Annotated in this window: 42 protein-coding genes; 15 read left to right on the forward strand and 27 right to left on the reverse strand. The window is 41.7% G+C overall.

Annotated features, from left to right (window positions below; genetic code table 11):
* Positions 1-426: 426 nt before the first annotated feature.
* A complete protein-coding gene (locus HWQ36_RS13575; RefSeq protein WP_179073760.1) occupies positions 427-606 on the reverse strand; it encodes a CopG family transcriptional regulator in 180 nt (59 codons plus the stop codon).
* Positions 607-1037: 431 nt separating this feature from the next.
* Here HWQ36_RS13575 and HWQ36_RS13580 point away from each other — a divergent pair, with 431 nt between their 5' ends.
* Positions 1038-4580 (forward strand): NB-ARC domain-containing protein, encoded by a 3543-nt coding sequence (locus HWQ36_RS13580; protein ID WP_292703324.1) that lies wholly within the window; start codon positions 1038-1040, stop codon positions 4578-4580.
* Positions 4581-4640: 60 nt separating this feature from the next.
* On the opposite strand, the gene HWQ36_RS13585 is transcribed toward HWQ36_RS13580, so the two are convergent.
* The 3 genes from HWQ36_RS13585 to HWQ36_RS13595 are packed head-to-tail and all read right to left on the reverse strand — an operon-like array spanning position 4641 to position 8576.
* On the reverse strand, positions 4641-5624 hold the full coding sequence (locus HWQ36_RS13585; RefSeq protein ID WP_292703327.1) for an SGNH/GDSL hydrolase family protein: 984 nt from the start codon (positions 5622-5624) through the stop codon (positions 4641-4643).
* Positions 5625-5665: 41 nt separating this feature from the next.
* Positions 5666-6805, reverse strand: coding sequence for a 3-oxoacyl-[acyl-carrier-protein] synthase III C-terminal domain-containing protein (locus tag HWQ36_RS13590; protein WP_292703330.1), 1140 nt, complete (start codon positions 6803-6805; stop codon positions 5666-5668).
* A 13-nt stretch (positions 6806-6818) separates the two neighbouring features.
* Positions 6819-8576, reverse strand: coding sequence for a ScyA-related TPP-binding enzyme (locus HWQ36_RS13595; RefSeq protein ID WP_292703333.1), 1758 nt, complete (start codon positions 8574-8576; stop codon positions 6819-6821).
* Between the two features lie 327 nt (positions 8577-8903).
* Here HWQ36_RS13595 and HWQ36_RS13600 point away from each other — a divergent pair, with 327 nt between their 5' ends.
* Together HWQ36_RS13600 and HWQ36_RS13605 are read left to right on the forward strand one after the other, a co-directional pair.
* On the forward strand, positions 8904-9599 hold the full coding sequence (locus HWQ36_RS13600; RefSeq protein WP_292703336.1) for a haloacid dehalogenase type II: 696 nt from the start codon (positions 8904-8906) through the stop codon (positions 9597-9599).
* A gap of 326 nt (positions 9600-9925) precedes the next feature.
* Positions 9926-10795, forward strand: a complete 870-nt coding sequence (locus HWQ36_RS13605) for a DUF5895 domain-containing protein (RefSeq protein WP_292703339.1) — start codon at positions 9926-9928, stop codon at positions 10793-10795.
* A gap of 104 nt (positions 10796-10899) precedes the next feature.
* On the opposite strand, the gene HWQ36_RS13610 is transcribed toward HWQ36_RS13605, so the two are convergent.
* Positions 10900-12183, reverse strand: a complete 1284-nt coding sequence (locus HWQ36_RS13610) for a murein transglycosylase A (RefSeq protein WP_292703548.1) — start codon at positions 12181-12183, stop codon at positions 10900-10902.
* Between the two features lie 3 nt (positions 12184-12186).
* Positions 12187-12441: a hypothetical protein gene (locus HWQ36_RS13615; RefSeq protein WP_179066232.1), complete on the reverse strand. Its 255-nt coding sequence runs from the start codon at positions 12439-12441 to the stop codon at positions 12187-12189.
* A 353-nt stretch (positions 12442-12794) separates the two neighbouring features.
* On the opposite strand from HWQ36_RS13615, the gene HWQ36_RS13620 reads away from it, so the two are divergent.
* Together HWQ36_RS13620 and HWQ36_RS13625 are read left to right on the forward strand one after the other, a co-directional pair.
* Entirely contained in the window at positions 12795-13118 is a 324-nt protein-coding gene (locus tag HWQ36_RS13620; protein ID WP_292703348.1) for a DUF4278 domain-containing protein, read from the forward strand.
* Positions 13119-13365: 247 nt separating this feature from the next.
* A complete protein-coding gene (locus tag HWQ36_RS13625; protein WP_292703350.1) occupies positions 13366-14745 on the forward strand; it encodes a serine/threonine-protein kinase in 1380 nt (459 codons plus the stop codon).
* Positions 14746-14836: 91 nt separating this feature from the next.
* Here the strand turns inward: HWQ36_RS13625 and HWQ36_RS13630 are convergent, their stop codons facing one another.
* The gene (locus tag HWQ36_RS13630; protein WP_292703354.1) at positions 14837-15751 is read right to left on the reverse strand and encodes a DUF3365 domain-containing protein; all 915 of its coding nucleotides are present in this window, start codon (positions 15749-15751) and stop codon (positions 14837-14839) included.
* A gap of 182 nt (positions 15752-15933) precedes the next feature.
* Here HWQ36_RS13630 and HWQ36_RS13635 point away from each other — a divergent pair, with 182 nt between their 5' ends.
* Complete coding sequence (locus tag HWQ36_RS13635; RefSeq protein ID WP_292703357.1) at positions 15934-16788, forward strand: PhnD/SsuA/transferrin family substrate-binding protein; 855 nt, start codon at positions 15934-15936, stop codon at positions 16786-16788.
* Between the two features lie 223 nt (positions 16789-17011).
* Here the strand turns inward: HWQ36_RS13635 and HWQ36_RS13640 are convergent, their stop codons facing one another.
* From HWQ36_RS13640 to HWQ36_RS13660, 5 genes are all read right to left on the reverse strand, one after another.
* Positions 17012-17782: a hypothetical protein gene (locus HWQ36_RS13640; RefSeq protein ID WP_292703361.1), complete on the reverse strand. Its 771-nt coding sequence runs from the start codon at positions 17780-17782 to the stop codon at positions 17012-17014.
* A 729-nt stretch (positions 17783-18511) separates the two neighbouring features.
* The gene (locus tag HWQ36_RS13645) at positions 18512-21325 is read right to left on the reverse strand and encodes a GAF domain-containing protein (protein ID WP_292703364.1); all 2814 of its coding nucleotides are present in this window, start codon (positions 21323-21325) and stop codon (positions 18512-18514) included.
* 1232 nt (positions 21326-22557) lie between these two features.
* On the reverse strand, positions 22558-23028 hold the full coding sequence (locus tag HWQ36_RS13650) for an N-glycosidase (protein WP_292703367.1): 471 nt from the start codon (positions 23026-23028) through the stop codon (positions 22558-22560).
* A 96-nt stretch (positions 23029-23124) separates the two neighbouring features.
* Positions 23125-24672, reverse strand: coding sequence for an ATP-binding protein (locus HWQ36_RS13655; RefSeq protein ID WP_292703370.1), 1548 nt, complete (start codon positions 24670-24672; stop codon positions 23125-23127).
* 128 nt (positions 24673-24800) lie between these two features.
* Positions 24801-25505 carry a response regulator transcription factor gene (locus HWQ36_RS13660; RefSeq protein ID WP_292703373.1) on the reverse strand — a complete coding sequence of 235 codons (705 nt, stop codon included), beginning with the start codon at positions 25503-25505 and terminating at the stop codon, positions 24801-24803.
* 150 nt (positions 25506-25655) lie between these two features.
* Here HWQ36_RS13660 and HWQ36_RS13665 point away from each other — a divergent pair, with 150 nt between their 5' ends.
* Entirely contained in the window at positions 25656-25907 is a 252-nt protein-coding gene (locus tag HWQ36_RS13665; protein ID WP_292703375.1) for a hypothetical protein, read from the forward strand.
* Between the two features lie 130 nt (positions 25908-26037).
* On the forward strand, positions 26038-26661 hold the full coding sequence (locus HWQ36_RS13670; RefSeq protein ID WP_292703377.1) for a hypothetical protein: 624 nt from the start codon (positions 26038-26040) through the stop codon (positions 26659-26661).
* Between the two features lie 223 nt (positions 26662-26884).
* Here HWQ36_RS13670 and HWQ36_RS13675 read toward each other — a convergent pair whose 3' ends face one another.
* The 12 genes from HWQ36_RS13675 to HWQ36_RS13730 all read right to left on the reverse strand — a co-directional run bounded on the left by HWQ36_RS13675 (position 26885) and on the right by HWQ36_RS13730 (position 41560).
* A complete protein-coding gene (locus tag HWQ36_RS13675; protein ID WP_292703379.1) occupies positions 26885-27445 on the reverse strand; it encodes an HdeD family acid-resistance protein in 561 nt (186 codons plus the stop codon).
* An 800-nt stretch (positions 27446-28245) separates the two neighbouring features.
* On the reverse strand, positions 28246-29838 hold the full coding sequence (locus tag HWQ36_RS13680) for an iron uptake porin (RefSeq protein ID WP_292703381.1): 1593 nt from the start codon (positions 29836-29838) through the stop codon (positions 28246-28248).
* 104 nt (positions 29839-29942) lie between these two features.
* Positions 29943-30986: a Gfo/Idh/MocA family oxidoreductase gene (locus tag HWQ36_RS13685; RefSeq protein ID WP_292703384.1), complete on the reverse strand. Its 1044-nt coding sequence runs from the start codon at positions 30984-30986 to the stop codon at positions 29943-29945.
* 337 nt (positions 30987-31323) lie between these two features.
* Positions 31324-32724, reverse strand: coding sequence for a sugar porter family MFS transporter (locus HWQ36_RS13690; RefSeq protein WP_292703387.1), 1401 nt, complete (start codon positions 32722-32724; stop codon positions 31324-31326).
* Positions 32725-32997: 273 nt separating this feature from the next.
* Positions 32998-33996, reverse strand: a complete 999-nt coding sequence (locus HWQ36_RS13695) for a ribose ABC transporter permease (RefSeq protein ID WP_292703389.1) — start codon at positions 33994-33996, stop codon at positions 32998-33000.
* Positions 33993-35549: a sugar ABC transporter ATP-binding protein gene (locus tag HWQ36_RS13700; protein WP_292703392.1), complete on the reverse strand. Its 1557-nt coding sequence runs from the start codon at positions 35547-35549 to the stop codon at positions 33993-33995. The genes HWQ36_RS13695 and HWQ36_RS13700 overlap by 4 nt, the downstream gene beginning before the upstream one ends.
* Positions 35550-36098: 549 nt before the next feature.
* Positions 36099-37145 carry an ABC transporter substrate-binding protein gene (locus tag HWQ36_RS13705; RefSeq protein ID WP_292703395.1) on the reverse strand — a complete coding sequence of 349 codons (1047 nt, stop codon included), beginning with the start codon at positions 37143-37145 and terminating at the stop codon, positions 36099-36101.
* A gap of 139 nt (positions 37146-37284) precedes the next feature.
* Positions 37285-38289, reverse strand: a complete 1005-nt coding sequence (locus HWQ36_RS13710) for an ABC transporter substrate-binding protein (protein ID WP_292703398.1) — start codon at positions 38287-38289, stop codon at positions 37285-37287.
* 725 nt (positions 38290-39014) lie between these two features.
* Positions 39015-39911 (reverse strand): inositol oxygenase family protein, encoded by an 897-nt coding sequence (locus HWQ36_RS13715; protein ID WP_292703401.1) that lies wholly within the window; start codon positions 39909-39911, stop codon positions 39015-39017.
* Positions 39912-40064: 153 nt separating this feature from the next.
* Positions 40065-40226 carry a hypothetical protein gene (locus tag HWQ36_RS13720; RefSeq protein ID WP_292698506.1) on the reverse strand — a complete coding sequence of 54 codons (162 nt, stop codon included), beginning with the start codon at positions 40224-40226 and terminating at the stop codon, positions 40065-40067.
* Positions 40227-40589: 363 nt separating this feature from the next.
* A complete protein-coding gene (locus HWQ36_RS13725; RefSeq protein ID WP_292703405.1) occupies positions 40590-40913 on the reverse strand; it encodes a DUF1815 family protein in 324 nt (107 codons plus the stop codon).
* Positions 40914-41050: 137 nt separating this feature from the next.
* Entirely contained in the window at positions 41051-41560 is a 510-nt protein-coding gene (locus HWQ36_RS13730) for a gluconokinase (protein WP_292703408.1), read from the reverse strand.
* A 161-nt stretch (positions 41561-41721) separates the two neighbouring features.
* On the opposite strand from HWQ36_RS13730, the gene HWQ36_RS13735 reads away from it, so the two are divergent.
* The 4 genes from HWQ36_RS13735 (at position 41722) to HWQ36_RS13750 (ending at position 46789) form a co-directional block, all read left to right on the forward strand.
* The gene (locus tag HWQ36_RS13735) at positions 41722-42756 is read left to right on the forward strand and encodes a LacI family DNA-binding transcriptional regulator (protein ID WP_292703411.1); all 1035 of its coding nucleotides are present in this window, start codon (positions 41722-41724) and stop codon (positions 42754-42756) included.
* Between the two features lie 112 nt (positions 42757-42868).
* Positions 42869-44299, forward strand: a complete 1431-nt coding sequence (gene uxaC, locus HWQ36_RS13740; RefSeq protein WP_292703413.1) for a glucuronate isomerase — start codon at positions 42869-42871, stop codon at positions 44297-44299.
* A gap of 272 nt (positions 44300-44571) precedes the next feature.
* On the forward strand, positions 44572-45396 hold the full coding sequence (locus HWQ36_RS13745; protein WP_292703416.1) for an SDR family oxidoreductase: 825 nt from the start codon (positions 44572-44574) through the stop codon (positions 45394-45396).
* Between the two features lie 121 nt (positions 45397-45517).
* Positions 45518-46789, forward strand: coding sequence for a lactate racemase domain-containing protein (locus HWQ36_RS13750; RefSeq protein ID WP_292703418.1), 1272 nt, complete (start codon positions 45518-45520; stop codon positions 46787-46789).
* 130 nt (positions 46790-46919) lie between these two features.
* On the opposite strand, the gene ruvC is transcribed toward HWQ36_RS13750, so the two are convergent.
* Positions 46920-47411 carry a crossover junction endodeoxyribonuclease RuvC gene (gene ruvC, locus HWQ36_RS13755; protein ID WP_292703421.1) on the reverse strand — a complete coding sequence of 164 codons (492 nt, stop codon included), beginning with the start codon at positions 47409-47411 and terminating at the stop codon, positions 46920-46922.
* Between the two features lie 174 nt (positions 47412-47585).
* Between ruvC and HWQ36_RS13760 the strand changes: the two genes are divergently transcribed.
* The gene (locus tag HWQ36_RS13760) at positions 47586-48989 is read left to right on the forward strand and encodes a gluconeogenesis factor YvcK family protein (protein ID WP_292703424.1); all 1404 of its coding nucleotides are present in this window, start codon (positions 47586-47588) and stop codon (positions 48987-48989) included.
* A 70-nt stretch (positions 48990-49059) separates the two neighbouring features.
* Positions 49060-49515 (forward strand): tRNA (adenosine(37)-N6)-threonylcarbamoyltransferase complex ATPase subunit type 1 TsaE, encoded by a 456-nt coding sequence (tsaE, locus tag HWQ36_RS13765; RefSeq protein WP_292703426.1) that lies wholly within the window; start codon positions 49060-49062, stop codon positions 49513-49515.
* 828 nt (positions 49516-50343) lie between these two features.
* On the opposite strand, the gene HWQ36_RS13770 is transcribed toward tsaE, so the two are convergent.
* Together HWQ36_RS13770 and HWQ36_RS13775 are read right to left on the reverse strand one after the other, a co-directional pair.
* Positions 50344-51519, reverse strand: a complete 1176-nt coding sequence (locus HWQ36_RS13770; protein WP_292703428.1) for a patatin-like phospholipase family protein — start codon at positions 51517-51519, stop codon at positions 50344-50346.
* 736 nt (positions 51520-52255) lie between these two features.
* Positions 52256-53575, reverse strand: coding sequence for a dihydroorotase (locus HWQ36_RS13775; protein ID WP_292703431.1), 1320 nt, complete (start codon positions 53573-53575; stop codon positions 52256-52258).
* Positions 53576-53999: 424 nt separating this feature from the next.
* Between HWQ36_RS13775 and lepB the strand changes: the two genes are divergently transcribed.
* On the forward strand, positions 54000-54417 hold a 418-nt coding region (lepB, locus tag HWQ36_RS13780; RefSeq protein ID WP_292703432.1), incomplete at its 3' end, for a signal peptidase I.

Genomic DNA, 54417 nt, shown 5'->3' on the forward strand with positions numbered 1-54417 from the left:
CGACCCAAAACGCGCTGTCTGTAGAGACAGGGGACTTAAACCCCCAAAGTTCGTTCAAAGCCTCTCTCCTAATAGGAGAGAGGAATGGAAGTGAGGTCAAACTGTATTGTAGCTATTCGAGAACCGCTATATTTAGTTGCAAAATTAGGGCTGAAAGACTCTTTCTCCAGTTCGGCGACTATTTTTATTCTGCCGTCCTTTCCGTCAAAGAATAATTTCTAACCCTTGTTATTTAGTATTTTCGCAACAAACAACAGTAAAAAAAGTAGCAAATATCCAGTTAGAAGTATCTAATTTGATGATTACCACTCTTGAATTAGTCTTGTCAGAGTAAACTGAAAACCTTTGTCCAAATCTGTAACACTTTCTACTTTAGTCATGATTTTTCTGGATTGGGACTTTTCAGACTTGGCACGAAAAGTTAGGTCAAGGTAAGGCTTCAATTAGTTCACGAATCACATCTATTGCTGGTTTGCCTGTTTGTTCACAATACTTTTCAAGGTTCTGAGCTTCATCTAATGTCAAGTTTAAGGTAATTCGCTTAAGCGCCTTTTTCTTGCTGGAGGTTGCCAAATGGGGAAATTTAAGTGCAGCAGTTTTATTCATTGATTGATAGGCTAGATATATACAAACTTTCCTTATCAAGCTTCCCAATTCCGAAACGTCTTTACCAGTGAAAATCAAGATTTTGAGATTGAACTTAAGCGTTAAGCCGCAAATACATTACTGAAAACAGAAGGTATTAAATTACTAGGGTCATACGTAATGAATCTGCTCTTACTGTTGGTGCAAGAAGCTTTCGGCTGAACACCTTGTATCAGCAATGACCCACAGACCAGATTTTATGTTAAAGAAGTTACCGAAACGATTAGATTGCTAAAGGTGGCTGACATTAGCAAGCATTTTGGACATACAACTATTTGAAATTTTCTGCAAGATGAAATTGTTCCTTTGTGATAGCTATCACCTTATATCTATAGCAACTTAGTAGATAATTCCTTTTAGTTAAAGGCGATTACCCAAACGCGAGTTAATAAATGACTTTACAGAATTGGAGACGAAAGCGTGGCGTTGCACTTACTACCAAGGGGTTACAAAAAATTAACGAAGCAAAGCATTGGTCAGAAGTAAAAGAAAATTTTGGAAACAGGTATACTCTCGAAGAAATGAGTGCCCGCTCTGGGTTATATTCCGCTACCATCTCGAAAGTCTTGAATCGAGAAGGAGGGGTTGATAAACAGACCATTGAAAAGCTTTTTTCCGCTTTCCACTTAAAAATAGATAAAAGTGACTATTTAAGCTCAACTAATCGTCTAGATTGGGGAGAAGCTATCTTTAACCCAGTTTTTTATGGACGCACAGAAGAACTTACTACCCTAGAGCAATGGATTCTCAATGAACGCTGTCGATTGGTGGCACTATTAGGAATAGGAGGTATTGGGAAAACAACGCTGTCTATAAAGCTTGCTCAACAGATTCAGGAAAACTTTGAGTATGTGATCTGGCGATCGCTAGGAGAAGCCCCACCTGTTAAAATTATTCTCAGTAACTTAATCCAATTTTTATCTGACGAACAGGAAACAGAAAGCAATTTACCAGAAAGCTTTAGCGAACGGGTATCGCGACTTCTCTATTATCTGCAAAATCATCGCTGTTTGGTGATCCTTGATAATGCAGAGTCAATTCTCCGCAGTGGTAGCCGCGCCGGACTTTATCGAGAAGGATATGAGGAATATGGTGAGCTTTTAAGACGAATAGGAGAAGCAACTCACCAAAGCTGCTTAGTGCTGACTAGTCGTGAAAAACCGAAAGAAGTGGCATTGCTAGAAGGACAAGCACTACCTGTTCGCTCATTACTACTGAGTGGTTTGAAGATGCTAGAAGGCCAAGAAATCTTGAAACTTAAAGGGCTATCGGCAGCACAGGATGAATGGAAAGTAATGATTGAGCGCTATGCAGGCAATCCCTTAGCCTTGAAGATAGTTGCTACGACCGTTCAAGATATCTTTGATGGTAATGTGACTGTCTTTTTGCAGCAAGATACGTCTGTTTTTGGCGACATTCGCGATATTTTAGAGCAGCAGTTTGAGCGCTTGTCAGATTTAGAAAAGGATATCATGTACTGGCTAGCGATTAATCGGGAGTCAGTTACACTCTCAGAATTGCGAGATGATATCATATCACCAGTACCACAAGCAAAATTGCTAGAGGCTGTAGAATCTTTAGGAAGGCGATCGCTAATCGAGAAAGCTACGCCTACGCTTATTGAAAAAACCGGATCGCTTTTTACTCTCCAGCCTGTGGTCATGGAGTATGTAACTAGTAGCTTGATAGAACACGTCTGTGAAGAAATTATCACTGAGAATATTTATTTATTCAGGAGTAAAGCTCTAACAAAAGCGACAGCAAAAGAATATGTTAGGGATACTCAAATTCGCCTCATCATCAAACCAGTTATAGATGGGCTGCTTACTGCCTTTAGAAGTAAAAAAAACCTAGAAAATCACTTAGCTCAAATTTTAGCAACTCTCCGACAGATATCCCCCCTAGAACAAAGTTATACAGCAGGAAATGTCTTTAACCTGCTTTGTCATTTAGAAACCGATCTCAGCAATTATGATTTTTCTTATCTAACTATTTGGCAAGCCGACTTACAGAATGTAAAGTTGCATAATACAAATTTTGCTCACACCCATCTAGCCAAATCTGTTTTTATTGAAACCTTTGGTGGTATTTTTTCGGTAGCTTTTAGTCCGAATGGTAAACTTTTAGCTACTGGTGATACCAATGGAGAAATTCGCTTATACGAAGTTGCCAATAGTCAGCAACTTATGACCTGTAAAGGTCATGGTGGTTGGGTTTGGTCGGTCACATTTAGTCCCGACGGTCAGGTTCTTGCCAGTGGTAGTAATGACCAAACAATAAAACTGTGGGATATCAATAATGGTCAGTGTTTCAAAACTTTAGAGGGTCATAGTGGTGGGGTTCGTTCAGTTACTTTTAGTCCCAACGCTCAGATTCTTGCTAGTGGTAGTGATGACCAAACAGTGAAGCTATGGAATACCAGTACAGGCAAATGTCTAAAAACCTTACAGGAAGTTGGTTGTAATGTATGGTCTGTTGCCTTCAGTCCAAAAGATTACATGTTGGCAACTGGAAATGATGACTATAAAGTAAGGCTGTGGGATATTAACAGCAATTCATGTATTCACACCTTAGAGGGCCACACTCAGAGGGTATACTCAGTCGCTTTTAGCCCTGACGGTAATACACTAGCTAGTGGGAGCCATGACCAAACAGTTAAACTTTGGGACACGAGTACTGGTAAATGTATTAAAACTTTACAGGGGCATACAGACTTAGTACATTCAGTTACCTTCAGTGTAGATGGTAGCGCTCTTGTTAGTTGCGGTGAAGAGCAAACAGTTAGGGTATGGGATTTTGTTACTGGTCAATGCCTTAAAACTCTAGAGGGACATAGAAGTAGAGTATGGTCGCTAGCAATATGTATAAATAGTAGTATATGTGCTAGTAGCAGTGATGACCAAACGGTAAAATTATGGGATATCAACACTGGTAGATGTATTAAGACTTTACGGAGTTTCAACAATGGGATATGGTCAGTCGTTGTCAGCCCAGACGGTAAGATTATTGCTAGTGGTAGTTACGATCAAACAGTAACACTGTGGGATGTTACTACTGGTAAGTGTCTAAAAACTTTGAGGGGACATACTAATCGAGTTACATCGGTAACTTTCAGTGCTGATAGTCAAATTCTTGCCAGTGGCAGCGAAGACCAAACCTTAAGGCTATGGGATTTTAATACTGGTAAGTGTCTAAAAATTTTGAGGGGACATACTAATCGAGTTACATCAGTAACTTTCAGTGCTGATAGTCAAATTCTTGCTAGTGGTAGCGATGACCAAACAGTAATGGTCTGGGATATTGGCACTGGTCAATGTCTTAATACTTTACGAGAACATGGTGGTAGAACATGGTCAGTCACCTTCAGCCCTAACAGTAATATATTAGCCAGTGGTAGTCATGACCGAACAGTGAAACTCTGGGATGTTCGCACTGGTAGATGCCTTCATACTCTAGAGGGTCATACCGAATGGGTTTGGGCAGTTGGCTTCAGTTCAGATGGTGGGATGCTAGCTAGCGGTAGCGAAGATCAAACGATTAAAATCTGGGATGTCAGCATTGGTAAGTGTCTTAGAACTTTGCAAGACCATACAAATACTGTATATTCAGTCGCTTTCAGCCCGGATGGTCGCATACTGGCGAGTGGCAGTGGTGACCAAACAGTGAAGCTTTGGGATGTTAACACAGGTAGCTGTTTAAGAACTTTATTCGGACATACTAGATGGGTTTGGTCAATTACCTTTAGTTGCGATGGTCAGACTGTGGTCAGTTGTAGTGAAGATGAGACAATTAAGATTTGGGATGTACAAACAGGTAAATGTTTGAAAACTTTGAAAAGTAAAAATCCTTATGAGGGAATGAATATCACTAGCATAAGCGGGTTAACTGAGTCTCAGAAGGATACTTTAAAAGCTCTAGGAGCAGTTGAGTATTAAAGGAGACTTAATATTAGAGTTAGAATATAGAGTCAAGCCAGCTTGCGAACAAGTGCTAATTCAATTAGTTATTTTGCGTTTCAATAGCGAAACTGCACCTAAAATGCTGTATGCTAGCATTCCTAATCCAGCAGATGCTTCGGGTACTGATACTGGCTTAAGTGCTGAGAATGCTAATTCTCCAATTAGTTTATGAGCAGTAGTTGTAGGATGCACTTCGTCCCAAAATAAAAATTCTTCAGGGTTACAGAAAACTTGTTGTGTGGGAACATCTATAGGCACTACTGATAAGTCTTCGCTAATGCAAGAGTTAGTTACGTTTGTAAAACCGAATTCCTCTGGAGCAGCAACGATCCGATCAAATAGGGAATTAACATTCAGTTCTATAATGTTAATATCGGGACTTAATTGTTGGCTCAAAACTTGGAGTTCGGTATTCAAGCTAAAGTTATGTTCACTGCTGAGCGTGTTGAATAAGTTGGAACGTTGACTATCGAAATTTGCAAAAGGCAATTTTCCTAAATCTGGCAAGTTGACCACCATGATATCTCTAGCACCATCAGCAACAAGCGATGTCAACGCTGCTGATAAATTTGTCACTGTATTGGTAGGATTGGGATCACCACCGAAAAAGTAACTTAGGTAGTCATTAGTACCAGCCCAAATAATATACAGAGCATTAGAATCAGCAGTTTGATTTTTTGCGACAAAGTTATTTATCTGTTGCTGCAATCCTGGTAAAGTAGCTAAACCAATATTCTCAGTTCCTGTAGTCGCACCACCAAAAGCAAAGTTATTTTTCAGATTTAATGTCAATCCTAGATCGGAGGCAAGATAATCAACCCAAATTGGGCCATTAGAAAAACGCCCATTAGAGTAGGTTGGACTTGGGGGAATAATTCCGTTAGTGGCATTAAATACATTACCAGTATCAGACAAACTGTCTCCAAAGACGTAAATGTTGTCATAATCTTTTGCTAATACTTTGAGTGGAAATATCAAAGATAACAGCAAAAATCCTGTTGTTATAATTTGTTTTTGCACAGTTAATTCCTTAATCTAGTTTCAACCTTGTAAAGATGTCCTTAAAAAGAAACTTCACTCTTTTGTTGAGAGCTTTCTTTTGCTGATTTAGAGCTTTCAAGAGGGTCGCAACTTAGCGCTACATTGCCCCAGCGCATAACGTTCGCAGCAATAGCACCGGCTGCACCGAAGCCATAGACGAGAACCAGATCATTTTCGCGAATCTTGCCCAATTTTGCAGCGTAGTACATATTGGCGACAGTAAGTACTGGCCCAATGTTTGCGTATTTAGGATAGAGGTTGATCGTCCGCTCTGGGTCAATGCCCAGTACGCGCGTGCAGAAGCTGGCAAACCAAGCAGTAGATGTATTGAAAATAAAAAAATCGATTTGATCGAGTGTTACATCGGCCGCAGCGATCGCACCCTCACAGCATGTACGCAGAAACCCCACGGCTGTTTCACGAGTCACCTTGTTCGCTTCCTTGCATAGCTTCATGCGAACCTGTGGATTGCCTTGTGCGTCCGTCGTAAGTTTGGGAAAAACGACATTACACAACTCACCAGCATGAATGGTCTTTGTGCCAAGGATTCCCTGATTCAATTCTAGTGAACCAACCACGAAAGCTCCGGCACCATCACTAAGGAACCATGACATGGTATCGTCCTCATCGACAAAGCGAGAGTATGTGCATGAAATAACTACCAACACATTGCGGTACTCTCCTGCTCGTACCAGGGCACAGGCGGTTTGAAGCGCAATAGGTGTACTCCCGCATGTTGCATCAAGATTCCATGCAGCACCTTGCAGGCTAAGTTGACGGGCAAGGAAAGCTGCATCACCAAGTCCGATTTGTTCAGGCCATACAGAAGCGACAATCATGAGATCAACGTCTTTAACAGAAAGTTTAGCTGCTTCGAGGGCATCCCTTGCTGCACGCTCCTCTAGTATTAATGAAGACTCACCACTACCAAGTATCCATCGCTCAACAGTACCACGAAATGGGTCTGACAGATATGGCATCATTTCTAAGTCAAACTCGTTGCTGGGGGTTGAGCCTGTGAGCGAAAACATCCTCGCCAAGCTTTTTTGTTCTGCCTGAGCAATTAACTCCGGGTATTTTTCCCTGTAATAATCGTTACTACGTCTAACGCTGGGAAAGCTCACTGCGATCGCTCGAATACCTACTGGTTTCTCTACCATAACTAATCTCCTCTCAGTAATTCGTAGCGCCTTGCGAAATTAGACTGTCTAGACGGCTTCCTATTGGTGCAGGACAGGTAGGTTCAATGAGTACATCAACAACAAATGGGCTAGTCGCTGCGATCGCTTTTTCTAGTGCTACTTGAACGTCAGCTTCCCTTTCAACCCGAATACCATCTGCTCCCATCCCCTGAGCAATCTTGACGAAATCTGCCTGCGGAATTGTTGCATCTACGTTCTTGAATCCTAGATATGCTATTCCCTGTTCACAGATGTTGTAGCGCCCATCGTTGAGTACAATCCAGACCGCAGGAACTTGATATTTTACAGCCGTGTTTACTTCGCTGTTCATCAGCATGGCACCATCTCCGACAATAGCAACAGCCTTGCCATTCCGTGCCAAAGCAGCACCTACTACACCTGTGACAAAATGCCCCATAGAACCAAATCCGTTGCTAATCCGGTAACGACTTGGTGTGGTAAATCGCAGCAGGTGAATCACCCAAGCAAACGAGTTACCTGACTCTGCCATTACTAATGCATCGCTTCCATCAACAATCACTTGTTGAATTACATTCATGAGCAGTTCTGGTCGTACTAGACCGTTCACACTTGGCTTGATGAGATCGCGTTTAAATCGAGGCAGCATTATTGTCCTTGAGCGACCAGTACTTTTTGGGAAGTTCTTCAGCAGGTTCTTTAGGAATATTGCTACGTTGGACTGGATGGCAAAAGTCTCGGCGGATGGATATGCAGTTCCTGGAATCTTTGTGTCGATGTCAACATGCAAAAAGCCTTGTCGGGGAATCATCTCAGGGTTCCAGAATGAGGTAAACTCACCAAGACGTGTTCCCAAAACCAGTATGCGCCTTGGACGTTGCTCCCTCATGTACCTGACAACAGACTCATGCCCACCAAAGCCGGTAACGCCTACAAACTGAGGATGATCTTCAGGAAAAATACCTTTGGCCCGTGGTGAACACATTACGGCAGCCCCTGTTCTCTCGGCAAGCTGGCGAATCTCTTTTGCAGCACCCCGTGCCCCGAAGCCCACCCAGATTGCAAACGGCCCCTCAGAGAGTAAGTGGACACATTCGGCTATTGTTTCTTCGCTTGCTGTTGCCGCAGCCTGAGACAAAGTTACTCGTGGCAAAGATGTATTTATTGAACTTGTCTGAATGTTTGTCGGAATACTGATATGAGCTACAAATCCTCCAGGTTGTCCTAAACCAAGAGCAATCCTTCGAGCAACCTCTGGAAGTTCATCGCTGGATTCGAGGGTTGTCGCATAATGGAATATTGTCCCCGAAGTAAAAATATCTGCACTAGGCATAGTGTAGTTGCTAGTTTCTTGACAAGCCCACCGACCACGTTGTAATGAAGAGGTCGAAGCTGACACTAAAATGACTTTAGCACCCTCCCAACGGGCAGCCAACAGCCCTGTTAAAGCATTGGTGATCCCCGGCCCTGTAGTAGTGAATACCACAACTGGGCGATCGCTAGCAAAGTGCGCCTCAATAGCTGCAAAAGCGGCTCCAGCTTCATGCCGAAAGTGTAGCACCTGGATGGGACTTTGATGTAATGCAGCCCACATTGGCGCGATCGCACCTCCCGAAACACCAAAGGCATACTCTACTCCCATATCTCCCAGGATTTTTACCACTGCCTCTGCCACTAAACAAGGTCTAGATGGCTTGCTATGAGATTGCTCTTCCGTAAAGTTTAATTGTTCGCTGGTATTCGCTTGTGTATCCTGAAATTTGAGATGCATACAAACTATACTTATTAGGAATAATTTTCCCTGTAGAGTAACATGATCTCACACGCTAAACTCAGCAATATTACTTTTTTTGTATAAGTATCATACAAATTTTTTTAGCACTGCTTTCGTAAAGGAGTTAGTAACATTAAAACGACCTTCACCTTTCGCCTTGTCAATCTTTTAACAGCCAATAACCTGATATAACAAAGGTTTAGAGACTTAAAGAACAATGGATGTGGCGATGCCTGCGGCAGGCTGCACCAACGCAGATGGGTTCACCCGTCTTTTGGTTTATGAAAACTGAATACTACTAATCAAGTACTGGAGTATAAAAATGTGATTAGCTTTAATCAGTACAAAGCTTTAACTTTCGATTGTTATGGAACCCTGATTGATTGGGAGAACGGCATTTTAAGAGCGCTCAAGCCAATTCTGCTTGCACACAACATCAATTTGGATAACGAGCAAATTCTGGAACTTTTTGCTAATTTTGAAGCCGAACTAGAAAAAGGGGATTATATCAAATATCGGGAAGTTTTGAAGAGAGTGGTCAAAAAATTTGGTGAACGATTTGGCTTTGAGCCAACTGCCAAGGAACTAAATTCACTTGCTGATTCGATTCAGAATTGGCTGCCTTTCCCCGATACAGTTGAGGCACTTAAAACCCTTAAGCAAAAGTTTCAGCTAGTAATTATCTCCAATATTGATGACGACCTCTTTGCTTTCTCAGCAAAGCACTTGGAGGTAGAATTTGACCAGATAATCACAGCAGAACAGGCAAAAAGTTACAAACCTTCCTTAAACAACTTCAGACTAGCTATAGAGAGAATTGATTTGCCGCTAGAGCAGATATTACATGTTGCTGCTAGTGTATATCATGATATCGTGACAGCCAAATCTCTGGGACTATCAACAATCTGGGTAAATCGTCGAGCAGATCAAAAAGGGGTTGGTGCTAACTTATCAGCAGTCAGTCAACCTGATTTAGAAGTACCTGATTTGAAAACTCTCGCTGCTTTAAATTCACAGTAATTTGCTGGTCTTACAAACCACTACGTGTCTACGATAAATTAAGCTTTTTGGTAATTTTTGCGTCAGGATTCATTGAGTGATGTTATCGGATTATTGCCCGAAAATAGCAGAAAATTGGAGGAATATAGGGAGATGCTAAAGAAAGAATTTGTTGTTAAAAAACGAAACAGGGATTGCAACATAGATTAATTCTGTCTTACTCTGGAAAAACTACTACATCAGTTTAAGTTCCTAAACTTTGGGAACCACAGCACATAACTGACTCTCCTTTCGTCAGCATCCTGCCAATAAACTTGTTCAATCAAACACTTTGATAGCCTAAAACGATGAAAGCATCTGCTAATTTCGACTTTGAAGACGAGAAATTTAATGCACCGCCTTCTCAAGTCATCCCTTGGTGTCAGATGATTAATCCTCGGTATGGCACAGATGGTATGCAATCCCACGGTTTGGCCATTAAGCTAGATAATGCCAATGCTGTCGGCTTTGTGCCAGATAATAATTGGCAGCAGGTAGAGCATGAATTTAGTTCTGGAGTCGAAACAGTCTTTATTAGCACTACTCCCAACTTGGTTTTAGTGCGTCGGGGCCCATTGTCTGTCAAAGACCGGGAAAGTGGTCTAAAACTGGGTACGCTCAAAGAGAATTATGATGCTTTTTTAGCAGACAAACTAAAATTTAAAACCTTTACCCGTTATCTAATTTTTATAGTGGGTGAGAATAAAAAGTTTTTACATGAATCACCACTACAACTAACTCTTAATGGGGCCGCTGGAGCGAGTTTCAGCAAAACCTACTGTGAATATCAACAAGGTAAAGTAGTTAGTGGATTCGTTGCTGAACTAGAAAAAGCTTATGCTGTCTACCGTAAGCAGCCTTTAACACCAAAAGGCCCTTTGTTCCATGCTCACGGAATTTTTTGCCCGATAATTGAGTGTGAAGAAAGAGGTATTGAACCAAATACAGTTTTAGTCGCTTCAACTGTAGACTACAAACATCCCACGGTAGGGACTTTAACTCAATATTTAATAGCTTCGGATTCTCTGGAGTCTGCAATGATTTGCAAGACTTTTGAAGAATACAAAGATTTTGGGAAGGAACCTGTAAAACCAGAAACGCCTAAATTGGCAATGGCAGGTGTTTCTAATTCTTACGTTTATGCCGATGAAGATGATTTTGCTTATCCGCCGTATTAGGTACGAAGCAAGGGGGCAGGGAGCAGGGGGCAGGGAGTAGGGGGCAGGGGGCAGGGGGCAGGGGGAAATACCAATGCCCATGCCCCATTCCCAATGCCTAATGCCTATTCTTTGAGCAGCAAATAATATAGTGAACCATTCCCGCCTGTGATGCCAGCGCGATCGCCTGCTAGTTTACCAGACCCCATAAAATAATCCACTCGGCCCGGGCCTTTGATGGCGCTTCCTGTATCCTGGTCAAGCACAAAGCGGCTGACAGTCCGATTCTCTAGTTTGCCACGACCAGCAAAATAGGGAAATGAGTTATAAATCAGTGCCAGCGCTCCTGGTGGCATGAGAGACTTATCTGTAGCAATAGAACGTTCTGCTGTCACTGGCACATGAATACTGCCTGTAGCAGCGTTTCCGCCAGTTTCTTGGAAGAAAATAAACCGTTCCCAACGCGGCAGATAATTGTTCAACTCCTGGGGTTTTTGCCGGAAATAACTAATTAGACGTGGCATTGTCAATCCATTTAGTGGCAGTTTCCCATCTTTGGCTAGTTCTTTGCCGATACTAGTCCAGGGGTAATCAGTTCCACCTGCATAGCCAACTGACGTTGTTTTGCCATTAGTTAACTTAATTTGGGCAGAACCTTGGATATGTACCATGTATGCGTCTAAGCGATCGCGGAACCAAAGCAGTTCTAAACCGTGCAATTTGCTCTTATTCCCTTGTAAACCATCCTTTCCTTCCAAATCAATTCGTTTTGGGTGAGGTTTCGGCCATTGACTGAAATCAGGTGGCAGGCGATAAAGGGGATACTTATATATTGCAGTTCTGACACGGCTAGCGGTGTAAACAGGTTCGTAGTAAGCAGTGAATTTAACAGTACCCTTGCCATCGTTGCCCACAGACTGGTAAAAGACAAACTCACGGCGGACAGCAGATTGTAATTGGGCTGGTGACTTAGAACTGACAACCAGTTGGCGGAAACGTACCAAACTTCGGCGGACGCGATCGAGGGTAATTTCCTTGATTGGATAATTTTGATATGCTGCGATCGCCTCACCCTTTGTTAGGTAGATCAGACTGTTATCAATGGAAGCCAACAACGCATTGCGATCGCCTCCGGTGGGCGAAGCGCCAACGCCTGTTTTACCTCTTTGACCCCAAATTTGGTCATCCCAACCCAAGCACCTCTGCTGGAGCCTACAATCGCTTCCTATAGCGATCGGTTCAAGCGGCGGTGTTATCTCTGGAGTGATTGGTATTGGCACTGGCGAGAGATCGGGAGTAGTCGGTATTGGCAACGGCAGTAAGTTAGGAACCTGACCAACAGCCGACCAGAGAGGATTTACAAGGGCAACTCCCAGACTCAAGGAAAGGAAAGCAAGGGTTTTTCTCATCATTTAGTTGAATCTTTCAACACTGGAACTAAAAACGGGTTCTACCCGGATTGCTACAATCCGAGAAGGGCGGATTACCATATATTCCCCTTGAATATTTTTGATCGGCACGCTAATAAAGTCATTAGAAGCAGATTTTGGCACAAGTTCGCCGCTATACCACTTCTGAAACTCTTGAATAGTAGGAAAACGTACTTCTTCCCGGTGGCCGCTTTCCAGTAGGAGGAATACGGCATATTCATTTGCAGTTCTAGCCATAAGGTTGAATTATTTAAAAAACATTCAACCCATTGTTAACCACGTAACCCCTGAATGAAAAGGGTAAGCATACGGGATGAGGGGGATGAGGGGGACAAGGGGGAATTATTGAATAAATCTCTCCCTTGTCTCCCCCCTCTCCCTTGTCTCCCCCCTTTCCCTTGTCGCACAAGTCGCTCAGTACAAGTGCCCCATTCCCAATCCCCAATGACTCTTCACTTTAGACGACTAATCCTTTAACCAGTTCCTTAAAAAGTGTAACGTTGACATTAGTAGCTCTTGCATAACTCTTCAATCAACTTCTGATAAGTCATTGACATTGTTGAACAACAGTTATTCAGGAGGCGAAAATTATGAAACTTTACTATCGTTGTCTGAGCTACGAATACAACCCAAGCAAAGTTGCCAGCAAAAAAACAGAACAGCCTTTTCAACCAGTTCCCCAACTTGGGACAGCTTATAATTTGATATACCGTGGTGTTAATTATCGTATTGATCCGAATTCCAAATCGGCGGAAGTTCCTCTATCACCAGTAGCCTATAAATTGAGCTTTAGGGGAATCACCTACTTTGTAAATAAAACTGCACAGGGAGAAATCACTGTAGTCTCTCAACCAGCAATAACTTCAAAAGTTGCAGCACTGCCGATGTCTGAAGAATTAAAACTTCAAGAATAAGTAAGTTGGCTGAAATGAACCAAATTATGTTACGAAACGTAAACAGTCTTAAAGTCCTTACTAATGACCAATACTTCGACTACGCGGTTCCTGAGCGTAGTCGAAGGGCAGTACAAGTGACAAAGGACAAATGACAGCCCTTAGCAGTTAGCTTTAATTGCGCCAACCTACTTATCTACCTCAACAAATCTTGCCAAAACTGGTAGTTATGCCAAGATGAATTTGAGGACTTAAGGCAAGTGACACAATGTTAGGACAATTATTAGACGGACGTTACCAAGTCCTCCAAATCTTAGGTGGAGGTGGATTCGGTCAAACCTATATAGCTCAAGATACCCATCGGCCAGGTTTCCCGAAATGCGTTGTCAAACACCTTAAGCCCGTCACTCGTAGCCCCGAATTTATTGAAACTGCTAGACGGCTATTTACTAGTGAGGCAGAAACACTAGAACAACTGGGCAACCATGACCAAATCCCTCGACTTTTAGCCTATTTTGAAGATAACCAAGAGTTCTTCTTGGTGCAAGAGTTCATTGAAGGACATACTCTGAAAGCGGAACTCTCACCCAATCAACTTTGGACAGAAGATAAAGTAATTCAACTTCTCCAACAGATGTTGGGTATTCTGCAATTTATTCACAGCCACAACGTTATCCATCGAGATATCAAACCAGACAATATAATCAGGCGGCAAAAAGACGGGAAGTTAGTGCTGATTGATTTTGGCGCAGTTAAACAAGTCCAAACTCAACTGCTTACAGTTCCAGGGCGCACGGGGGCTACTATTATCATTGGCACCCCAGGATATATGTCTACAGAACAGGGGCAAGGTAAACCCCGTCCTAACAGCGATATTTATTCTTTGGGTATTATTGGTATCCAATCGCTGACGGGGTTACATCCTATCAATTTTGAGGAAGATCCAGATACTGGGGAAATTTTTTGGCAACATCAGGCTAATGTCAGTTCTGAGTTGGCATCTGTGCTATCCAAGATGGTGCTACACCACTTTAAACAGCGCTATCAATCTGCGGCTGAAGTTTTACAGGTGCTTAATCATCTTGATACTAAAGTAGAAGCGCAATCACTTCAACCAGCATCTTTTACACAACCGCCTCAAGCTTCACTTTCTCAACAAAACTTAATTGGATATCCGCCTGCTTCTATACTGTCTGCGGAAAATTACAGCCGCTTAGAAACAATTCTTTTGGAATTTGTCGGCCCCGTTGCCTCAAGATTACTCCGACAAGTTGCGGCATCAGCACTCAACTGCGAAGAATTAATTAATCAATTAGCCCTTAATCTTCGAGGAAATCAACAAATTGATTTTAAGAAGAAAACAATGTTTCTATTAGAGAAACCTACTCAACTACAGCAACTTACTGTTAAATCGGAAATTAACTCAAACAATTTACCAAGCCAAGAATCTCAAGTAATCAGCGATAGCTTTGTGCATCAGTGTGAGCGGGAATTGGCTGATTTAATTGGCCCAATAGCTAAGTTTCTAGTCCAAAAAGCTGTTAAGTCTTCTGGGCAAATTTCTCGTGCAGAATTTGTGCAACTTTTAGCATCACAAATTCCCGAACCTCAAAAAGCTTTACAATTCCAGCAGCGCTTACTTTCTTGATATTTTAAATATTGATTGCGTTTTCCTCACCATAAATTACGAATTACGAACTTGTACTGAGCGTAGCCGAAGTATTACGAATTACGAATTATCAACTTTGGTTATTCAACATCTCCATCGCTATTTTTAAGCTAGCTTTCATCCGATTAAATGCTTCTGCTAACCCGCCAATCTCATCATTAGAGCTTTCTTCAAAATCAGCGCTCATATCACCAACACTAACTTTTTGAGCTATTTTTTCAATTCTTCTGATGCGCTGAATCACATATTTTTTGATTAAGAAGTTAATTAAGAAAACTACGATCGCAAAGATAGTAATTAAAAGTCCCATGACCAATATCCAAGTCCGTTTGGCATTGGCAAAAATCTCTTGGGAAGGAACAGAGATGATTTGAGCAGAAACAATCTGATTAAGTTGCCAGCCAAAACCATTTTCTGAGCCATAAGTTGCCAACTGACTCTTAGGAGCCTGATCTGGTGTAGAATGACATCGCAGACATTTCTGTTGTGTAATCTTTAATGGTCGCGCTATGTAAAATACTTCGCCTTCTGACAAGTTCCGAAAGCCTGTAATTTCTTGAGTTTGGGAGTCGTTGCGAAAACGTTCTACAAGTTGAGTTTCAAAGTTATCAGCTTTATCGACTAAATTTGTTGGATTAAGTGTTGCATCTTTATGAAAAAAGTTTTTAAATTCAGGCTTTTTACGAAAATTCTCAAACACTTCTTTAGAAGAAAAAGTTGGTACGACTTCAGGCATGAATGTTGGGTTAGTATCTAGTCTAGGTTCTAACAAGGGATCTATCCGATTTTGTGTATAATCTCTAACCGCGTTCACCATTTGAATGAGAATCTGCGCTTGAGAAGTTACTTCATTTTGCGCTCTACCCTGAAGTACACTGGATAAGGCAACGCCACTTCCCACAATACTGATTATGAAAACTAATATTAAAAGTAGGTTAAATTTAGCACCTATTTTTAGGTTTTTTAATGTAATGTTGTTTAACATAACCTAACCAACGAAGGTGGTATCTGAGTTTGTCTAATATTTATTTATACCTGTTAGAAAGCATCTCAACAATATTTAAATAAATATTAATTTTTGGCTGCAATATAACCTATTTAGGCAGCAGTCAAACTTATCTAAATTATTTCTGAAATCCAAGTTATTTCCTTAACCAATAATTAGTGATGTTTTTGCGATTTCCCCGGCGTTTATTTCTGTTTCATTTGCTAGGTTTTACATTTGCTGCCTGCAAGCCACAAAACGACTTTGAGGGTACGTTAACTGTTGGTGTTCTCAATTATGGTGGAGGCGAACAGATAATTAATCAATATGCTAAATTTAATAGTTATTTGGGTGAAAAAACAAACTCATACATTCAGCTAGAGCCGGTTTTTAATGAAAATAGAGCGGTTGAGCGCCTTGACGCTCGTGCTTGGTCATTGGTATTTGCTCCACCTGGTTTAGCGGCTATTGCGATCGCACGGCACCAATATGCTCCTCTGTTTCCTTTAGTAGGTATTAATAATTTGCGCTCAATTTTCGTTGTTCGCAAAGACAATCCAATTACCGAATTGAAGCAACTGCAAGGTAAAACAGTGGCTTTAGGCCAATTAGGTTCAGCAACAGGATATTATTTTCCTCTTTACAATCTTTATGGTACAACACTAGCAGAGATCCTATTTGCACCCACACCTAAAGCCGCGCTGGAATTGGTCGCTCAAGGAAAAGCGATCGCTTGTGCTGTCTCTGAGGCGGAATTGTCTCTCTACGGTTCACAGTTGGCCCCCACCGAATTCCGCATACTATTTAAAGACCCTCACTATGTACCATTAGGTGTGGTCTTGATTGGCCCGAATGTGGAACGTAACCGTCAAGAGTTCATCCGCAAAGTCATGAGTGATGTGCCTTCTGGTTTAGCCCAAGAAGTGGGGTATGTACCCAATGGACAAGTACCAGATTACAAATACATGATTTCTGTGGTTGATCGGGTAAGCTCTATTACTTCTAAGCTGCAAAATAAACCGGTTCGTTTATTTTGAGATTAGTATTTGTCATTTGTCATTTGTCGTTTGTTATTTATTAACGTTAATTCGACAGACCTCTCCCTCCCAGCCTCCCTCTCCGAAGCGGAAAGGGAGGAGCAACGCAAAAAGTAGGTTCTTAAGCCTCTCCCCGAAACGGAGAGAGGAATGGAAGCAGGGTTCTTCAGAATCTATCGAACTCAGGTTTTATTAAGAAATGCCAAATGCTAACACCTATATCTCAAAAAAACAATTTGAATCTTGCTAACTGGTTTTGAATTGTTCCTGTCAAGATTTTATTTAGTTCTGTGGTGTCTTGAAATTGCAAAATTTGCTGTGTGGGTAAGTCGAAGGGAAATTGTCCTTCAATATCTGGACGTTGCATTTGTGCTAATACAATCTGTTCAGATCGCTTACTTTGGATAGCATAGCCAATCTCAATACAGACATTGGGACTGGGAATTAGTTGGGGGGTTTCTTTACCTTCAATACTAGCGATGGGTGTGGTGTCAGCGATAAATAACAAGCTCTTACGGATTTTTCGCATGATTGTGCGGTTAATCCGTACAGTAGCACCACTGGGGCGAGAGGATTCTACTAATGTTAGAGGAAGGCGCGATCGCAGGTTTAAACTTTCCAAACTTTTTCGCAGTTCTTCTCTGAGAGCATTCGTGGCAGTAACATACTCAGTTTGATAGGATAAAAAAATCGTTGGTTCTAACTGAGCCAACAGTGCCTGTTTGGTAAAATAAATTTCATGACTAATTAAGTCAATGTTGGCGACGCAATAGCCACCACTTCCTTCAATATAAAATTCAATATTTTCCCCTTCTAGATAGCGCCCAAACCAAGTTGAGTTCTTAACTTCGTCGCTTTCCTCTAAAAAGTCTGCTCTTAATGCCGATCTGAGCAGGCTTTTTTTGCTCAAGCGAATGTCTGGCGGACGTTTTTCTAGTTCTGGAATCGGCTCGTAATCTTGTAGATACCACGCTCTGAGCGCAATAATTGACATAAGGCGCTATTTAAATTATTTTTCACTATTTAACTTAGTATAATCTTACACCAAGACAAGTCCATATCTTAGACTTATCTTTAAACACAACAACACCCAAGCCTCTACTCGCTGAACTATCTTCTCTTGTTGTTTATCAGATACAGGGATGTACTAACTTTCTTCACTTGTCTAAACAAACAAGTTATGAAAACTAGTTACAGCGCCCCCTAATCTTCCACATTTGAGAAAATAGCAGTTTTCGTGTTGGGTGTTGCTGTGTTTTGACGAGACAGATGTAAGTTCAACAGCGTCTTTTACCTCTTACTCACGATTCCAAATGCAGCTGTTATATCTGCCAGGGAAGCTTATTTATTAGCTTCGATTATTAGATTATCACTCATGGATGGGAGGGTTTTTTTTTGCAACGAAACTTTACCTTTAAAGGATTGTGTAATCAAAGTTAATATATTCTGATAATAGGATAAATTATAAATCTTTTCGTTAGTCTATTAAAAAAAATATCATCAACCTTTTGGATGAATCAAGTAATTGCTAATTCAAATTTTAAGTTTTGAAACTAACATTCTGAAAATAAGGTAAGTAAATTGGCGCGAAAAAACCTAAGTATGTTACGAAACGCAAATAGGCTTAAAACCCTTACAAATGACCAATACTTCGACTTACCTCGACTTCGCTCGGCACAAGTCGCTCAGTACAAGTGACAAATGACAGCCTTAGCCAGTTAGCTTACCTTGAGTGAACTATTTTAGCTGGAGGCTTGACGGGAATTTCAATCCAGAACTCTGTACCAATGCCCGGTTCTGAAATGCACTCCATTATTCCACCATGTTTTTCGACAATAATCTGATAGCTGATTGCCAATCCTAATCCTGTACCACTACCTACAGGTTTAGTAGTATAAAATGGGTCAAAAACTCGCTTTTTTACCTCTAGAGTCATTCCAGGCCCATTGTCACTAATACGAATCAATAGACGAGAGTTATCTGCTGAGATTCTAGTGGAAATGTGGATAGTAGGCATTGGGTATAACTTATCCTCTTTATCTTCAGTCCCCATTTCCCAGTTCCCCATACTTCGACTTACCTCGGCTTCGCTCGGCACAAGTCGCTCAGTACAAGTTCCCCATTGCCCATTCCCCATTTCTAAAGCATCTATGGCATTGCTGAAAATATTCATGAATACCTGATTCATTTGGCCGGCATAGCATTCTACTGTTGGGATATTGCCATAGTCTTTGATTACCTGAATGCCTGGGAATTCATCATTAGCTTTCAGCTGATGTTGTAAAATTAATAAAGTGTTGTCAATGCCTTCATGCAAGTCAACGCGCTTATTTTCAGCCTCATCCAAGCGGGAAAAATTGCGTAACGACAGCACTATTGAACGGATGCGATCGCTTCCTACTTGCATTGAGGTAATGATTCTTGGCAAGTCTTCTACCAAAAATTCAAAATCCGCTGCTTTGATCGCAGCCCTAATTTCACCATGAGGATCGGGATAGTGTAGTTGGTAGAGGCGTAAAATCTCTAGCAGTTGTTCGATGTAGTCACTGGCGTGGCACAGATTACCGTAGATAAAGTTAACGGGGTTGTTGATTTCGTGAGCGATACCCGCGACTAACTGTCCTAAGCCGGACATTTTTTCGGTTTGAATTAATCTTGTTTGTGTTTCTTGGAGTTCATGTAGAGTATGTCCTAACTGTGTAGCTTTATTTCTGGCTTCAGTTTCGGCTTTACAGGTTTGTTCATAGAGTTGTGCTTGTTGAATAGCGATCGCAGCCTGATCTCCTAGCTGTTGCAATAAATCAATTTCTGTATCCTGCCAATTTCTGGGAGCGCTACACTCATCAGCAATTAGTAAACCCCATAGTTCCATACCCATATTAATCGGAACTATTAAGTTTGCTTGCACTTGTAGACTCTCTAAAAACTCTCGATAAGAATCACTTAAAGAAGTAGTTGCAACGTTGTTAATTGCCCTTACCCTGCCATGATGGTATATGGGGTCATAGTCATCATAAAAGGATTCCGGTTGTACTTTCATTCCCAAAGCTGACCGCCAGTTGCCATTAATCTCTTCCACAATCACCGATTTACTGTTCAGTTGGAAAATTACTACCCGGTCTGAATTTAGTAGTGAGCGAACTTCGGAGACGATAGTTTGCAGGGTTGTCTGCAAATCCAATGTCCTGCGGATCTGTTCTGTTATTTGCTTAATTACCTTGGTGAGGAGTAATGATTTTTCGAGTTCAGCAGTTTGTTCTTGCACCCGCAGTTCTAAGTTGGCATTCAGGGCTTGTACCTCTTTATATCCCTGCTGCTGCTGAATAGCCATTGAAAAATGATCGTACAAAGCTTGTGCCAATGTCATGTCTTCCGGTTTCCACTCAGGCGCTTGCCCCTTTTTTTGCTCTCGCCAAACCTCAAAAGAAAGCTGGGGTAGAAGTTGCCGCCGATTTTGTTCGCACTGTCCCGCCCACAAGATTTCCGTTTCAAATTCAGCGCGAAAAATGCTTAATACACCGATAAATTGTTCCCGGTAATGCAGGGGAATCACCATCAGTCCCCGAATTTGAGTAGAACGGAATGCTAAAGCTAAAACTCGCAAATGCGGTTCTTTATATAGGTCAGCAGTTGCCCAAATATTACCTGGTTTACATTCAGCCATCCAGTTTTGCCATGTAGGATGCTGTTCAATAATGCTGCTATCTAATTCGTAGGGTAATGTGGGTTGATTGCCCCAGGTGTATAGTTCCCGACTCTTTTCAATGTAAAGCCTGCCACCTACTCCACTGAATGCGGTAATAACTTCTTCAATAGCTCCTTGCAATTGGATTGTTGGTAGTTTATGCAATAGTCTGGTAACTCGGTTAATAGTAGCTTCTTGCTTTTGCTGGGTAAGGGCGGCGGTGAGTAGATTACTTTGAGCGATCGCGATCGCAACCTGATCGGCAACTTGCTGCAATACTTTTATTTCCCGCTTCAAAATCTTTCGCGGTTCACTGTGGTGAGATGCCAACAATCCCCACAATTTAGGGTTTGCTGATTGTTCTTGGGGATCGCAATCTAAAATTGGCACTACAAAGGAAGATTGCACCCCCATTGCCTTTAAGTATTGAATATGGCACGGGTCTACTTGCCGATAGTAGATATTAGTTTGTAGGCGTTTGCCAGTTTCTGTTGATTGTAGAGGTGATAGCCCAATTTTCTCGTTTGCTACATCGACAATACAACGTTGCCCCGCTAACAAAAACATCTCTCTGGCCGCTTCGGGGATATCATGAACTGGGAAGCGCAACCCCAACAAGGATGGCAGACGCTCGTTATAAATAGATTCAGCAATGACTTCACCATTACCATCAGGATCAAAACGATACACTTTGACTCGATCTGCACGTAAAAATAACCGTACTTCAGTAACGGTAGTTGTTAATATTTCTTGAAGATCGAGCGATCGCCTGATCTGTTTGATCATCCGGTGCAGTAAACTTTCTTGGTCTATGCTTTGCTCAAACCTCTTTTGTTTATCGGTAGATGTCATTGTTTATGTACACCATAACTGAAGTATAGTTTTTCTTATAATTGTCCCTAATGAGAATTTTCAATTTACAATGCCTTGATTTTTATTCCATTTCATTGAAGGAGGCACGAGGCAGAAGGAGTACAGTAGGGGATTCGACCTCTACTGATTTAGCAGCCCTGAACTCTCGTAAGAAAGCGGGAAGCTGACGCAACAGTGTTCTTGTCTTAAACCCAAGACCCGTCTGCTTGCGGTACTTGAGAGAATGCATTTTTCCTCACTCTTGAACTGCCTTCCTCGATAAATTTTTGCGACAAAGGCATTGCGAGGGGCGTACATCTGTTGCAATTTTTTTATAAATGGATTAAAGGGTATTTGAAAAGTATTAGATATTTTGCTTAATTCCCTTAGTCCTAGCAAAGTTAATTTAGGGATATATCAAACCACTTGGTGTATCATTAGAGACTTTCCAAACATCCTTTCAAGTTTAAAGTAAATAAAAGTTTAATCATTGACACTTATTGATTTTATATTCTTAATCATTAAATTATTTCAGTATTTTTACTTAAATAATATATTCATCATTGCCTTATTTTCTTTACCATTTTTTTCCCCAAAAGCTCCGCAAAGACCGCAGTGGCTCCCCTTAAAAAGCTCTACATTAGCTAGATATTTCTTAATATTTGCAATAGCGATAGTTATTGCAAGTCCCAAAGCCTTAGAGGTTGTTTGAAAAGTGTTTCGCTGTAACTTTAGGTACTTTTAGATCCCCCCTAAACCCCCTTAAAAAGCAGGGTGGTTTTATACAAGCAGAGAAAAACTAAAACTGGGTTTCAAAGCCTCTCTCAGTTTCGGGGAGAAGAATGGAAGCGGGGTAAAAAGCCATGCTACACAACCCGCGAATAGAATGAATTCTGTACGAAAAAGCGGATGAATAATCGGCGTTTTTGCACGCACACAAAACAAGGAAATTTGGTGGTCAACAAGATAGTACTTCGGCTACGCTCAGTAACCATCGCGGGTCTAAATCCCCGACTGATGGTTACTGAGCGACTCGTGCCGAGCGGAGTCGAGGTAAGCCGAAGTATTGATTCTGACCGGAACAACGGAAACGTCTTTGGCTCCGCCTCCGGTCAGAATAGCTGAATTCTTCTTCAATTAATAACGACTTTTTCAAATAATTTGGACTGGAGAATTTTAATATTCCCTGTCTAATTACTGATTTTATGTTGAATGTAACTATTTTGATGAAATTATTCGTAAATTCCCGTTAAAGATAGTAAATTACGGATTTCTTCACGCACACTCATGAGAGTTTTACCGAGGTGGTTTTGACCAGCTTTATTAGCACCACAACCCCAAAAAGAATCGGTTGGGGAGTCTTCAACCAAAAGCTCATCGCCTGTCTTCAGCAGAACTTCTCTAATATCAGCATGAGTGAGAAACTTTTTGAGTACAGCTTCTCGCATAGTTTGAGTTTTGACCAAATCCCAGTCTTGACGGAGTTGGCGAGTGCTACATCTTCCCAACGCGGCAGCTTCTTCTGGGGTGGCGGCGGCATGGATGAGGGGTATAATTGCCGCATCTTTGCTGCCAACAAACTTTTGCGCTTGATAATAATGCTCAACCGTTGCCCAGCAAGCGCCCTGGATGTGGATTTCGTGGGGAGAAAAGTTAGAAAAACAGCCATAAGGCTGCCAAACCTTATAAAAGTAAATGGTCATTTGAAAATTGCTCTTTCATATATAGCAATCCTATTTGATTTGTGAGAATTGCAACCCAAAACCGAACTTATAAGGATTCTAAATTCTGTTACTTTATCAAAGAAGGCAGTTCTTCCAAAGGTCAGTTTTCCTACCCCCTGCTCCCTGCCCCCTGCTCCCTGCCCCCTTCATAGGTAAGGTGAGGGTGAAAGCTGTTTGACCAAATGTTGAATCAAGAGTGAGGTCGCCATGATGTGCCCTGGCAATTTCACGGGCTAGGCTGAGTCCTAGTCCGATGCCTTCTATGTTACGGGTTCGAGCCGGATCGCCGCGATAGAAGCGGTCAAAAATGCGATCGCGTTCACGTGCGCCGTAGGCATCGCTTACTGGAATATCTTTGGATGCATTGGCAATTGTGACGTGGAGAGTTGTTTGAGTTTGATGAGTGCGAATTTTTATCCAGCCGTTGGCGAGATTGTATTTTATAGCATTACTGAACAGGTTTTGCAAAACTTGAATCAGAAGATCGCGATCGCCCTGTAAGCGTAGTCCATCAGCAAAGTCAGTTTGCACAGTCAAGTGGGGAGCCAGCATTTCCACATCTTCTAGCATCTCCTTCAGCAACTCAGACATATCCACCTCAACCAGATACAAGCTCATTTTTCCGGCATCTGCCAGAGATAGCAACAAGAGTTTCCGTATAATTCCACTTAGGCGGCGTACCTCATCCAATAGGTTACTTAAGCGCTGTTGTACTTCACTTCCAGGATCGACCTGTTGCAGCGTTCGTTCTAGTTCGCCTTGTAAAATAGTCAGTGGGGTTTTTAGTTCATGAGCCGCATCACCACTAAAGCGGGAAGCTTGGGTAAAACTGCGTTCCAAGCGTTCCAACATCAGGTTAAATACCTGAATCAACTCGACAAATTCAACATCAGTTGTTCCAATGGGAATGCGTTGATCTAGTCCTTTGACAGTTACCTGTTGAATAACACCTGTTAATTGATGGATAGGACGCAAAGCACCACCAGAAACTAACCATGCACCGACTGCAACCAGGAGGAGCGATCCCGGAATTGAAACCAGGAAAATATTCTGAATGATAGCCATTTCTTGATCGACGGCTTGCAGATTCACAGCAATGCCAACCTGAGCATTGGGAAATTTAGTTGCTCCAATCCGCCAAGCTGCTTTTGCTGTCTGTTCAGTGACAAATTGAGGTGGACGTGGACGAAGAAAGGGTGGCGGTGATTCTCTTTGCGGGGGTGGTGGTAAAGGTATCAACTGAAGAAGCTCAAGCAGCAGACGATTCACCTCAACGTCGGCAGGTAGGGAGTTAGATTGATAAAGGATGTTACCGTTTGCATCAAGCACCAGTATGGCAATGGGGGTTTTTGTATTGGTTCCGAAGGCATCAGATAATGAATCTTCGTAAAATTGCCATCGTGAGGGTCGGCTTTCTTTGCCCTGATTTTCAGGAGGTTCCCCCCGTGGTGGCAATTTCGGAGTTGCCCGCATCAAGTGATTTAACAGTTCTGCATCAAGACGGCTAATTTTAGCATTGTAAATCTGAAACCAGGAGACTGCGCCAAAACCTACTAATGTGGTTCCAGCTAGAGCCGCAGACAATAGGGCAATTCGGAGGCGAAACGAAGGAAGCTTTATCATAATTCGTAATTCGTAATTCGTAATTCGTAATTGAATGTTGATATCAAATCCGTTTGTATCGGAATTATTTCTCTGCGGACTGAGGGTTTAAATCCCCCTCACAAAACATAATACGAATTACGAATTGTTTAAGAGCTAGACTCTGGTTTGCGAAACCGATATCCAACTCCTCGAATGCTTTCAATCCACACTGCTTCATCAATGGGGTCAATTTTTTTACGAATTCGCTGGATACAAACATCTACGACGTTAGTGTTGGGGTTAAAGTCGTAGCCCCAAACATGCTCCAGAATTTGGGTACGGGTGAAAACCCGTCCGGGAGAGCGCATCAGATACTCTAGAAGATTGAACTCGCGGCTGGTAAGTTCTATGGCTTGGCGATCGCAAGTGACTTCCCTGGTGATGCGATCTAGTTTGATGGGCCCAACGCTAAGGAGATTTTGGCGTAGGCGTAGCCCGTCGTAGACATCGCTCACACTCCGGCGGACAACGGCATGAATTCGAGCCGCTAACTCTTCCACAAAAAACGGTTTAGCGATATAGTCATCGGCTCCCAAATTTAGCCCTTCTAAGCGATCGTCTAGTTCATTCCGAGCCGTCAACAAAATTACCGGTGCATTCCGACCTTGCCGCCGCAAGAGTTTTAAGATCGATAGTCCATCCTTCCCCGGCATCATAATGTCGAGGACAAGAACATCATATTCATTTTCTAATGCCCGCAGATATCCTTCATCACCATTGTCGCAGTAGTCTACAACAAATCCCTGCTCCTTCAGTCCAGCCCGGACGAAGTTAGCAATTTTCGCTTCATCTTCGACAAATAGAACGTTCACAAGTATTTATTAGTTTATACATTGTTCCATTTTAGATTCATTACGTTTCTACTTAAATTACAAAACTGTAATTTAGAAAGCAAGTGAACTGTAATTTTGAGGTGGCTTAATCAGAAATATGAACACCTTACCTTTTGCAGGTTGATTTATATGAATATTCGTCGAGTGTTAGCCGTAGCAGCGATTCCTTTTTTGATTGGTACATTCGGTTTTGGTGTACAAAATCAAGCAAATGCCGCTAATCCATCCAATCGGAATGCACAGATTTCTCAACATCAAAGACCACAAATATCTGATAAAAAACCACAGATTAAACATTCTAAACCCCTTCTAAATCAGAAAAAGCGTCCTCCCCAACATCCCCAAAATCATAATCAGGGCGCGGTTCAAAATCGTGTATAACATAATAACCGTTAATTGCAGCACCCTTTCTTCCTCAAAATTACAAAATTGTAATTTACAAGCAGGGCAAACTGTAATTTTGGTTCGGTTAAATCAGAAATGTAAACGATCTATCTTTTGGAAAATGATAATGAATATTCGTAGAATACTAGTTGTAACAGCGATTCCCGTTCTGGTTGGCACATTTGGTTTTATTTCACTCAATCAGGCAAATGCCGCTAATCAATTCCCTCAAATTGCACAGGCACAACAACCACCTAACCAACGACCAGAAGGTGAACAGCGCCCACATCGACCCGATTTTAAGGCTGCGGCGGCAAAGTTAGGAGTTAGCGAACAACAGTTAAAGGATGCGTTGGGTGTCCCTGCTAATCCTCCCACAGGCGATCGCAATCAGCGCCCACCTCGACCTGATTTTAAGGCGGCTGCTACCAAGTTAGGAGTTACTGAACAACAGTTAAAGGATGCGTTGGGTGTCCCTGCTAATCCTCCCACAGGCGATCGCAATCAGCGTCCACCTCGACCTGATTTTAAGGCGGCTGCTACCAAGTTAGGAGTTAGCGAGCAACAGTTAAAGGATGCGTTGGGTGTCCCTGCTCATCCTCCCACAGGCGATCGCAATCAGCGCCCACCTCGACCTGATTTTAAGGCGGCTGCGGCGAAGTTAGGAGTTACTGAACAACAGTTAAAAGATGCGTTGGGTGTTCCGCCTCATCCTCCAAGCGATCAGCCAGCACCTCCTACAAATCGGTAGTTTAGTTATTCCCAGTCGGCTCCATAACTGGAATGTTCGGCTTTAGCGATAGGGTAGAGGTCAATACGCTTGGGTTAAGCTTTTTTTTCTCCCCCTGCTTCCCCTGCTTCCCCTGCTCCCCCTGCCTGCCTTAACAGATAAATTTCCTTAACTGAACTGTATTGGGGTATAGGTTACAAAAAATATATTCCTGATTACTTGTCACCTCTCCTCTACCCTCAGTTCAAATTCCTGTTCGATGGTTAGGAATGCGACGGCTAGGCAGTGAGAGCGCGATCATCCAAACACCCGTCAACAAAAAATTAATCCCTGCAAATAATCCCAGCACCCAAGCTGCACTGAAAGGCCATTTATACAAAATTAAAATTCCCAGAATAATGGCCATCATGCCACTAAACAGTGTCCAACCCCAATTTGGATCTGGACGTATTTGAAATGCTGTAATTACCTCAAATACACCCTCAGCCAAAAAGACAATTCCCAAGGCTAAGGTGAGGGAGAGGGCAGCGCCAAAGATGTTGCCAATCAACATAATCCCAGCAAGTACATATAGAATACCAACCACAAGCTTTGGCCAGAAGCCTTTTTGTCGTCGTGATTGCAATGCGTGGACAATTCGGACAATACCAGCGATCAATAAAAACCAAGAGATTACGATTGTGATGGCAATAGTGGCAACGAATGGTTCTGCGATCGCTGCCATACCTAGCACAATCATTAGAATGCCTAGAACGATGAACCATCCTAAATTTTGTCTCTCTTGACCGATGTTTTCAGAATTCATAACAGTTTCCAAAATGCGTTAAAACTGCGCTTCTATTGATAAATTTTATTTGCCTAAATAACTTAATAGCTTAAGTCATTTAGGCAAATTTAATGAAAAAAAATTATACAGGTACGATGATTGTCTTGTGATTAATATTGACTTTTGTACATATATAACTGTATTGCATATAGTTAGTTTTAACCTAACAATAGCAGTCCTAAATCATTTGTGAAAATTATATATTTATTCCTTTTTTCTTCCCTTTGCGTCCTTGGCGTTCTTGGCGTTCTTGGCGGTTCGTTTCCTTGTCTATATTTTTCACGAATCAAATAGGACTGCTATATTAACCTGTTAAATCCCACTTCTGAATGTAAGTAAGGATGTTTAAACTATGACTAAGATGAGAGAAATATATAGTTATGAATTAAGTAAAAAGTTTACAGTAGCTTAAGTTTTAACTTCCTCATTCCCTGGAGATAAAGCGAGTATAGCAACGATTAAGATTTAGTCTTGATTACTCTTTCTACAGACTGATGAAAGAGAGATTAACGCATTGAGGATAAATCTCTAGCAAAATTTCGTTTCAGTAGTATAGAGTGCTGAGTATTCAGCACTCTATTAGTCAACTAAACCATTTAAGTAGGTTGGCGCAATTACAGCTAACTGGCTAAGGCTGTCATTTGTCCTCTGTCACTTGTACTGAGCGACTTGTGCCGAGCGAAGTCGAGGTAAGTCGAAGTATTGGTCATTAGTAAGGGTTTTAAGCCTCTTTATGTTTCGTAACATACTTGGGGGTTTTTCGCGCCAACTTACTAACATTAAAAATCGAAGGTTGTACGAAGCACACCCACATACTGCGGATCATTTCTACTATCATTTTCCGGGTTGAGAATCACCCAAAAACCAGGAGTTACTGAGATATTATCGTTCAGGCGGTAGCGATAGAATGCTTCAATATGGTAAGCGGTGTCTCGGTCTTGACGGACATCACTGTTAGAGACACGCGGCGGTATACCAAAGAGAATTCCCGGCAGGTTGCCTTTACCGCCCACATCGGGAAACGACATACCAATCGCTCCAAACCAAGCATTGGCATTATCGCCATTGTTCACAAAAAGAGAATCTGTTCCACCCCTACCATTAGAAATATCGCTGAAACCAGAGTTCTTCGCATTTGCCCAGACATATCCACCCCAAGAGTGAACCTGGAAATTTTGAGAAAAGCGATAGTATCCCTGTACACCGACAATACTATTGGAAGTAGCAATGTTGTTTCCAAAGGGAGCATTTGAAAGGGCACTGCCTCTCCCGGCGTTGATATCTACAGTGCTAGCAGGGTTATAACCATGAGAGTAAGCGACACCAATAGCTCCTTGTTCGCCGTAATATGCTAGGTGCGCTAGAGCATTGTAGCCGCCATTAAATAAGCCATTTTGCGCTGATGGAACGTTTGGACTATTTGCTAAATAACCCAAGGTGAGAATTAAGTTTTTACTGATACTCCAGTTAGCGGCTGCACCACCACCACCTCGCTCGAAGAGGGGGCTGTTTTTGCCAAATAGTGAGGGAATCCCATTACCATCATCGGCGATCGTGGCAGGAGTGATGTTATTTGTGATGTCGTTGTAACCAATACCTGCGGGGCCAACAACGAAAGAAAGGGAATCACCAACGGGGAAGTAGTAACGGATGTGGGGAATTATTAGTGTATTGTTGCTGTCATTGTCGAAATTCAGGCGTGTCATGCCAGTGCCTGTGGCTGCGGCAATTTGACTTGCACCACTGGAATTTGCAAAGTTGCCAAACTCTAGCCGGACTCGCAATAAATCTTTGCCGGTGAAGCTACTTTCTAAGTTGAGACGACCCCGGTTTGCAAAATAGAGACGAGATTCATCGCTTTGTCCACCGACTCTATTACCAAAGGTATCACTAATGGCGGTAATAATTTGAGCATTCAACTTAGTAGTGGTGGAAAATTGTTGCTTCTCTAGTGTTCCTGTTCGTGCTTCCACGGTATCTACCCGCCCGCGCAGAGTTGCCAATTCTGCGGCAAACTCTGTCTGCAAATTTTGCAGCACTGTCAAATCTTCTTTCTTGACTAAATCATTAGTACCCACAGCAATTAATTCATTTACCCGGTCTAAGCAGGCGTTTAAACCAGCTGCAAATTCATAACGACTCAAGACCCGATTACCACGATAGGTTGCATCAGGATAACCTGCAATACAGCCATAGCGTTCGACTAGTGATTGCAGTGCCTGGAATGCCCAATCGCTCGGTTTGATGTCGGAAAGTTGAGAAACAGAATTTACTTGTCCCTGTAAATTTCTATCATCTTCTGGAGGTGCTGCCCAAACTGCTGGAACTGCCAAAAATAAGATAAAAAAGCTATGAAAAAGAGCTTTTAACATTGACTTATTTACTTGAAAATGGTTGAATTCTGACTTTGTAACTAAAGAGATTACAAGTTAATCAGCATTAAAGTTACATATTTTGAGTTGAGGTTTTAGGTTAATTAAAGCAATATAACTTTTTGCTCATTGCTGCTTTTAATAGCTGCTTCTATAATTCGCATTACATTAATTCCGTCTTCGGCAGTAACAGCAATTGGCTGATTATCAACAATAGATTTATATACCGCGTCGTAATAGCCTAAATAACTGCCCTGTGAGCTTTTTACTTTTTCCCGAATTACTTTTGTGTCTTTTTCTGTATGCAGCAAGCCATATTCACTTTCCGGCTCTGTATACCAATCAAGTGTATTAGGCTTGATACCCGCTACTAAATACTCTTCTTGGGCATCGGCTCTGCTTTTGAGAAAAGAACCTTTAGTGCCATGTATGATGTAGGCAGGTGCAGGTTCACGCACAAGGAAACCCGCTTTTAACTTGACGCGCAGTTTGTCGTAGTATAGTATCAACTCGAAATAATCATCTACCTGCGATCGCTGCCTTGTGATTCGGATGTCTGCAAAAATAGCATCCGGCATCCCAAGTAAATGCACAGCTTGGTCTATTAAGTGCGGGCCTAAATTGTTTAATATTCCTGCACCTGGACTTGGAATTTCTATGTGTTGTTTGTGACTGAGTGCTGGTTTATATTTTTGAAATTGAAATTCGGCTTCAATAATATCACCCAATAAACCTTCTTGGATAACTTTTTTGACTGTTTTAAAATCACTATCCCACCTGCGGTTTTGATATACAGATAATTTCTTTCCCTGTTTTAATGCCAATTCATGCAGTTGTTCTGCTTCTTTCACTGTTGTAGTAAATGCTTTTTCTACCACTACATGCTTGTCTGCCAACAAAGCCTGTTTAGTATAATCGTAATGTATATAAGTTGGTGTATTTACCACCACCAACATTACCCGGTCGTCGGCTAGCAATGCTGACAAAGAATGATAGCTTTTTACTCCTGGATAATCTTCCTGTATCAGCTTTTTGCTTCTTTCCCAAGAGCCTGCTAATTGAAAACCGGGATGCAAATCAATGAACGGCGCATGAAATACCCTACCAGACAAACCATAAGAACAAAGAGCCGTATTGAGAGTTTCCATCTTTTTACTGATTGACTGAAGCGAAAGCTTGTATTTAGTTCACCAAATTAATTTTGAGAAGTAGTGGGTGCAATACTTTCGGTTAAGGCAAGAGACGCGATGAATCGCCGTCTCTACAATAATCTGTCTTTCGTTTTGACGGCGATTTCTCGCGTCTTTGCGATCTAAAATTTTCATCAAAAAAACCTTAACCGAACTGTATTGGTAGTGGGTGGCTCTAGCCCTCATCTAAGCACTAAAATGCTTACTACGAACTCTCTCAAACTGTCATAATACTTATAGCAAAATCAGGCTTGGTGAGACTACGAATTACGAATTACGAATTACGAATTACGAATTACATATCTTCTAACTCGATTCCTTTGGTTTCTTTAATAAAAAAGAGAATGAAAAAGAATGAGGTAGCCGCCGCAATTGTATAAAGTCCATAGGCAGAACCTAGACCAAAATATTGCAGTATGGGAGGAAATGTCGTGGAAATAACGAAATTTGCAACCCATTGGATTGCAGCCGCAACTGAAAGTGCAGCCGCTCGAATCTTGTTATTAAACATTTCTCCCAACAGCACCCAAACCACTGGGCCCCAAGAGAAACCGAAACAAAATACATAGAGGTTGGCTGCGATAAGAGCCACAGTGCCGGCACTTCCAACGAGGGCGGGGTTTCCAGCAGCATCTAGAGGAGCGTTGCCAAAAACATAAGCCATCGTTCCCAAGGTAAAGGTCATGCCAATTGAACCTATTATTAGCAAGGGCTTGCGACCAAATTTATCCACGAAGGCGATCGCAATCAGTGTTGTAATAATATTGACTGCTGCTGTAATCACCGTAATGCTTAGGGAATCTTTTTCGGAAAACCCGACTGCCCGCCACAAAACGCTGCTGTAGTAGAAAATTACATTAATCCCAACAAATTGCTGTAATACAGATAAGCCTATTCCTATCCAAACAATTGGGAGAAGTCCACCACTTCTACTCAACAGGTCAGAAAACTTAGGGTGGCGTTCAAGAAGTACTGTCTGCCGAATTTCTTCAATTTTTGGCAGCACATCACCCCCCAAAATCTTGGTCAGAACGTTAACGGCTTCTGGTTCGCGTCCTTTGGCAACTAAGTAACGAGGGGATTCAGGTATTGTTAAAGCCACCATCCCATAAAATACAGCTGGCGGAACTGCTGTCCAAAACATCCAGCGCCAAGCTGCAACCCCAAACAAAAACGGCAAGTCTGCTGAACCTGCTGACACAGCGATAAAGTAGTCGCTCAATAAGGCGACGAAAATTCCCACTACGATCGCTAATTGTTGCAGAGATCCTAATCTTCCTCGCAAATGAGTGGGAGAACATTCCGCAATGTAAGCTGGGGCGATGACGCTAGCAACGCCGATTCCAATCCCACCCAATACTCGCCAAAAGATAAAATCCCAGATAGTGAAGGCAAGCCCAGAGCCAATGGCACTGATAGTAAATAACGCCGAAGCGACCACCATTGCCTTGATTCGACCATAACGGTCTGCAATTTGTCCGGCAAAGAACGCTCCTGCGGCAGATCCCAGTAACGCTAGGGACACTCCCAGCCCTGTCAGCCAACTACTGGTGTTAAAAGCTTTTGCTAAAGATAAAACCGCACCGTTGATTACAGCAGTGTCAAAACCGAACAGAAAGCCGCCGAGGGCAGCAGCACCAGCAATCAAAATCACATAAAACGTGCTGGATTTACGACGAACAGTAGTAGAAGACATAGTTTATATATTGGGAATTGGGAATTGGGGATTGGGAATTGGGCATGGGGCATTGGGCATGGGGAATTATAGCGGTTCTCGAATGGAAGCAATACACTTTGACCTCACTTCCATTCCTCTCTCCTAAAAGGAGAGAGGCTTTGAATCTTACTCCCCTTCCCTACAAGGGAAGGGGCTGGGGGTTAGGTCTGTATTGCACTCAACAGAAAAGCACTATAGTTAGTTCTTTATTCTCCGTGTCCCCCAACTCCCCACTCCCCTCCCTTTCATGCTTCAACGTCTAGAACGTCTGCGGAGTCGGTCAATCATTACTGCCAAAATAATTACTAGGCCTTTGACGACTAGTTGCCAGAAGTAAGATAGGTTCAACAGAGTTAAACCGTTGTTGAGAATAGCAATGATTAATGCACCGAGAAGAGTGCCGCCAATGGTGCCAATACCACCTGTAAAGCTGGTTCCACCTAGAATAACAGCTGCGATCGCATCTAATTCATAACCTTGACCTAATATGCCACTGGCACTATATAGACGGCTGGCGCTCATGATTCCTCCTAAGCCTGCCAGTAATCCGCTAATACCATAGACAAATAGCAAGACACGATTAACTTTAATCCCAGTTAATCTGGCTGCCCGTTCGTTACCACCAACGGCATATATCTGCACTCCTAAAACAGTTTGTCGCAGCACAAACCAGCTAGCTATTACAGTCAGTAGCGCAATGATTACTAGCCACGGCAGAGGCCCGATGTAACTATTACCCACCCAAGCAAAATTGATGTCTCGGTTAATCAGCGTTGTCCCTTTGGCAATCAAAAAGGCCACACCCCGCAAGGCTGTAAGTGAACCCAGCGTCACAATAAAAGGTGGCACATCCAAGAAGGTGATGAGAGCGCCGTTGACTAAGCCTAAAAGCAATCCTGCCAGCAATGCAGCAGGTACAGCTGCCCAACTTAAAGCCGGCAATAGGGATACCAGCAGTCCAACTACGGCAGAAACAGCCAATATTGACCCAACTGATAGGTCAATACCTCCAGTGAGAATTACAAAGGTCATTCCTGTCGCCAGCACAATATTGATTGATGCCTGACGCAAGATATTAACGATGTTGCCGCCCGTAAGGAAGTTGGGAGAAAGGAATGCAAATAAGATGCAGATAATTACTAAAATTGGCAGAATACCCGCAACTTCCAATAGAGTGGTAATTGATTTCCGGTTGCGGGATGCGGGATTGTTGGCTAATTTATTGGTCGGCGGTCTGACTGTCTGACTCATAATGCTGATACCTCCGATGCTCCTGTTGCATAGTGCATAATCTTTTCTTGGGTGATTTCTTTGCCAAGACTGCCGTCCAGTTCGCCTACCAGTTGTCCTTCTCGCATCACCAAGACGCGATCGCTCATACCAACAATCTCTGATAGTTCGCTGGAAACCATTAAAATAGCAACACCTTGTGCTGCTAATTCACTCATAATTCGGTAAATTTCGCTTTTGGCACCGATATCTACGCCGCGTGTCGGCTCATCTAACATCAGGACTCTGGGTTTAATGGCTAGCCAACGCGCTAGCAGTAGCTTCTGTTGATTCCCACCAGAAAGATCCAATGCTCGAATTTCCAAATTGGCTAGACGGATATTAAAGTTTTCTACCGCGTCTGTTGATAGCCGATTCACTGAAGCCCAGTTCACAATTCCACCCTTTGCATCTTGCTTAAGTGTGTTGATGGCAATATTCTTACGGGCGCTCATCTCCAGAAATAAACCTTGGTCTTTGCGGTCTTCTGGGACATAGCCAATTCCCGCAGCGATGGCATCACTGGGGGTATTAATTTCTAGTTTTTTGCCGTTTAAAAATACTTCACCACTGGCTTTGCGGTCAGCACCAAAAATCAGCCGAGATAGTTCTGTACGTCCAGCACCAACCAACCCGGCTAAACCAACAATTTCTCCGGCATGAACTTTAAGACTAGCCGGCTCAATCTTCTGGCGGGCATCACTCATGTTTCTGACTTCCAGTACCACGGGGCCAGGATTCATTTGCCGTTGATGTTCATAAAAGTCTTGCATGGAGCGACCGACCATCATCTGTACCAATCGCTGTGGAGAAATTTCACTGCGTGTAAGACTGCCAATATATTGACCATCGCGCAACACGCTAATTCGGTCAGCTAAGGCATAGATTTCTTCCATGCGATGGCTGATGTAAATAATGGCAATGCCATCACGCCGCAGTTTGCGAATTACCTCAAATAAATGGTCACTCTCGCGGTCAGAAAGTGCTGCTGTTGGCTCATCCATCACCAAAACGCGGCTTTTGTCTTTCAACGCTCTGGCAATTTCGACTTGTTGCTGTTCTGCGATCGATAAAGTACCAACTATAGTTTGTGCTGTAAAATTGGCTCCCAGGCTTTCTAAGACTTGCTCTGCTTCCAGTTGCATAGCTTTGCGGTCTAAAAACTGACCTCGCCGCAACTCGCTACCCATAAACATATTTTCGGTAACGGTTAAATTCGGGGCAACATTCAGTTCTTGATAAATAAGATTAATCCCCGCCTTGCGTGCTGTCGCCGGATCGGTAATTTTCAGGGGTTGACCATTGATCCGAATTTCTCCTTCATCGGCAATATAAGCCCCAGCCAGGATTTTCATCAATGTACTTTTACCTGCTCCATTTTCACCCATGAGGGCGTGAACTTCTCCTGGATAAATCGTGAGATTAACATTTTGGAGCGCAGATACACCATGAAATCGTTTGGTAATCCCTTGCATTTCTAATACAGGGGTGGTGGTAGGTGCATCAGGAAATGAGGTTTCAATACTTGTTGTCATGAACATCTCCTGTAAAAAGAATTTAAAAGTCTAATTGAAAGCTATAAATTCATCGCTGATGTGAAATTAAAATTATGAGAAAATTAGGTTTTTAAAACTGGTTGCTATCTCAATACAGTTCAGTTAAGCCTCTCTTTCTTCTCTCCGCGTTCTCTGCGTCTTGGCGGTTCGTTAAAAAATTAACTTTGGAACCAGAGTTTTAGCCTTAACCCAAGTATATTGGTTGCTATCTTGGAAAGTTCTGAATATCTGAAGGTGACATTCAGAACTTTTTACAGATGCACATATATACATGATGGTTATGTGCAAAAACTATGTCAATGTATCAAAAGACTCAATTCAGATTGGGGAGCATCCCAAATGTGCAAGTTTATTTTTATACGGGATTTTGGCTTAGGCCAATAATGAAATAACGAACCGCCAAGTACGCCAAGTACGCCAAGGAAAGAGGTTTGTACAGGGTTTTTGTACCAATCCTGTGTCTTTTGGCAAAATTGGGATGCTCCCTTCAGATTGACATTATTTTGAATAATTGTAAATTTACAATTATTATTTCCAGCCTTTTTCTGTGCTGACATTATCTTTTGTAATCAGCTTAACTGGAATCAAAATGGTAGAATTACTAGGTTTCTTCCCATTTAAAATATCGTTTCCAACCTGAACTGCTTTTTCGGCCATTCCTCGCGGATTTTGAGTAGCGGTTGCAGCATATAAACTGTCTTTAGCTGCGATCGCAGTGATTGCTTCTGGCGCACCATCAACCCCGACAATAAAGAAATCTTTACGTTGTGCTTGGTTTGCTGCTAGTTCTGCACCAACTCCACTCGGATCGTTGATGGCAAAAACAGCATCAATTTTCGGGAAGGTTGTGAGCAAATCAGTCATAACTCTCAGTCCTCCATCCCGGCTACCTTCTGCATTTTGGTTTTTAGAGAGAATTTTGATATCGGGATATTTAGACAGTACACTCTCACAGCCACTAACTCGTTGAATCACCGAGTCTACCGGCGGCCCATTAACTATTACTACATTGCCTTTACCTTTGAGGCGATCGGCAATATATTTGCAACTAACTTCTCCAGCTTGAACATTATTAGTAGTGATGGTGGCATCCACACCTCCTTCAGCACCAGTATCTACCGCAATGACAATTCTACCTGCAAGTTTAGCTTTTTCAATTGCTGGTTTAATGCCGCTTTTATCAGCAGCATTGACAATAATAATATCAGTATTGGAAGCAGTAAAATTTTCAATTTGATTGGATTGTTGATTCAAGTCATAGGCACTGGAAACTACAGTCACATTGACATCTTTACCGCCAATTTTTTTTGCTTCCGCCTCAGTTGCTTGTCCCATAAGGACGAAAAAAGGATTACTTAAATCGCCAACAGTGAAGGCAACCGATCGTAATTTTCCATTCCCAGTGGCAGTTTTAGTCTCAGCACTAGTATTTGTAGCAGGTTTTGTATCACTGTTAGTAGCATTGTTATCGGGAGAAGCATTTGTACAGCCGACAACGCTACCACTGATGAAACCTAGTATGCTAGCTGCGATTACGCGAAGCGTAACACTAGAAGTGAACGCAATTTTTTTCATATTCCTATATCTCCTAAATCTCTAAAAACAGGGTCAAGTATTGTAACCCTCGTCCATCAAGCCTTTCTCTGCGTGTTGTAATTACGAATTACGAACTTGTACTGAGCGAAGTCGAAGTATTACGAATTACGAATTATTCTTACCAGCCTTTGTACCTGCTAAGATTCTCTCTAGTAACCAAGTTGACTGGAATCAGAATGTTAGGTGACTCAGGTTTTTTACCCTGGATGATATCGTTGCCAATCTGAACTGCTTTTTCGGCCATCCCTGCCGGATTTTGCGCCGCAGTTGCAGCAAATACACCATCTTTGTCTTCCATTGCTTTGGTTGCATCTGGCGAACCGTCAACCCCAACAATAAAAAATTCTTTGCGTTTTGCTTGTCTAGCGGCTAAGTCTGCACCCACGCCGCTTTGATCGTTGGTGGCAAAAACGGCATCAATTTTGGGAAAGGTTGTGAGCAAATCACTCATCACTCTCAGTCCCCCATCCCTTGTCCCTTCAGCGTTTTGGTCTTTAGAGATGAGTTTGATACCAGGATATTTAGATAATGACTTTTCACAGCCACCGACTCGTTGATTGATTGAATCCATCGGCGTACCATTGAGGATGACTACACTACCTTGACCTTTGATGCGATCGGCAATATATTGACAAGCAATCTCACCAGCTTGGGTATTGTTAGAGCTAATCATTGCATCCACGTCTGCATCAACGGCTGAATCTAGTGCAATGACAACCTTACCTGCAAGCCTTGCTTGATCGATTACCGGTTTAACTCCTTTTTTATCAACAGCACTAAGGATAATTAAATCAGTATTCGCGGCAGTAAAATTTTCAATTTGGTTGCTTTGTTGGTTCAGATCAAAACCACTAGAAACCGCATTAACTCTAATATTACCCCCGATTTTCTTAGCTTCTGTCTCCGCTCCCTTCTGCACTGCATTATAGAAAGGGTTTCCCAAATCTCCCAAAGCGACACCAATTGTTTGCAATTTTCTATTTGGACTATTAACTTTAGTCTCTAAACTAGTGTTGGTGGCAGTATTAGTACCATTAGTAGCAGAGTTGTCATTTGGAGTGCTATTTGTGCAGCTAACAACAGTGAAACCTAGTATGCCAACTATGAGTAAAATTCTCTTCATATTCGTCTATTTCTAACAACAGATTTAATTTTGATAAAGGCCAGCAGAATATTAACTAGGTCTAATAAATTCTGACCTAACTTAGTGACGCTGCTAGCTTTGTCAATATCAACTCTTATTAAACGTCTTGTGAACTGACGTGATTTGAGTTGCTAATATTCATTTGACTAAACTAGATGCTTTATTTTTAAAGCAATTTCTTGACGGCTACTCTACGTCAGAGAATCACATTAATTTGTTGTAAAAATACTTTTTTAATGTGCCTACAATGAAACTACTTTTTCAGCAAAACTCTAGGAAATGATATTCTTAAAATTGCAAACTTATACTTGTTTTCTCAGTTTATCCCTCATTAGCACAAAAATAATTTTTCTTTATTGATCTTTACAAAGTAAAGAGAGCTTTTTAATCTTTACTTTATATCGAAACTCTTGAAATCTCAGCATTTACAAATATTAAGTATTTTTGAGCTTAGGTATAATTCAAAAAACCTAATACTTATATATCCAAGCCTCATAATCCAGCTTAGAATATGACAGATTTTAGATTTTGGGTAATGGAGTTGAAAGATTCAAGATTTTAAGTTTAAAGCTAGTTTTAGAGCAACTATCTTTAGGTATATTCAGCTAAAATCTCAAATCCAAAATTGATTGACTGCTAACATCTCCTAGAAAAAGGGGACGTTATTAGCGCACAGCAATAGCCACTTATCGAGTATCATCAGTTTAAAACTTTAACGTCACAGGTAAATATTTAGCCACTAAATCTTCATAGTATGGTCTTAGTTTTTGCCAATCAGGAGGAGTGGGGTTTTTTGAATACAAATCATAAGGATTGAATAAATTCACCCATTTAAACATTTCTGTATCGTGTTTATCCATCAAATGGTTATATGCGTTTTCACGGTGTTGAGGATAAAATGAATGATAGCGAAGCATATACAACGCAGGTTCAGGTAAATAGTTTTTCATGATCTGATATAAATACTCATCATGTCCCCATGAAATATGTACATTACTTAATCCACAATTCGGCTCGTAAATACCATATTTAGTGTTGTAATTGGGATTATTGTAGTCAGGATTTTCTTTGAAAAATTCCGAGAAAACAATTTTATCAGAGAATGCACAACCCACAGGATAAGTATCACCAACAGTAGCCCATTGAGGCTCACCAAATAGACAAAGCACCTTCCCCAGATCGTGAAAGAAACCAGTAAGTACCATCCAATCAGGATGACCATCAGCGCGAATGGCTTCTGATGTTTGCAATAAATGCTGTAATTGATCCATGTCTGTATCAGGATCGGAATCATCTACTAATTGATTCAAAAATTCAATCGCATCCCAAACAGACATTTCTTTTTTATCAAACTTGAGAAAATTCTTTTCTTTCTCAATTACAAAATTATATGTTTGATTAATGTGATTTAACCGATAAAATTCTTTCACCGTATCTCTAGTAGACGTTTCGTAATTCCTATACTCTTCGGTGGTTTTACCTTCTTTAACTATGCTGTCTGGATTGGGATAGCGATTGAGTAAGTCTTCTTCCCACTCTTCTAGCGAATGTAAGGGATTGTATTGAGCTTGTTCGATGGAATTCTTTAAAATCTGAGACATATCTTGTTACTTATCGATATTGATTTTTTTAAATCGGACTTTGGGACTCCATTTTTTGCACACGTGTGCAAAAAATATTATCGAACAGAATTCAGTACTTCGGCTACGCTCAGTAACCATCGCGGGACTGAATCCCGGACTAACGCTCTTTTATTACTCCGAAAAAATAAAATATTCGTAGGTTGGGGAGCCACTGCGTTGTCCGGGTTTCCCGGCTTGAAGCAAGTGGCGTTTGAACTTTAGTGAAACCCCAACAAAATCAGAGATTGTTGGTGTTGGGTTTCGTTCCTCAACCCAACCTACGCCTAAGTTCATCAAAGTCCTTAAAAATAAGGGTGGATGATTTTTATCCCACGAGAGTCATAAAAGAGCGCTAATTGATTTTGAATTCTGACTCCTGAATTTTTCTTCAATAATTTATTTTTGCACACGTGTGCAAAAGAGTATGTTAAGTTTCTTTTCTATCTGCATAACTCTGTACAACATACTTCGTTAAGTGTTTTTTACAATCTATTCGGATCGGGATTAGGCAAAAGATTGATAAAGTACACGAAATGTAGAGCGCAGACTTAAGACCAAGTACTTATGCGATCTGGGTAGATTTTTCAATAAATAGCGTTATACACACCTGCGTAAAATGCTATGTTAATTTTTCTGTCGGTTTTACCTAGAGGATTCTTAATTTGTCAATTGTATGGTATGCGAATGCTTGACAATATTAGCCAACTCTTGTAATTGTTTTACTGCTTCTGCACCCTCTAACTTCATTAATTCGCGATCGTCCCATAATTCCATCCAAGTAATCCCGTAGTCAGAGACTACAAAACGAATCAGATGCTTTTCTCGCAGGCTAACCATAAATGAAGCACTCTTCATTTGGTTGCCGCACGTATAACACGAGGCAGAATACCCACGCCGTTCAAGAATAATTGTCAAGGCTTGTAGGTTCATTACCAAGTCTTGGACGAATTCTTGATGTTGTTGCGCTAATCTTAGAAACACTAATTTTCTCCTACCACTACAGTTACATGGTTCCTTTTAAAACTTCTTTAGACTTACATGGGACGTATTTAGTTGCCAAAAGTTCATGTTTTTTTAAAGACGTGATTAATCTTAATCTTACGGTTTTAACCAATAAGCTAAAGTCTCAAAGCGGTTCTAATGTTCTGGACAATGATTTGGGGTGGTTGTGCAACATCCATAGATATGGTGTCTAATGGCTCCTCAAGAGTATCAAACTGGCTATTGAGAAGTTTTTCGCTCATGTAATGATTGCTACGCTCTTGCAAGCGTATTTGAATCAACTCATAAGAGCCTTTCAGGTAAACTAGCTTGATGCGATCGCTCTTGGTGTTGGCGCTGCGATCGCTATCCAATACCAAAAATTGCCGATAGCTGTCTTTTAAAGCCGAACACGCCAGCACGACATTTTTATTTTCTTGCAGCCAGTGTTTTATGGCTGTTTGCAAATCTTGCAACCAAGGCATCCTGTCAGCTTCACTCAACGCAATACCACGCCGCATTTTCTCAACATTCTCTGGCGAATGGAAAGCATCAGCATCACTAAACTCCCAGCCTAAAGAGTCTGCTAGCAGTTTTCCTATGGTAGTTTTGCCAGAACCCGATACACCCATGACGATAATAATCATATTTTTCTGAAGAAAAGTTAAGTTATTCAAACAAAAACAGAATTCATGACTTCTTTCTATACAAAATTTGAGTTGTATTAAAATCTCTTGACAAATAACGATTATTTTCTATAATACATACAATATGCACACGTGTGCAGTATTTAAAATCTAAAATAAAAATGAATAAACGAAGAATTTCAATTGAAGATATTGCTCGGAAAGCAGGCGTTTCTCATTCCACAGTTTCGCGGGCTTTGCGAGATAACGCTCTCATTAGCCCGAAAGTGCGAGAAGAAATTAAACAACTGGCGCAAGAGATGAACTATGTGCCAAATGCTATAGCTCAAAGCTTGCAAAATAAACGCACTAATACCATCGGTGTAGTAGTAACTTCCATCGCAGATCCCTTTTTTGCTGAGGTAGTAGAGGGAATTGAGCAGATAGCCAGACCAGCAGGATTGAGTGTTTTGTTAAGTGCTTCACACCGAGATTTTGAGCAAGAAATGGCAGCTATTGATACCTTTCATCGCCGGAGAGTAGACGGGATATTAGTAGCCGACTCACGAATTAGTAAACAGCATACAAAGCAACTAACCCAAATTGCTGTGCCAACAGTTCTAATTAACAGCCAGACTGAAGATCAATCTGAAATATTTCACTCAGTAGCAATAGACGATCGCTTAGGTGCTAGATTAGCCACAGAGCATCTTATAAATCTGGGACATACCGCTATTGGTTATTTGGGTGTAAGCGATCGCAGCAGGTCGAACCAGCAGCGCCTAGAAGGATATAGAATGGCTCTTGCCGAAGCTGGTCTACCACAAAATCCTGATTGGGTTGCAATCAGTGATGAATATGATACCAGAACAAGCGATGTCGCCACAGGACAAAATATGCTATCTAAACTATTGACTGCTGAGGTAACAGGCATCTTTTGTTACAACGATATGGTAGCAGTTGGCGCTTTATTAGCCTGCCAAGAACTAGGTATTTTAGTACCACGAAATTTAAGTCTGGTTGGATTTGATGGTATTGCTTTAGGTCGTTACGTTACGCCGGCACTTACAACAGTCAGCCAGCCAATGTTAGAAATTGGTGGCTATGCCATGCAAATGTTACTTGATTTATTAGAAGAAAAAACTGTGGAAAACCGCGTTTTATCTCCCTTTTTAGTAGAGCGTGGTAGTAGCGCAAAATTAATAAAGTCATTTTAAATCGTGTCTAAGTAACTTGGTAGAAATAAACCGAATTATATTACGAAACGTAAACAGGCTGAAAGTCATTACTAATGACCAATACTTCGACTACGCTCAGTACAAGTGACAAATGACAAATGATAATATGTTAACCAAAAAACCGAGTTTATCTCCCGATCGCTGCTTTTCTTCAGAACCAGTTCAAAGACGACTAGCCCATCAATTTTTTGACAGTATATCTGCGTTACCTCTGGTCTGCCCACACGGTCACGTAGATCCAGCCCTGTTAGCTAATCCAGCAGCTAGTTTTGGTTCACCGACCGAATTATTTATTATCCCTGACCACTACATTTTGCGGATGCTTTATAGTCGGGGTGTACCTCTGGAAGCTTTAGGCATATCTACTCATGATGCACCAATAGAAACTGACCACCGGAAAATCTGGCAATTGTTCGCCGAACATTTTTATCTATTTCAAGGTACTCCATCCGGGTTATGGCTCAAAGACGAACTAACTAATGTCTTTGGCGTAAATCAGCTAAACTCTCGCAATGCCGGACATATCTATGATTATCTAGAAAATTTGTTAGCCTTACCTGAGTTTTCCCCTCGTGCTTTATTCAAACGCTTTAACATCGAAGTGCTTTGTACTACCGATGCAGCCAGTGATAACCTAGAGAATCAGCGATCGCTCCACGAAGAAGGTTTCACTCAAATTAGACCAACTTTTCGACCAGATGCAGTAGTTAACCTAGATGCTCCTGGTTGGCGGGAAAATCTGACCAAATTGGAAAGCAGTATCGGTAGAGAAATTAGCACTTACAGCACTTTTGTACAAGCTTTAGAAGAACGTCGGGCTTTCTTTAAAAAAATGGGTGCAACAGCTACCGATCAAGGTGCAGCTACACCTTATACCACACGCCTTTCCGACCAGGAAGCAGAAGCTATCTTTGCTAGAGCATTAATCGGCAAACTGAATCCAGGAGATGTAGAGCAGTTTACCGGTCATATATTCATGGAAATGGCTCGGATGAGTGTAGAAGATGGCTTAGTGATGCAAATGCATTGTGGTGTTATGCGTAACCATAACCCAGCTTTGTTTGACAGATTTGGGGCTGATAAAGGTGCTGATATTCCCCTCAAAATAGAATGGACTCGAAATCTGCGCCCATTGTTGTCAGCTTATGGTAACGATCAGCGCTTCCGCTTAATTATTTTTGGTATGGATGAAAGCACCCTGAGCCGAGAGATGGCTCCACTAGCTGGTCATTATCCTACTATCTTGCTCGGGCCACCTTGGTGGTTTCATGACAGCGTAAATGGCATGGAACGCTACTTCAATCAGGTAATGGAAACTGCCGGAATTTATAATACTGCTGGGTTTAATGATGATACCCGCGCTTTCGTTTCTATTCCGGCCCGTCATAATGTTTGGCGGCGCGTAGCTTGTAACTGGTTAGCTGGATTAGTAACACGGGGATTGGTTGACGAAGAAGAAGGGTATGATATGGCCCGCGCTTTAGCTTACGACCTCGCTAAAAGTGCTTACAAATTGGATTAATACAAATAAAGCTATTAGAATTAGCCCTCTCAACGTGACTCGTAAAATAAGATTGTTTTCTCTCAGCGCTCTCTGCGCCTCTGTGGTTTAAAAGAAATTTATTTAACCACAGAGGCGCAGAGAACACAGAGTAAAGAGCTTAAACAGGAATTTATTAACCAAAATTTTTATCCACCTTGAAAGGGCTAGTCCTAATATTGATTTCTTTAATTACGAATTACGAACTTGTACTGAGCGTAGCCGAAGTATTACGAATTACGAATTGAAACAAGATGTTAAATAAACTTTTTAGCCTAAAAGAGCAAGTAGCAGTAGTCACAGGCGGTTCAGGTGTGCTTGGTGGAGCGATGGCGCGGGGTTTAGCCCTTGCTGGAGCGCGAGTAGTGGTTCTAGGTCGCAATGAAGCACGAGCGAGTGCGGTAGTAGCTGAGATTACCGCTCAAGGTGGAGAAAGTATGGCTGTACTGGCAGATGTGAGCGATCGCTCACAACTCGAAATAGCCAGAGATAAAATTATACAGCGCTGGGGTCAAATAGACATCTTAATAAACTCGGCTGGTGGTAATATTCCGGCTGCCACAATTACCCCTGATGCGACTATTTTTGATATGCCACATACAGCCTTTGAGGAAGTAGTTAGCCTAAACTTACTCGGTACTCTACTGCCCAGCCAAGTTTTTGGTCAAGCAATGGTCGAAAAAAAACAGCCCCACGGTTGTATTGTCAATATTTCTTCAATGTCTGCCATCCGAGTGATTAGCCGGGTGGTTGGCTACTCAGCCGCTAAAGCCGGGATAGATAACTTTACGCGCTGGTTAGCCGTCGAACTCGCTCAAAAGTATGGGGATGGAATGCGAGTAAATGCGATCGCGCCAGGTTTCTTTATTGGAGAACAAAATCGAGATTTACTCCTAAATGCAGATGGCAGTTTAACCGTGCGCGGGCAGAAAATCATCGAGCATACCCCCGCCGGACGTTTCGGAAAACCAGATGAATTACTCAGCACCTTGATTTGGTTATGCAGTTCTGGTTCTAGTTTCGTCAACGGGGTAGTCGTGCCGGTAGATGGTGGGTTTAGTATCTACAGTGGAGTTTAACATTTTTGAGGGGTCTAAGTCCCTCGCTTATATTGCGCGGCAAGTTTTGCGGTGGGGTTAAAATCCCCATTGCAAAACTTAATTACGAATTACGAATTACGAATTACGAATTAGTTTAATCATGTATTCACTGGCTGTAACTAACGGAACACTTTCCGACAAGCAAATTTCCGGGCTAGTTCATCAAGCTTTGGCAGATCGTCAGTTAGATGGACAGCGTATTTTAGTATTAATTCCAGATGGCACTCGGACTGCTCCCATCCCTCAAATATTTCGATTGCTGCATCAGGAGTTGGGTAAAAGAGTTCCGGCTCTAGATTTTTTGATCGCTCTAGGTACACATAATCCTATGAGTGAAGAACAAATTAATCACCTAGTGGGGGTGACACCAAAAGAGCGAGAGACAACCTTTAAAAAAGTTCGCATATTTAACCATTTGTGGAATCAGCCAGATACCTTTATTTCCTGTGGAGTAATTTCGGGAGATGAGATAGAAGAAATTAGTCGGGGAATGCTACATCAATCTGTTGAAGTCCGGGTTAACAAGCTTGTAACACAGTACGATCTAATAATGATTTGCGGCCCTGTATTTCCCCATGAAGTTGTCGGTTTTTCTGGTGGAAATAAATACTTTTTTCCCGGTATTGGTGGTCAGGAAGTAATTGATATATCCCACTGGTTAGGTGCTTTAATAACCAGTTACGAAATCATTGGTACATCAGGCATTACACCAGTTCGGCGCTTGATTAACCGAGCCGCTAACCTAATTTCTACACCGAAACTTTGCTTGGCGATGGTGGTTGCACCCAAAACAAATCAGCTAGCAGGACTTTACATAGATAAACCAGAGTCAGCCTGGGAAGCCGCCGCAAAATTATCCGACAAACTGCATATTACTTATGTAGATCGGTCTTTTAAACAAGTGCTTTCAGTAATGCCCGAAATGTATGATGACATTTGGACAGCAGCTAAAGGAATGTACAAGCTAGAGCCAGTAGTGGCTGACGGAGGCGAGGTAATTATATATGCCCCTCACATTACCGAGTTTAGCTATACGCACGGCGAAATCCTGTCCAAAATTGGCTATCATGTGCGTGACTACTTTCTCAAACAGTGGGATAAATTTCAAGCCTATCCCGGTGGAGTGCTGGCTCATAGCACTCACTTAAAAGGTATGGGTACATTTGATCTTATAGAAGGGGAACAAGCGAGGATTCGCGTCACTTTAGCCACTGGTATTTCTGCTGAACGCTGTGCTGCTCATAACTTAAACTATCGCGATCCGGCTACCATTAGACCCACAGAATGGGCTAACCGTGAGGATGAAGGAATCTTACTTGTGCCGAAGGCTGGCGAGATACTATACCGTGTAAAGGTTTGTATTGAGGGCTGATGCCCTTAATACGAGACAATTTAATTAATTTACATTGCGTAACATAGTTTGATTTATTCTTGCCCACTTACTTATCTCATGGGAAAGGACTTTACGAGTTAGTAAAGGACTTTATTGTTTGTGTACAAACCTACAGTTGATACGAAGCCGTCAAAGCTACCGCCAAAGCATCAGCAGCATCATCTGGTTTGGGAATTACATCTAAATCCAACTCCCGCGCTACCGCCTCTTGTACATCTAACTTATCTGCGTTGCCATATCCCGTTAAAGCTTGCTTAATTTGAGCCGGAGTAAACTCTATGTATGGAAGACGACGCTGGCCCAACACCAAAATTAATACACCCCGCGCCTGTGCAACCAGAATTGTATTTGACATCCGATAGAAAAATAGTTTCTCGATCGCAACCAAATCTGGTTGAAATTCCTCCATTACAGTGTGTAAATCATCAAACAAGGTACATAGCCTCAGTCCCATTTCTACATCGGCTGACGTTTTAATTACCCCGAAATCCAGCATATTTACTGTAGTTTCTGGCACCTTGTTGGCAATTTGTGTGCAGGTAATTACCCCAAACCCTAAAGTTGCCAATCCTGGATCTAATCCTAAAATTCGTTTTTCCATTCAATTCACTTTTACTAAACCAGGGTATTGTTTAACTAGGAATACTGGCAATCTTGACCACTTGCTCTTAGTCTAATGGAATTGACAAATATAATAGTTTCACGCCTAGTGTTAAAAACCAAGTGGTGTACATTTTCTGTTAATTATTATTTGTAGCACTGCTGTAAATCAGGTATGTCAATTGGTTTTCTCAGACAAGCCCTCAACGCCCTGCAAAAGCAGTCGCGTTCTCGAACTTCCTATCGGGTTAACCAGTGGTTCAAATGGTTATCTCCTGGACTATCGGTAAAACGTTGGTTGTTGATCAGTATTGGGGGTGTACTGCTGGCGAGTTTGGGGTTAGCTATTTGGATTAAGCTGACCCCAATTTTTTGGATGATCGAGTTGTTTCGGGGTTTCCTTGGAGTAATCACCGACATCTTACCGAACTATATCAGTGGGCCTTTGGTGCTGCTTGGGGGATTGCTGTTAGTGCTTTGGGGACAAACTCGCACTGTCGGCTCAATTACTAAGGTACTAAGGGCAGAAGGCGGAGAAGAACTCATCGATGTCTTGTTGGCACATCATCGATTGTACCGAGGCCCGAAAATAGTAGTAGTTGGTGGTGGTACGGGGCTTTCTACGTTGTTGAGGGGACTAAAAACCTACAGCGCTAATATTACTGCGATTGTCACTGTCGCTGATGATGGTGGATCTTCTGGGCGGTTGCGTCAAGAATTTGGAGTGCTACCACCAGGGGATATTCGCAATTGTTTGGCTGCACTAGCAGATGAAGAAAAGTTATTAACAGAATTGTTTCAATACCGTTTTCGGGCTGGAGATGGGTTAACGGGTCACAGTTTTGGCAATTTGTTTTTAACGGCAATGAGTGATATTACTGGAGATTTAGAACAAGCAGTTGCAGCCAGTTCTAAAGTGCTAGCGGTACGGGGACAAGTACTACCAGCAACTCTCAGTGATGTTCGCCTCTGGGCAGAATTAACCGATGGTCGCCGCATTGAGGGGGAGTCTAGCATTCCGAAAGCTGGGGGGAAAATTGTCAAAGTTGGCTGCATTCCTGATAATCCTCCGGCAGTACCAGCAGCGATTAAGGCAATTAAAGAAGCTGATTACATCATTATTGGGCCAGGTAGCCTTTATACAAGTCTCATTCCTAATTTATTAGTACCAGAAATTGCCGATGCGATCGCTCAAACAGATGCCCCCCGTATTTATATCTGCAATATAATGACTCAGCCAGGAGAAACTGAAGGCTACACTGTTGCAGATCACATTAGAGCAATTGATGCTGCTTGCGGGGAAAGACGGCTATTTGATGCTGTGCTAATCCACAAAAAATCCCCCTCAGAGCAATCACTCATCCGCTACGCCGAACAAAACTCCCATCCAGTTTTCCTAGATAGAGAAGCCGTAACTCAGCTAGGGCGAAGGATTGTTGCAGCTAATGTTTTGTATGAAGATGAAACGGGTTTTGTCCGTCACAATCCGCAGAAACTAGCACAAGTATTGTTGCGGTGGTACGGTAGAGGTCAGCCCCTTCGGGGAATTCAAAATTCAAAATTCAAAATTCAAAATTAAGGAAAATGAAAATTAGTCATTAGTCTAAGCAAAGGACTAATGACTAATGACTAATGACTAATGACTAATTATGAAAATTTTTCTTGCAGATCCAGAGGCGACGCTACGCTTAGGTATTACTCTCGGTGAATCCCTGACTGCTGGGAGTGTAATTTTACTAGAAGGTGATTTAGGCGCAGGTAAAACTACCCTAGTTCAAGGTATTGGTAAGGGTTTGAAAATCACTGAATCTATTGTCAGTCCCACTTTTACCCTGATTAATGAGTACACGGAAGGACGACTCCCCCTTTACCACCTAGATTTATATCGCTTAGAACCACAAGAAGTGGCAGCCCTAAATTTAGAAAGTTATTGGGAAGGTATTGAGGTAACACCGGGAATTGTAGCAGTTGAATGGGCGGAACGATTGCCCTACAAACCAGATAGTTATCTAAGTGTGAATTTGACTTATGGGGATGAGGCTACTCGTCAAGTCGAACTCATCCCATTCAATTGTGCCCTTAGCGAAGCCATTGCTGCTATCTAAGCTCATATCCCGACCAAAGTACAAGAGATTTCACTTTTTTAGATCGCAACACTAAAAAATTTTTGCTAATAGTTGATGGAGAACTTCAAACTCGTTCTATCTGCCACTACCACGCTCACCACTGTAAATCACTAACATTGTTATCTCAACCCAAAATAAATGAAAAAATTTTGTAACAGCAGCTTTCTTACTGCAATAATCAGTTAAAAAACTGATTTAGATAGTGTATTAATTGAGAAAATGTAAACTGTTGTTGGGTTAAATGAAAATTTTGCAAAACTTAGTCAGCTTGATTTAACCCGATTGGTTCTCTACTGTCATTAAGAGAACAAATCTGGATTATTTAGCGGTCAAAGGTAGTAGAAAAAAGTTAAACAACATCAAGTTATGTAGAAGTTGTCTAACTTTTCCTTATACTCAATATACCCGAATTAAAGTCACAATATATACACAATAATACTGATTTATAAAATAGTTAAAAAATTAAATTAAGTAATTTTAAATACCAATAAGTTATTCTATTGACATCTGTAATTAACACTGATGGCAGCTTTAAATAAAACATCTCGTATTTCTACGATAATTAAACCACGTCTATTTTGAAACCTGTAGTTCAACTCTAATGAATAAGGATTTGCCCTCATCCCCCAACCTATCCCCCATATCTGGGATTCGGGGAGCTAGAATTTCAAAGTCCCTCTCCCATATCTGGGAAAGGAATTTCGGGTGAGGGCGAAAACTACGGTTCTCAACTTAGATGAGGTTTATGTAGAAATACGAGGTGTTTTATCCTATGTTAGTTGACATTAGTATGTCTACGTGGATGTACTAGTTTTCTCTAATGAAAGAAGCGATCGCCTTTTTTATCGGTGAGCCAGAGTCATCTCTGGTATAGTATGTAAGACCTCGATCGATAAATGCCGAGGTAGTATCTATTAACTGCTGAATAATCTCTGGACTAGCGTTGTCTATTTCTTCAGTGACTTTTTTGCCTGTAAATCGATTTTTGCGATCTTCTGAAGGTAATACAATCCGAGGATCTTTATAAGTCTCTTTTGGCTTGGGTTTAAATGTCTCATTTAAGTCAAACTGAAGACGTAAATAACGTTTAGACTCGTATCCACCCATGATTTGTCGGCAAATTGTACTATCAATCTCAGATGTAGGTTCCATAAAGATATTAGTCAGATTTTGCACCCAGTCTAAGCCTTTCCATTTGCTTATTTGCTTATATTGATATGGTTCACCAGTTTGACCAGTGCCAATAGAAAGGATAGAAATATCTTCCAATCTCAGATTGTTTAGTTTATATTTTTGCTTAATTTCTGGAGATACTGAAGACTGACTAATCCTCATAACTAAACTCAAAGCTGCGAGACAGGGATTGTTAGCAGAAACTCCTCCATCAATGTGTGGAAATTCCCAATCACCAAATTTTTCTTTATCTACAGGTTCTAATTTATATGGCGGGAAAAAAGTAGGTGCTGAGGCAGAAGCGGTACATATCTCCCATAAATAACAGTCATCGTACCATCTGTCTCCTAGATCGGGATGACAGTTTGTAAAAAAGGTTGTATTGCGATATAGCGTATCGTAAGCAAGAATCAAGATAATCGGTTTTTCGATATCTTTTATTCTTGTGTTTTTATAAGCATCTTTGAGGACACGAATAATTCCATCATGAGAATATTTAGATGCTGAAAATACATCAAGAATTGATCTGATGATGGACGGCAAGTTTTTATAGAGTTCTTTTCTATTGGGCGGAAATATATCTTTCCCTCTATCTCCATACAGTTTAATAAGTTCATCACTTGTCTTTCCTACAGCAATTCCCCCTGTCAATATTGAACCAGTAGAAGTGCCAGCAATTAGATCAAAGTAGTCGTGTAAGAAGTTCCCTTTACCCTGATTTCTAATTTCTTCTTCTACTTGTTTAAGCATTTGGGCTGCAACAACTCCACGAATACCGCCACCATCTAAAGCTAAAATTTTGAATGACATAGCAATTCTCCTTGATTATTTCTCTGGTTATCTTTTCGGGCATAGTTTCTGGGAAATACATGACCTGGATGAAGGTCATATATGATGAGATTGATCGCAATCCAGTTTCATTTTGTTTGCTCTTATCCAGATGTAAGATTTAACTAACCGCCTTCTCTACGAGACACTACGTGTAGCTTGCTTTCCCATAAAGGTACGCGCAACGTCTCGTTAGAGGATGTTTTAAAAGTCTCCTTATCGGTATCAAAAGTTCTAGATCCCCCTAAATCCACGCCACTTGCTTCATTTGGAGAGACCCCAAGACCGCAGTGGCTCCCCTTAAAAAGGGGGACTTTGATTCCGGTTTCCCCCTTTTTAAGGGGGGTTAGGGGGGATCTAAAAGTGCCTAAAGTCAGAGTGAAACACTTTTCAAACAACCTCTTAGAGAAGGACACCAAGCAGGGAAAACGAAGATTAAATAGGTAATCTTATAGCCGGAAGGAGGGAGTTATTGAAGATTTGACTTGAAACACTTATAAATAAATTCAGAGTTTCAAGTTGCAATTTCTGATACAGCAATAAGTCAATACTCTTTGGTTAAAAGGGTAAAGGATGAAAAACAAGGATTTTCGTCTTTTAGCTTTAACCAAACCGCTTTGGTCTAGTCTTAACTCTGGATAGATGAAAATCTTGCCTGTTAAAGTATGGCTTTGATGTATAATTATCTGTCTACTACGTAAGCTTAAATAAATATTTGCTATAAGAAAGTTAAAGCTTGACCCCGCACTTGCGTATTTACTTGGCCTTTCTCAAAAACTATCTCACCGCCGACAATAGTTGTTGTAGCCCAGCCAGTGAGGTTCCAGCCTTCAAAGGGACTCCAATGGCATTTGGTTAAAAGTTCCTCGCGCCGGACTGGACGGTATGTGTTTAAATCTACAAGCACTAAATCGGCATCATAACCAGGTGCGATCGCTCCTTTATTGGGAATACCATAAGCTACAGCTACATTCTTAGACATCCAGTTGACAACTTGGGCAACAGTACACTTTCCCTCCATCGCCGCAGTTAACATCAAAGCTAGGGAAGTTTCCACCCCAGGCATTCCCGAAGGACTATTAGGATATTCTTGAGCTTTTTCTTCTAAGGTGTGGGGTGCATGATCTGTAGCGATGAAATCAATCACGCCATCGCGCAAAGCTTGCCAAAGGACTTCGTTATCGTGGGGCGATCGCAAAGGTGGATTCATCTGTGCTAAAGTACCAATCTTTTCATAAGCACTGGTATTCAACAACAAATGCTGTGGCGTTACCTCTGCTGTCACCCAGCTAGGTTTATCCTGACGCAGCAAATCTGCTTCTTCGGCTGTTGACAGATGGAGAATATGCAGACGACGGTGATATTTTTGAGAAAGTTTTAATGCCAGTTGGGTTGCTAGCATTGCCGCTTGATTATCTTGAATTTGCGAGTGAACGGCGGGATCGTGAATATTGGCAAATTCTTGGCGGCGTTGGTTGATTCTAGCTTGATCTTCAGCATGAACGGCAATCAAGCGATTACCTTTAGCAAATATCGCAGAGAGTGCTGTTTCACCATCAACCAGCAATTGACCGTGCATCGACCCCATAAAAATCTTAATTCCCGGTGTTGGCTTGGCCAAAAGCAAGTCTGGAAGATTCTCTGCTGTTGCCCCAATAAAAAAGCCATAATTAACCAAGCACTTTTGTGAGGCCCGTTCTAGCTTGTCGTCTAAAGCCTGCTGTGTCGTTGTTAGGGGACGCGTATTAGGCATCTCTAAAAACGAAGTGACTCCGCCTTTAGCACAGGCACAACTGGCAGTGAATAAATCTTCCTTGTGTTCTAGTCCAGGTTCTCGGAAATGTACCTGCGGATCGATCACTCCCGGCAACAAAGTTAACCCTTCTGCGTCAATTTCAGTGACTACTGCTGTTTGGGAGATTTCTGGGGCAACTTCGACTATTTGGCGATCGCGCGTCAACACATCGCCAATCATCAGTTCACCATTGGGTAGAATTATGCGAGCGCGGCGAATCAGTAAATTTTGTGGAGATGACATAGGGTTAACTAGACAGGGAGCTATGTATTACAGAGAACTATGCTTTTAGGTTAAACTTATTCGCGATCGGAGTGTTAAATTTTTGGCTGACCGTTAAAAAAAAGTTTATTTTTAATCTATGAACAACCCCATTTATCTATTTTGGATTTTAGATACTTCGACTGCGCTCAGTACAAGTTTGGGATTTGGGATTAACTTTATCTTAGAAAGGATACAGCTTGGGGATTTGAAATTGGTTTCCCCCACCAGAGGCGAGTCATAACCCAAAAAACACCCCTAATCCAAAATCTAAAATCCACAATCTAAAATTGGTAGTCAAGATGGGAACATAACCAGGAAATTTAAATTTTCCCGTTAAGATTAACAGATAAAGTCTCACCAGGCGAGTTAATTACCTACATCTTTCCTTCAGTTAAGTAATTTCATGCAAAATCAAGTGTCTGATAACAACTCTAGTCAACAACCTGATAATTCCTGGATCGCAGAGCTAGGTAGAACAATTGTATTGAGTATTGTTTTAGCTCTGGGAATTCGTACCTTTGTTGCTGAAGCACGCTGGATTCCTTCTGGGTCGATGGAACCCACTCTGCATGGTACGCCAAACCAGTGGGAGGCAGACAAAATTATTGTCGATAAGTTGAAATATAAATTTGCTAACCCGCAGCGTGGAGATATCGTAGTATTTTCACCGACGAAAGAATTACAAAAAGAACAATATCAGGATGCTTTTATTAAAAGAGTAATTGGCTTACCTGGAGAACAAGTACAGCTCAGAAATGGCAAGGTCTATATTAACAACAAACCCCTCCCAGAAGCTAATTATCTCGCTTCTGGCCAAACCA

This window comes from Nostoc sp. NMS2, from assembly GCF_017115105.1.
Classification (GTDB): domain Bacteria; phylum Cyanobacteriota; class Cyanobacteriia; order Cyanobacteriales; family Nostocaceae; genus Nostoc.

Excerpts from the sequence above, each read along its gene's own strand:
- HWQ36_RS13575 (WP_179073760.1), bottom strand. The coding sequence starts at position 606 with ATGAATAAAACTGCTGCACTTAAATTTCCCCATTTGGCAACCTCCAGC.
- HWQ36_RS13580 (WP_292703324.1), top strand. The coding sequence starts at position 1,038 with ATGACTTTACAGAATTGGAGACGAAAGCGTGGCGTTGCACTTACTACC.
- HWQ36_RS13590 (WP_292703330.1), bottom strand. The coding sequence starts at position 6,805 with ATGGTAGAGAAACCAGTAGGTATTCGAGCGATCGCAGTGAGCTTTCCC.
- HWQ36_RS13595 (WP_292703333.1), bottom strand. The coding sequence starts at position 8,576 with ATGCATCTCAAATTTCAGGATACACAAGCGAATACCAGCGAACAATTA.
- HWQ36_RS13605 (WP_292703339.1), top strand. The coding sequence starts at position 9,926 with ATGAAAGCATCTGCTAATTTCGACTTTGAAGACGAGAAATTTAATGCA.
- HWQ36_RS13610 (WP_292703548.1), bottom strand. The coding sequence starts at position 12,183 with ATGAGAAAAACCCTTGCTTTCCTTTCCTTGAGTCTGGGAGTTGCCCTT.
- HWQ36_RS13615 (WP_179066232.1), bottom strand. The coding sequence starts at position 12,441 with ATGGCTAGAACTGCAAATGAATATGCCGTATTCCTCCTACTGGAAAGC.
- HWQ36_RS13620 (WP_292703348.1), top strand. The coding sequence starts at position 12,795 with ATGAAACTTTACTATCGTTGTCTGAGCTACGAATACAACCCAAGCAAA.
- HWQ36_RS13625 (WP_292703350.1), top strand. The coding sequence starts at position 13,366 with ATGTTAGGACAATTATTAGACGGACGTTACCAAGTCCTCCAAATCTTA.
- HWQ36_RS13630 (WP_292703354.1), bottom strand. The coding sequence starts at position 15,751 with ATGTTAAACAACATTACATTAAAAAACCTAAAAATAGGTGCTAAATTT.
- HWQ36_RS13635 (WP_292703357.1), top strand. The coding sequence starts at position 15,934 with ATGTTTTTGCGATTTCCCCGGCGTTTATTTCTGTTTCATTTGCTAGGT.
- HWQ36_RS13640 (WP_292703361.1), bottom strand. The coding sequence starts at position 17,782 with ATGTCAATTATTGCGCTCAGAGCGTGGTATCTACAAGATTACGAGCCG.
- HWQ36_RS13645 (WP_292703364.1), bottom strand. The coding sequence starts at position 21,325 with ATGACATCTACCGATAAACAAAAGAGGTTTGAGCAAAGCATAGACCAA.
- HWQ36_RS13650 (WP_292703367.1), bottom strand. The coding sequence starts at position 23,028 with ATGACCATTTACTTTTATAAGGTTTGGCAGCCTTATGGCTGTTTTTCT.
- HWQ36_RS13655 (WP_292703370.1), bottom strand. The coding sequence starts at position 24,672 with ATGATAAAGCTTCCTTCGTTTCGCCTCCGAATTGCCCTATTGTCTGCG.
- HWQ36_RS13665 (WP_292703375.1), top strand. The coding sequence starts at position 25,656 with ATGAATATTCGTCGAGTGTTAGCCGTAGCAGCGATTCCTTTTTTGATT.
- HWQ36_RS13670 (WP_292703377.1), top strand. The coding sequence starts at position 26,038 with ATGAATATTCGTAGAATACTAGTTGTAACAGCGATTCCCGTTCTGGTT.
- HWQ36_RS13675 (WP_292703379.1), bottom strand. The coding sequence starts at position 27,445 with ATGAATTCTGAAAACATCGGTCAAGAGAGACAAAATTTAGGATGGTTC.
- HWQ36_RS13680 (WP_292703381.1), bottom strand. The coding sequence starts at position 29,838 with ATGTTAAAAGCTCTTTTTCATAGCTTTTTTATCTTATTTTTGGCAGTT.
- HWQ36_RS13685 (WP_292703384.1), bottom strand. The coding sequence starts at position 30,986 with ATGGAAACTCTCAATACGGCTCTTTGTTCTTATGGTTTGTCTGGTAGG.
- HWQ36_RS13690 (WP_292703387.1), bottom strand. The coding sequence starts at position 32,724 with ATGTCTTCTACTACTGTTCGTCGTAAATCCAGCACGTTTTATGTGATT.
- HWQ36_RS13695 (WP_292703389.1), bottom strand. The coding sequence starts at position 33,996 with ATGAGTCAGACAGTCAGACCGCCGACCAATAAATTAGCCAACAATCCC.
- HWQ36_RS13700 (WP_292703392.1), bottom strand. The coding sequence starts at position 35,549 with ATGACAACAAGTATTGAAACCTCATTTCCTGATGCACCTACCACCACC.
- HWQ36_RS13705 (WP_292703395.1), bottom strand. The coding sequence starts at position 37,145 with ATGAAAAAAATTGCGTTCACTTCTAGTGTTACGCTTCGCGTAATCGCA.
- HWQ36_RS13710 (WP_292703398.1), bottom strand. The coding sequence starts at position 38,289 with ATGAAGAGAATTTTACTCATAGTTGGCATACTAGGTTTCACTGTTGTT.
- HWQ36_RS13715 (WP_292703401.1), bottom strand. The coding sequence starts at position 39,911 with ATGTCTCAGATTTTAAAGAATTCCATCGAACAAGCTCAATACAATCCC.
- HWQ36_RS13720 (WP_292698506.1), bottom strand. The coding sequence starts at position 40,226 with ATGAACTTAGGCGTAGGTTGGGTTGAGGAACGAAACCCAACACCAACA.
- HWQ36_RS13730 (WP_292703408.1), bottom strand. The coding sequence starts at position 41,560 with ATGATTATTATCGTCATGGGTGTATCGGGTTCTGGCAAAACTACCATA.
- HWQ36_RS13735 (WP_292703411.1), top strand. The coding sequence starts at position 41,722 with ATGAATAAACGAAGAATTTCAATTGAAGATATTGCTCGGAAAGCAGGC.
- uxaC (WP_292703413.1), top strand. The coding sequence starts at position 42,869 with ATGACAAATGATAATATGTTAACCAAAAAACCGAGTTTATCTCCCGAT.
- HWQ36_RS13745 (WP_292703416.1), top strand. The coding sequence starts at position 44,572 with ATGTTAAATAAACTTTTTAGCCTAAAAGAGCAAGTAGCAGTAGTCACA.
- HWQ36_RS13750 (WP_292703418.1), top strand. The coding sequence starts at position 45,518 with ATGTATTCACTGGCTGTAACTAACGGAACACTTTCCGACAAGCAAATT.
- ruvC (WP_292703421.1), bottom strand. The coding sequence starts at position 47,411 with ATGGAAAAACGAATTTTAGGATTAGATCCAGGATTGGCAACTTTAGGG.
- HWQ36_RS13760 (WP_292703424.1), top strand. The coding sequence starts at position 47,586 with ATGTCAATTGGTTTTCTCAGACAAGCCCTCAACGCCCTGCAAAAGCAG.
- tsaE (WP_292703426.1), top strand. The coding sequence starts at position 49,060 with ATGAAAATTTTTCTTGCAGATCCAGAGGCGACGCTACGCTTAGGTATT.
- HWQ36_RS13770 (WP_292703428.1), bottom strand. The coding sequence starts at position 51,519 with ATGTCATTCAAAATTTTAGCTTTAGATGGTGGCGGTATTCGTGGAGTT.
- HWQ36_RS13775 (WP_292703431.1), bottom strand. The coding sequence starts at position 53,575 with ATGTCATCTCCACAAAATTTACTGATTCGCCGCGCTCGCATAATTCTA.